Source organism: Actinospica acidithermotolerans (assembly GCF_018139625.1).
Taxonomy (GTDB): Bacteria; Actinomycetota; Actinomycetes; order Streptomycetales; family Catenulisporaceae; genus Actinospica; species Actinospica acidithermotolerans.
On record NZ_JAGSOH010000039.1, the window covers coordinates 1 to 54750 of the forward strand.

Annotated in this window: 47 protein-coding genes; 34 read left to right on the top strand and 13 right to left on the bottom strand. The window is 71.6% G+C overall.

Features of this window, described 5'->3' with window-relative positions; all coding sequences use genetic code 11:
* Window positions 1-210: 210 nt before the first annotated feature.
* Window positions 211-1383, bottom strand: coding sequence for a uroporphyrinogen-III synthase (locus tag KDK95_RS15080; RefSeq protein ID WP_212518786.1), 1173 nt, complete (start codon window positions 1381-1383; stop codon window positions 211-213).
* A gap of 216 nt (window positions 1384-1599) precedes the next feature.
* Between KDK95_RS15080 and KDK95_RS15085 the strand changes: the two genes are divergently transcribed.
* The 11 genes from KDK95_RS15085 (at window position 1600) to KDK95_RS15135 (ending at window position 14058) form a co-directional block, all read left to right on the top strand.
* Window positions 1600-2940 (top strand): nitrate/nitrite transporter, encoded by a 1341-nt coding sequence (locus KDK95_RS15085; protein WP_212518787.1) that lies wholly within the window; start codon window positions 1600-1602, stop codon window positions 2938-2940.
* A 189-nt stretch (window positions 2941-3129) separates the two neighbouring features.
* A complete protein-coding gene (locus KDK95_RS15090) occupies window positions 3130-4437 on the top strand; it encodes an extracellular catalytic domain type 1 short-chain-length polyhydroxyalkanoate depolymerase (RefSeq protein WP_249161305.1) in 1308 nt (435 codons plus the stop codon).
* A gap of 97 nt (window positions 4438-4534) precedes the next feature.
* Entirely contained in the window at window positions 4535-5818 is a 1284-nt protein-coding gene (locus tag KDK95_RS15095) for an ABC transporter substrate-binding protein (RefSeq protein ID WP_212518789.1), read from the top strand.
* A gap of 11 nt (window positions 5819-5829) precedes the next feature.
* Window positions 5830-6696 (top strand): branched-chain amino acid ABC transporter permease, encoded by an 867-nt coding sequence (locus tag KDK95_RS15100; RefSeq protein WP_212518790.1) that lies wholly within the window; start codon window positions 5830-5832, stop codon window positions 6694-6696.
* A gap of 81 nt (window positions 6697-6777) precedes the next feature.
* On the top strand, window positions 6778-7800 hold the full coding sequence (locus KDK95_RS15105; RefSeq protein ID WP_212518791.1) for a branched-chain amino acid ABC transporter permease: 1023 nt from the start codon (window positions 6778-6780) through the stop codon (window positions 7798-7800).
* Window positions 7797-8543 (top strand): ABC transporter ATP-binding protein, encoded by a 747-nt coding sequence (locus KDK95_RS15110; protein WP_212518831.1) that lies wholly within the window; start codon window positions 7797-7799, stop codon window positions 8541-8543. The genes KDK95_RS15105 and KDK95_RS15110 overlap by 4 nt, the downstream gene beginning before the upstream one ends.
* 27 nt (window positions 8544-8570) lie before the next feature.
* Window positions 8571-9305: an ABC transporter ATP-binding protein gene (locus KDK95_RS15115; protein ID WP_212518792.1), complete on the top strand. Its 735-nt coding sequence runs from the start codon at window positions 8571-8573 to the stop codon at window positions 9303-9305.
* A 109-nt stretch (window positions 9306-9414) separates the two neighbouring features.
* On the top strand, window positions 9415-10197 hold the full coding sequence (locus KDK95_RS15120; RefSeq protein ID WP_212518793.1) for a DUF6585 family protein: 783 nt from the start codon (window positions 9415-9417) through the stop codon (window positions 10195-10197).
* Between the two features lie 120 nt (window positions 10198-10317).
* Window positions 10318-11178 carry a hypothetical protein gene (locus KDK95_RS15125; RefSeq protein ID WP_212518794.1) on the top strand — a complete coding sequence of 287 codons (861 nt, stop codon included), beginning with the start codon at window positions 10318-10320 and terminating at the stop codon, window positions 11176-11178.
* 385 nt (window positions 11179-11563) lie between these two features.
* On the top strand, window positions 11564-12451 hold the full coding sequence (locus tag KDK95_RS15130) for a nuclear transport factor 2-like protein (protein ID WP_212518795.1): 888 nt from the start codon (window positions 11564-11566) through the stop codon (window positions 12449-12451).
* A 152-nt stretch (window positions 12452-12603) separates the two neighbouring features.
* Window positions 12604-14058 carry an NAD-dependent succinate-semialdehyde dehydrogenase gene (locus tag KDK95_RS15135; RefSeq protein ID WP_249161307.1) on the top strand — a complete coding sequence of 485 codons (1455 nt, stop codon included), beginning with the start codon at window positions 12604-12606 and terminating at the stop codon, window positions 14056-14058.
* 12 nt (window positions 14059-14070) lie between these two features.
* Here the strand turns inward: KDK95_RS15135 and KDK95_RS15140 are convergent, their stop codons facing one another.
* Window positions 14071-14811: an ABC transporter permease gene (locus KDK95_RS15140; RefSeq protein ID WP_212518797.1), complete on the bottom strand. Its 741-nt coding sequence runs from the start codon at window positions 14809-14811 to the stop codon at window positions 14071-14073.
* Window positions 14808-15767 carry an ABC transporter ATP-binding protein gene (locus tag KDK95_RS15145; protein WP_212518798.1) on the bottom strand — a complete coding sequence of 320 codons (960 nt, stop codon included), beginning with the start codon at window positions 15765-15767 and terminating at the stop codon, window positions 14808-14810. Before KDK95_RS15145 ends, KDK95_RS15140 begins: the two co-directional genes overlap by 4 nt.
* A 237-nt stretch (window positions 15768-16004) precedes the next feature.
* Between KDK95_RS15145 and KDK95_RS15150 the strand changes: the two genes are divergently transcribed.
* The 3 genes from KDK95_RS15150 (at window position 16005) to KDK95_RS15160 (ending at window position 19139) form a co-directional block, all read left to right on the top strand.
* On the top strand, window positions 16005-17111 hold the full coding sequence (locus KDK95_RS15150) for an LLM class flavin-dependent oxidoreductase (RefSeq protein WP_372463329.1): 1107 nt from the start codon (window positions 16005-16007) through the stop codon (window positions 17109-17111).
* 54 nt (window positions 17112-17165) lie between these two features.
* The gene (locus KDK95_RS15155; RefSeq protein WP_212518800.1) at window positions 17166-17780 is read left to right on the top strand and encodes an FMN reductase; all 615 of its coding nucleotides are present in this window, start codon (window positions 17166-17168) and stop codon (window positions 17778-17780) included.
* Between the two features lie 144 nt (window positions 17781-17924).
* Window positions 17925-19139 (top strand): S53 family peptidase, encoded by a 1215-nt coding sequence (locus KDK95_RS15160; protein ID WP_212518801.1) that lies wholly within the window; start codon window positions 17925-17927, stop codon window positions 19137-19139.
* Window positions 19140-19344: 205 nt separating this feature from the next.
* On the opposite strand, the gene KDK95_RS15165 is transcribed toward KDK95_RS15160, so the two are convergent.
* The gene (locus tag KDK95_RS15165) at window positions 19345-19872 is read right to left on the bottom strand and encodes a universal stress protein (RefSeq protein WP_212518802.1); all 528 of its coding nucleotides are present in this window, start codon (window positions 19870-19872) and stop codon (window positions 19345-19347) included.
* A gap of 87 nt (window positions 19873-19959) precedes the next feature.
* Between KDK95_RS15165 and KDK95_RS15170 the strand changes: the two genes are divergently transcribed.
* Window positions 19960-20922, top strand: a complete 963-nt coding sequence (locus tag KDK95_RS15170; protein WP_212518803.1) for a GlxA family transcriptional regulator — start codon at window positions 19960-19962, stop codon at window positions 20920-20922.
* Here the strand turns inward: KDK95_RS15170 and KDK95_RS15175 are convergent.
* Entirely contained in the window at window positions 20911-22164 is a 1254-nt protein-coding gene (locus tag KDK95_RS15175; RefSeq protein ID WP_306466542.1) for an aldehyde dehydrogenase family protein, read from the bottom strand. The two genes, KDK95_RS15170 and KDK95_RS15175, sit on opposite strands and share 12 nt — an antisense overlap.
* 236 nt (window positions 22165-22400) lie before the next feature.
* Between KDK95_RS15175 and KDK95_RS15180 the strand changes: the two genes are divergently transcribed.
* Window positions 22401-23330 (top strand): carbohydrate kinase family protein, encoded by a 930-nt coding sequence (locus KDK95_RS15180; RefSeq protein WP_212518805.1) that lies wholly within the window; start codon window positions 22401-22403, stop codon window positions 23328-23330.
* Window positions 23331-23397: 67 nt separating this feature from the next.
* On the opposite strand, the gene KDK95_RS15185 is transcribed toward KDK95_RS15180, so the two are convergent.
* Window positions 23398-24213, bottom strand: a complete 816-nt coding sequence (locus tag KDK95_RS15185; protein WP_212518806.1) for an SGNH/GDSL hydrolase family protein — start codon at window positions 24211-24213, stop codon at window positions 23398-23400.
* Window positions 24214-24404: 191 nt separating this feature from the next.
* On the opposite strand from KDK95_RS15185, the gene KDK95_RS15190 reads away from it, so the two are divergent.
* Both KDK95_RS15190 and KDK95_RS15195 read left to right on the top strand, forming a co-directional pair.
* On the top strand, window positions 24405-25112 hold the full coding sequence (locus KDK95_RS15190) for a response regulator transcription factor (protein WP_307844365.1): 708 nt from the start codon (window positions 24405-24407) through the stop codon (window positions 25110-25112).
* A 4-nt stretch (window positions 25113-25116) separates the two neighbouring features.
* Window positions 25117-26460: a sensor histidine kinase gene (locus tag KDK95_RS15195; protein WP_212518808.1), complete on the top strand. Its 1344-nt coding sequence runs from the start codon at window positions 25117-25119 to the stop codon at window positions 26458-26460.
* Window positions 26461-26723: 263 nt separating this feature from the next.
* Here KDK95_RS15195 and KDK95_RS15200 read toward each other — a convergent pair whose 3' ends face one another.
* Window positions 26724-27881, bottom strand: a complete 1158-nt coding sequence (locus KDK95_RS15200; protein ID WP_212518809.1) for a cation:proton antiporter — start codon at window positions 27879-27881, stop codon at window positions 26724-26726.
* A 120-nt stretch (window positions 27882-28001) separates the two neighbouring features.
* On the opposite strand from KDK95_RS15200, the gene KDK95_RS15205 reads away from it, so the two are divergent.
* Window positions 28002-30404, top strand: coding sequence for a phosphoketolase family protein (locus KDK95_RS15205; RefSeq protein WP_212518810.1), 2403 nt, complete (start codon window positions 28002-28004; stop codon window positions 30402-30404).
* A gap of 144 nt (window positions 30405-30548) precedes the next feature.
* On the opposite strand, the gene KDK95_RS15210 is transcribed toward KDK95_RS15205, so the two are convergent.
* Entirely contained in the window at window positions 30549-31895 is a 1347-nt protein-coding gene (locus KDK95_RS15210) for a cytochrome P450 (RefSeq protein ID WP_212518811.1), read from the bottom strand.
* A 625-nt stretch (window positions 31896-32520) separates the two neighbouring features.
* On the opposite strand from KDK95_RS15210, the gene KDK95_RS15215 reads away from it, so the two are divergent.
* The 7 genes from KDK95_RS15215 to KDK95_RS15245 all read left to right on the top strand — a co-directional run bounded on the left by KDK95_RS15215 (window position 32521) and on the right by KDK95_RS15245 (window position 38194).
* Window positions 32521-34017 carry an ATP-binding protein gene (locus tag KDK95_RS15215; protein ID WP_372463328.1) on the top strand — a complete coding sequence of 499 codons (1497 nt, stop codon included), beginning with the start codon at window positions 32521-32523 and terminating at the stop codon, window positions 34015-34017.
* A 6-nt stretch (window positions 34018-34023) separates the two neighbouring features.
* Window positions 34024-34434: a roadblock/LC7 domain-containing protein gene (locus KDK95_RS15220; RefSeq protein ID WP_212518832.1), complete on the top strand. Its 411-nt coding sequence runs from the start codon at window positions 34024-34026 to the stop codon at window positions 34432-34434.
* A complete protein-coding gene (locus KDK95_RS15225) occupies window positions 34431-34805 on the top strand; it encodes a DUF742 domain-containing protein (protein ID WP_212518813.1) in 375 nt (124 codons plus the stop codon). The genes KDK95_RS15220 and KDK95_RS15225 overlap by 4 nt, the downstream gene beginning before the upstream one ends.
* Window positions 34786-35430, top strand: coding sequence for a GTP-binding protein (locus tag KDK95_RS15230; RefSeq protein WP_212518814.1), 645 nt, complete (start codon window positions 34786-34788; stop codon window positions 35428-35430). The genes KDK95_RS15225 and KDK95_RS15230 overlap by 20 nt, the downstream gene beginning before the upstream one ends.
* 89 nt (window positions 35431-35519) lie before the next feature.
* Window positions 35520-36950 carry a cytochrome P450 gene (locus tag KDK95_RS15235; protein WP_372463330.1) on the top strand — a complete coding sequence of 477 codons (1431 nt, stop codon included), beginning with the start codon at window positions 35520-35522 and terminating at the stop codon, window positions 36948-36950.
* Window positions 36951-37118: 168 nt separating this feature from the next.
* A complete protein-coding gene (locus KDK95_RS15240) occupies window positions 37119-37283 on the top strand; it encodes a hypothetical protein (protein ID WP_212518816.1) in 165 nt (54 codons plus the stop codon).
* A gap of 215 nt (window positions 37284-37498) precedes the next feature.
* Complete coding sequence (locus tag KDK95_RS15245) at window positions 37499-38194, top strand: lipase family protein (protein WP_212518817.1); 696 nt, start codon at window positions 37499-37501, stop codon at window positions 38192-38194.
* A 22-nt stretch (window positions 38195-38216) separates the two neighbouring features.
* On the opposite strand, the gene KDK95_RS15250 is transcribed toward KDK95_RS15245, so the two are convergent.
* Window positions 38217-39269, bottom strand: a complete 1053-nt coding sequence (locus KDK95_RS15250; RefSeq protein ID WP_212518818.1) for a terpene synthase family protein — start codon at window positions 39267-39269, stop codon at window positions 38217-38219.
* 323 nt (window positions 39270-39592) lie between these two features.
* Complete coding sequence (locus tag KDK95_RS15255) at window positions 39593-41155, bottom strand: RNA polymerase sigma factor (RefSeq protein WP_212518819.1); 1563 nt, start codon at window positions 41153-41155, stop codon at window positions 39593-39595.
* Window positions 41156-41360: 205 nt separating this feature from the next.
* On the opposite strand from KDK95_RS15255, the gene KDK95_RS15260 reads away from it, so the two are divergent.
* Together KDK95_RS15260 and KDK95_RS15265 are read left to right on the top strand one after the other, a co-directional pair.
* Window positions 41361-41768, top strand: coding sequence for an SsgA family sporulation/cell division regulator (locus KDK95_RS15260; RefSeq protein WP_212518820.1), 408 nt, complete (start codon window positions 41361-41363; stop codon window positions 41766-41768).
* Window positions 41769-41862: 94 nt separating this feature from the next.
* Entirely contained in the window at window positions 41863-42696 is an 834-nt protein-coding gene (locus KDK95_RS15265) for a nitrilase-related carbon-nitrogen hydrolase (protein ID WP_212518821.1), read from the top strand.
* A gap of 198 nt (window positions 42697-42894) precedes the next feature.
* Here KDK95_RS15265 and KDK95_RS15270 read toward each other — a convergent pair whose 3' ends face one another.
* The gene (locus KDK95_RS15270) at window positions 42895-44100 is read right to left on the bottom strand and encodes a cysteine desulfurase-like protein (RefSeq protein ID WP_212518822.1); all 1206 of its coding nucleotides are present in this window, start codon (window positions 44098-44100) and stop codon (window positions 42895-42897) included.
* Window positions 44101-44407: 307 nt separating this feature from the next.
* Here KDK95_RS15270 and KDK95_RS15275 point away from each other — a divergent pair, with 307 nt between their 5' ends.
* The 4 genes from KDK95_RS15275 to treZ all read left to right on the top strand — a co-directional run bounded on the left by KDK95_RS15275 (window position 44408) and on the right by treZ (window position 51192).
* The gene (locus KDK95_RS15275) at window positions 44408-45067 is read left to right on the top strand and encodes a LysE family transporter (RefSeq protein WP_212518823.1); all 660 of its coding nucleotides are present in this window, start codon (window positions 44408-44410) and stop codon (window positions 45065-45067) included.
* A 163-nt stretch (window positions 45068-45230) separates the two neighbouring features.
* A complete protein-coding gene (locus KDK95_RS15280) occupies window positions 45231-46775 on the top strand; it encodes a carbohydrate-binding protein (protein WP_212518824.1) in 1545 nt (514 codons plus the stop codon).
* A gap of 125 nt (window positions 46776-46900) precedes the next feature.
* Window positions 46901-49453, top strand: coding sequence for a malto-oligosyltrehalose synthase (treY, locus tag KDK95_RS15285; RefSeq protein WP_212518825.1), 2553 nt, complete (start codon window positions 46901-46903; stop codon window positions 49451-49453).
* Window positions 49450-51192, top strand: a complete 1743-nt coding sequence (treZ, locus tag KDK95_RS15290; protein WP_212518826.1) for a malto-oligosyltrehalose trehalohydrolase — start codon at window positions 49450-49452, stop codon at window positions 51190-51192. The genes treY and treZ overlap by 4 nt, the downstream gene beginning before the upstream one ends.
* 45 nt (window positions 51193-51237) lie before the next feature.
* Here the strand turns inward: treZ and KDK95_RS15295 are convergent, their stop codons facing one another.
* Complete coding sequence (locus tag KDK95_RS15295; RefSeq protein WP_212518827.1) at window positions 51238-51735, bottom strand: DinB family protein; 498 nt, start codon at window positions 51733-51735, stop codon at window positions 51238-51240.
* Window positions 51736-51808: 73 nt separating this feature from the next.
* Between KDK95_RS15295 and KDK95_RS15300 the strand changes: the two genes are divergently transcribed.
* Window positions 51809-52765, top strand: coding sequence for a D-2-hydroxyacid dehydrogenase family protein (locus KDK95_RS15300; RefSeq protein ID WP_212518828.1), 957 nt, complete (start codon window positions 51809-51811; stop codon window positions 52763-52765).
* Between the two features lie 22 nt (window positions 52766-52787).
* Here KDK95_RS15300 and KDK95_RS15305 read toward each other — a convergent pair whose 3' ends face one another.
* Window positions 52788-53567, bottom strand: a complete 780-nt coding sequence (locus KDK95_RS15305; RefSeq protein ID WP_212518829.1) for an SDR family oxidoreductase — start codon at window positions 53565-53567, stop codon at window positions 52788-52790.
* A 293-nt stretch (window positions 53568-53860) separates the two neighbouring features.
* On the opposite strand from KDK95_RS15305, the gene imuA' reads away from it, so the two are divergent.
* Window positions 53861-54724 (top strand): DnaE2-dependent mutagenesis accessory factor ImuA', encoded by an 864-nt coding sequence (gene imuA' / locus KDK95_RS15310; protein ID WP_212518830.1) that lies wholly within the window; start codon window positions 53861-53863, stop codon window positions 54722-54724.
* Window positions 54725-54750: the final 26 nt, after the last annotated feature.

Consider the following 54750-nt stretch of genomic DNA (forward strand, 5'->3'; position numbering starts at 1 on the left):
GGGAGGGCAAGCGCAAACCGGGGAGCAGCAAAGCTGCGACACGAAACCGCAGCCGAACAACCATTGCAACGGGCACTCAGAGCCAGCTCGGCAGAGGCGGTGAAGCAATAGACGAATGTGGATGCTCAATGGCTAGCGGCCAATGATCCGCAGCTTACTGATGATCTGCGACGATCGATTTTCCGCGACGATCGATCCTGGGCCCTGCAGCTACCGGCCAGGCACGGCGGCGACTGGCTGGCGTTCGGCCGCTAGGCGGTAGCCGCGCTTCGGGACGGTCACCACTAGGCCGGCGTGCTCGCCGAGTGCGGCGCGCAGCCGGGCGACGGTTACCTCGACGATGTGATCAGCGCCGCGCCGTCCCCACACCCGGCGCAGTAGGTCGGTGCGCGAGATGACGCGGCCTGGGCTGCGCGCCAGTTCGTGCAGTACGGCCGCGGGCTGAGTGGGCAGTGTGACGACGGTCCCGCCGATGCCGACCGCGTTGCCTTGCATGACGACGTCGCCCAACGCCGTGTGGATCGTCTGCCGCAGCCTGCTTGGCAGTTCGTCCGTCAGTACCCGGACCAGCGAGCCGAGCCGGCCGCGCTCGGGCCAGAGGGCCGGCAGCTCCTGCGAGAGGAACGGCTGCGCGCACAGCTCGCCTATGCACGCCGCCAGTACCGGCTCGGTGAAGGCCTCGCGTACCCGCGCGCCTTCGCCGATTGCGTCCGCCGCATCGAGTAGGGCCGTAGCGCCGGGTGCCGAGGTGAAGGCGACGGCGTGCACCTCGTGTCGGGCGATCGCGTGTACGAGCCGGTCCACGGCGGCTGGGTCCGGGGAGGGCCCCCAGCGGTAGACCGGCACGTCGATCACCTCGGCCCCGCACTCGCGTAGGGCCTCGACGAAGGCTGCGTCGTAGTTGGCGTGCCGCTGGACCGCGATCCGGGTGCCTTGCAGTGAGCGCGCCGTGAGCCAGTTGAGGATCTCGCGGCTCTCCTCGGTCGGCGAGGCGAAGCTCTCGCTCAGCCCGCTCGCTCGCACGGCGCCCGTCGCCTTCGGCCCCCGCGTGAGCACGGAGGCGAACCGGCACCTCGCGGTCAGTGCCTCTTCGAGGCCCCAGCCTTCCGCCGCGTTCATCCAGCCGCGCCAGCCGATCCCCGTCGTGGCTACGACGTAGTCGAGACGGCCGCTTACGCACGCCTTCGTCGCCTCGTACAGCGGGGCCTCGTCGTCGAACTGCTCGATGCGCAGCGTGGGAGCCGACACCACACGGGCGCCACGCCGTTCGAGCAGCATCGTCAGCTCTTCGCGGCGGCGGTCGGCGGTGATGCCGACGACGCACCCGGCGAGCGGCACGGAGCCGTAGGGGTCCGCGAACGCGACGTCGGCCGGGGTGTGCATGCACAGATCATGGTCAACGAGCGTTTCCGCGACGTTTCCCCGATGCGACCGGACCATCAAGAACCGCCCAGAAAAACGCCTCACATCCGGCCCGTGCCGCCAGAGAGTGCCGTGTTCCGTACGCGCAACCCGGCGGAGACGGTCGGGAAACCGCCCTCGGCGAACGTCGGATACAGCGAGGTCACCGCCCCCACGAAACGATCCGGAGAGTCCCCGATGTCACGTTGGATCACCGACTGGAACCCCGAGGACGAGACGTTCTGGCAGGAAAGAGGCCGACGTGTCGCCCTGCGCAACATGATCACGTCGATCGCCTGCGAGCACATCGGCTTCTCGGTGTGGAGCCTGTGGTCGGTCCTGGTGCTCTTCCTCGGCCCGGCCTACCACGTCGACGCCGCCGGCAAGTTCACCCTCACCGCGATCCCCACCTTCATCGGCGCCGTGCTACGGCTGCCGTACAGCTACGCCGTCGTACGCTTCGGCGGCCGCAACTGGACAATCGTCAGCGCGCTGCTGCTGCTCATCCCGACGATCTCGGCCACGTTCCTGATCCACCCGGGCGTCTCCTACTCGACGCTCGTCGTCCTGTCCGCGCTCGCCGGCTTCGGCGGCGGCAACTTTGCCTCCGCGATGACGAACATCAACGCCTACTACCCGCAGCGGCTCAAGGGCTGGGCGCTCGGCCTGAACGCGGGCGGCGGCAACATCGGCGTCGCGGTCGTACAGCTCGTCGGCCTGCTGGTGCTGGCCACGGCCGGCAAGGGCCACCCGGCCGTGATGACCGGCGTCTACATTCCGCTGGTCGTCATCGTCGCCGCGACCGCCGCGCTGAGCATGGACAATCTCGCCGTGCAGCGCGACAAGGGCGCGCTGGCGCTCGCGGCCCGGCAGCCGCAGACCTGGTCCATCTCGCTGCTCTACATCGGCACCTTCGGCTCGTTCATCGGCTTCGGCTTCGCGTTCGGGCAGGTGCTGCAGGTGCAGTTCGCGCACTCGTACCCGACGCCGCTCAAGGCCGCCTACATCACGTTCCTCGGCCCGCTGATCGGCTCGCTTGTGCGCCCGGTCGGCGGTCGGCTCGCCGACCGCTTCGGCGGCGGCCCGGTCAGCTTCGCCACGTTCGTGCTGATGGCGGGCGGCGCGGCCGTCGTGCTGATCGCCTCCTCGGCGAAGTCGCTCGGCCTGTTCATCGCCGGCTTCGTGCTGCTGTTCGCCTTCAGCGGCATCGGCAACGGCTCCGTCTACAAGCTCATCCCCGTCGCCTTCCGCGAGCGCCCCGACGGGGAGCGCATCTCCGGCGCGGTGATCGGCATCGCCGGAGCGATCGGCGCCCTCGGTGGCGTGCTCGTCAACATCGCGTTCCGCGAGTCCTTCCTGACCACGAAGAACGGCGACGCGGCGTACATCGCGTTCATCGCGTACTACGTGCTCTGCTCCGCGCTCACCTGGGCCGTCTACCTGCGCAAGGCCCGTTCGGCCGCGGCGTCGGCCGACGAGTCGACCGTGACGCCCGGGGTCGTGACGCCCGCGGTCGAGGCGGCCGCGGAGGCGGTCTGACGACGTAGGCCGGCTGCTCGACCGGCGCCGCGTGCCGTGTGGTTTCTCGACACAGCACGCGGCGCCGCTATGTCTATGCACTCCATCGACCGCTGTGCGAACGGGGACCTACCGTCTGCCGGAATCCTCGTACCCACCTCAAAGAAGAGGGCAGCGGTTATGGTCTCCAGATCCCCTTCGATCCGCGCTATGTCGGCGGTCGGCGCCGTCCTGGCAGTGCTCCTCGCGCTGGTCTACGTGCTGACCGGCGCGAGCACCGCGCTCGCGAACAGTTCGACGCTCACCCAGGTCTCGTCCTTCGGCTCGAACCCCGGCAACATCCAGATGTACGACTACGTGCCCACCTCGGCGGGATCGAACGCGCCGCTCGTCGTCGCGCTGCACGGCTGCACCCAGCAGGCCACCGACTACTACAACGACTCGGGCTGGCCGAGGTACGCCGACGAATGGGGCTTCGACGTCGTCTTCCCGAACCAGACCTCGAGCAACAACAGCCAGGACTGTTTCGACTGGTACACCCCCTCGGACGACTCGCGCGGCGCGGGCGAAGCGGAATCGATCATTCAGATGGTCGATTACATGGAGGCGCACTATTCGATCAATCCGAAGCGCATCTATGTCACCGGCCTGTCCGCGGGCGGCGGAATGACCGCCGACCTGCTGGCCGACTACCCGGACGTGTTCGCTTCCGGATCGATCGATTCCGGACTGCCCGCGCAGTGCGCCACGAGCCAGACCCAGGCGTACACCTGCATGGACAGCACGGTCAGCAACACGGTCGCGCAGTGGGCCGCGCTCGCCGAGAACTCGGACTCCGGGTACACGGGCCCGTGGCCGACCGTGCAGATCTGGCAGGGCACCTCCGACTACACCGTCAGCACGGCGAACTCGACCGAGTTGATGGACCAGTGGACGGGCGTGTGGGGCGTGAGCCAGACGGCCTCCTCGACCGAGTCGCTGACCGGCGGGACCACCGAGAAGGATTACGACAACAGCGCCGGCCAGCCGGTCGTCGAGACCTTCGCGATCTCCGGCATGGGCCACGGCCTCGCCGTGAACCCGGGCTCGGGCGCCGACCAGTGCGGCGCGACCGGCGCGTACTTCCTGAGCTACATCTGCTCGACGTACTACGCCGCGACGTTCTGGGGCCTGAACACGTCGTCGACCGCGACGGCTTCGTCCACTGCGACGGCTTCGTCCACTCCGACGGCCTCGTCGTCGCCTTCGGCCTCCGCCTCCGCCACGCCGACCGCGACCGCCACGCCGACGGCGACCGCCTCGGCGTCCGCTTCCGCTAGTAGCTCCGGCACCTATACGACGAGCTGCTACACCGCCGACAACTACACACAGACCGTCGACGGCCGCGCGTACCAGTCCGGCGGCAACACCTTCGCCGACGGCTCCAACGACGCGATGGGCCTGTGGAACCTGTACGTGACCTCAAGCCTCGAAGAGACGTCGCCGGGTTACTACATAGTGGTCGCCACCTGCCCGTAGCGCCACTTTGTGTGGCGGGACACCATGCCCGCGGCCGCCGGACCTGTCTAGCGTTTCGCGCCATCACCCTCAGTGCCCCAAGAAGAGAGACAGTGCAATGGCGCGCTTCAACGCTCAAAGATGGACCGGCCTGGCGGCGGCCCTGCTGATGTGCGGCTCGGCCGCGGCGTGTGCGAACGCCGCGGCCGGTACCGGCGGCAGCGGCGGGGCCGGCGGCGGCAGCGGATCCGGCGGCACGGTCACGATCGGCGAGTCGACCACGCTCAGCGGCGCGATCGCCTCGCTCGGCCAGACCGGACTGCAGGGCGTGCAGCTGGCCGCAGCCGACATCAACGCCAAGGGCGGCCTGCTCGGCAAGCAGATCAAGGTGGTCAGCGCGGACGACGCGGCGACCCCGGCCACCGGCGTCTCCAACGTGCGCACCATGCTCGACGCCGACCACGCCGTCGCGATCTTCGGCCCGGTGGCCAGCTCCGTCGCGTCGGCAGAGGAGCAGATCACCAACGCGCAGCAGATCCCGATCTTCCTGCACACCTCGAACGACATCGGCCTGACCACGACCACGTACAGCAAGTACGTCTTCCAGGACGTGCCGAACACCGTGATGGAGCCGCGCGCCGCCGCCGACTACCTGGCCACGCAGCTGCACGGCAAGAGCGTGACCATCGCGACCTTCGCGCCGAACTACTCCTTCGGCCAGGACACCGTCGCCGGCTTCATCCAGGCGCTCAAGGCCGAGAACGTGCACTACACGCTCGTGAAGCAGGAGTTCCCGCCGCTGGGGGCGACCGACATCAGCTCGTACCTCGCGGCCATCGAGTCGGCCCAGCCGGACTACGTGTTCAACGCCCAGTTCGGCGGCGACCTCGTCGCCTTCACCAAGCAGGCGGAGAGCTACGGTCTGTTCGCGAAGACGAAGGTCATCGCGATGTACGACTACTCCGTCCTCCAGTCGCTCGGCTCCGCGGCCCCGACCGGCGCGATCGGCTTCGACCGCGCGCCGTACTGGACGGATGACAACTCGACGATGAGCGCGTTCGTGGACGAGTTCCGCGCCAAGTACGGCGACGCGCCGAGCGAGTGGGCGATCCTCGGCTACGCGGCCGTGCAGCAGTGGGCGTGGGGCGTCGAGCACGCGAAGTCCTTCTCCGGCGACGCCGTCTCCGCCGCGCTCTCCGGTGCCTCCCCGGCCACGATCCTCGGCAGCCCGCAGATCCGCGCCTGCGACCACCAGACGGAGCTGCCCGAATACGTCGGCACCGTCTCCGCCCAGGCCGCCTCGTCCAGCGACCCGACCCACCTGTGGGACACTCCCGCGTTCGAGGCGCAGTTCGACCAGATCGACTACAGCTGCGCCCAGATGACGGCGCTGCAGAAGTAGCTGGTCCGGCCATGAACACCTTCGTCACCGAAACCGTCAGCATCCTGACGAACGCCGCCATGCTGTTCGTCGTCGCGGCCGGGCTCACGCTGGTCTTCGGCGCGCTCCGGCTGATCAACATGGCGCACGGCAGCCTCTTCATGGTCGGCGCGCTGACCGTCGCGTCCCTCGCCTCCGGTCTGACCGGGGGCTGGGGATTCGCGGTCGCGCTGATCGCCGCCGTCGGGCTGTGCGCGGCCCTGGGCGCGGGCATCGAGATCAGCATCCTGCGCCGCCTGCACGACCGCGAGCCGCTGGCCCAGCTGCTCGCCACGTTCGCCCTCGTCCTCGTCGCCGCCGACCTCGCGCAGCGCGTGTGGGGCACCTCGGACCGGACCGTGGCCACGCCGGTCGCCGGGAGGTTCAGCGTGGGCGGCGCCGTCGTCCCGGAATACGACCTCATCGTCATCGGCATCGCCGCCGCCGTCGCCCTCGGGCTGTGGCTGCTGCTCGCCCGCACCGCCACCGGCTGGCGGGTCCGCGCGGCCGTGGAGGACCCGGAGACCCTGTCCGTCGGCGGCACGAACCTCGCCCTCCTGCGCACCAGCGTCTTCGCGCTCGGCGCGGGGCTGGCCGGGCTCGCCGGAGCCGCGATCGCACCGCTCGAATCCGTCGGCCCGGGCCTCGACACGCAGATCATCGTCGCGGCGTTCATCGTCACCGTGGTCGGCGGCCTCGGCTCGGTCGTCGGCGCGGCGCTCGGCGCGGTGGTCATCGCCACCGTCGAGGGCCTGGGCACGCTCTGGGTCCCCAGCTACGCCTCCAGCGCCGGCTACCTCGTGATGATCCTCGTGCTGGCCGTGCGCCCCTGGGGCCTGTTCGGCACCCCGGACAGATAGCGGACGGAGAGCGGAAAGCACGCGCACGGCCCGCGCACGGAAGACCGCGCCCGGAAAGACAGGAACCTGACGGAAGACCCCATGACAGTCCTCGAAGAGAAGATCCCCCCGGCCACGGCGCGGCCCGCGCCGCGCCCGGCCGCCCGCCTCCTCCCGCTGCTCGCGGGTGCCGCGGCCCTCGCGCTGCTGGCCGCCGCGCCCTACCTCGTCACCGTCTCCGCCATCCTCAGCCTCGAGCAGGTCGCCGCGTTCGCCGTCTTCGCCGTCGCCGCGAACCTGCTCATCGGCCAGGCCGGCCTGGTCAGCTTCGGGCAGGGGGTGTTCTTCGGCCTCGGCGCTTACACCGTCACCCTCGGCTGGGAGCACGCCGGCCTGAGCTTCTGGGAGGGTTTCGCGCTCGCCCCGGTGCTCGGCGCCGCGGCGGCGGCGCTGATCGGCCTCGTCGCCCTGCGTGCCCGCACCCTCTACTTCGCCCTGATCACGCTGGCGTTCTCGCAGCTGTTCTACCAGCTCGTCGAGCAGAACACCGGCTTCACCGGCGGCGCGAACGGCGTGTTCGCACCCGTAGTCCCGGCCTGGATGGAAAGCCCCGTAGAAGGTTACCTGACGCTCCTCGGCATCGCCGTCGCCGCGCTGCTGGCGCTGTGGTGGCTCTACCGGTCCGACTTCGGCCTGCTGCTGCGCGCCTCCCGGGAGAACCGCGCCCGCGTCCAGGCCCTCGGCACGAACGTCTACCGCCTGCACCTGCTCGCGTTCACCGTCTCCGGCGCCTTCTGCTCGCTGGCCGGGGCGATGTTCGTGGTCTACAACCAGGGTTCGAATGCAGAGCTCTTCGACTGGACGACGTCGGGCCAGGCCGTGCTGATGAGCGTGATCGGCGGCATGTACACGTTCGCGGGCCCGGTCGTCGGCGCGTTCGTCTACCAGTTCGGGCACGACTGGCTGGTGCGCTACGTCTCCGACTGGCAGCTCGTGCTCGGCGGAGTGCTGCTGCTCGTCGTGATCCTGCGCCCTGACGGCCTGGCCGGAGCCCTCCGCCGCCCCGGCCGTCTCCGGCTCTCCGGCCGTCTCGAACTCCCGAGCCGACTGCGAGGCCGCAAGTGACCGAGCTACTGACCATCAGGGGCCTGACCCGCGACTTCGGCGGCTTCCGCGCCGTGGACGGCGTGGACCTGGACGTGGCCCAGGGTGCGATCCACTCCGTGATCGGCCCCAACGGCGCCGGCAAGAGCACCCTGTTCTCGCTGATCACCGGCGAGCGCAGACCTACCGCAGGGACGGTCCGCTTCGACGGCCGCGACCTGACCGGCCTCGCCCCGCACGCCGTCACCCGCGCCGGCCTCGCCAAGGCCTTCCAGACCACCAGCATCTTCCCCCGCCTCACGGTCGGCGAGTCCGTCTGCGCCGCTCTGGCGGCCCGCAACGCCCAGCTCAGGCTCCTGCGCTCGCGCACCAAGGCCGGCATCCGCGCCGAGGCGGAGACGATCTGCGGCGCGCTGGGCCTGGCCGAGCACATCCACCGGGCGGGCTCCGCCCTCTCCCACGGCGACCAGCGCGCCCTGGAGGTCGCCCTGGCCCTCGCCACCGCCCCCCGCCTGCTGCTGCTCGACGAGCCGACGGCCGGCATGTCCCCGTTCGAGACGAAGCGCGTCGTCGACCAGATCACCGGCCTCGCCCGCGAACGCGGCCTGACCGTGCTGTTCTCCGAACACGACCTCGACACCGTCTTCTCGATCTCCGACGAGGTCACGGTGATGCACCAGGGCCGCGTACTGGCCCACGGCCCGGCAGCCGAGGTGCGGGCGAACGACGAAGTGATGGCCGTCTACCTCGGAAGCGAGCCGTGACCCGTGACCACCGAAGCAAGGAGATCCGTGCCGCACACGACGACGATGGCGACGATGCTCGAACTCACCGACGTCGACACGTACTACGGCGCCAGCCACATCCTCCAGGGCCTCTCGCTGAAGGTCGGCGCGGGCGAGGCGGTCGCTCTCCTGGGCCGCAACGGCGCCGGCAAGACCACCACGATGCGCAGCGTCCTCGGGCTCACCCCGCCCAAGCGCGGCAGCATCCTGATGGACGGCACCGAGATCGCCCGCGCCAAGACCCACCGGATCGCGCGCCAGGGCGTGGCGTTCGTGGCCAGCGGACGCCGCGTCTTCGGCGGCCTCACCGTGGCCCAGAACCTGGAACTGGCCGCCCGCACCCTGGGCAAGCGCGCAGCCGCCGACGGCCGCACCCTGGAAGACGTCCTCACCGTCTTCCCCAAGCTCCGCGAGCTGGCCGACCGACGCGCGGGCTTCCTCTCCGGCGGCGAACAGCAGATGCTCAAACTGGCCAGAGCCCTGCTGGGCAACCCCCGCCTGCTGCTGCTGGACGAGCCCACCGAGGGGCTGTCCCCGGCTGTGGTCTCCGACCTCGGCCGCTGGCTGGACCGGCTGCGCGAGCAAGGCCTGAGCATCCTGCTCACCGAGCAGAACGCCCTCTTCGCCCTGGCTCACGTCGACCGCGGGTACGTCATGCTCAAGGGCCGCATCACCCACGAGGCGAGCGCGGAGGAACTCCGCTCCAGCGAGGAGGTGCGCGCAGCCCTCGGCGTCGGCTGAGGGCGCTCGACGGACGCGCGCGCCACCGCAGCCTCTATCTCAGAATAGTGAGTAAGGGTACTGTGGCCTTGAAAGGGACTCTGGCATCTCGTGTCCGGAGGAGCCGTCGATGGCCGACCCCGTACCAGCACAGGTCGCTACCGCCGCCCAGACGCTTGGTCTGGGCGAACTTCGGGAGGTCCACAACGGGCCCTCGAACGCCGTCTACGTCTTCCTGTGGTGGGGCTACGCCTTCATCGTGGGCGGACCCGGGTTCGTCATGCTCAGCCCGAGCGCGAATCTCTTCGGCCACGGCAGTGCCGTGGGCAAAGTCATCACGATTCTGATCGGAGTGGTGCTGGTAGGCGGCGCGGCCGCGATGGTGTGGCGGGGCTTGCGGATCATCGTCAATCGCAAGCTCTACCTCTACCCGGGCGGGATCGTCTACACGCACCCGTCGGGACGGGCGAAGTGGTACGGGGCCTGGCAGGACGTGCAGGTGTATTGGGGTCAGGGCGCCGCGCGCGGATCGGAGCAGTACCGGATCGTCTTCCCGCAGGGCGGGAGAGTGCGGTGGGGCGTCAAGACGAGGTACCAGGATGTGATGGCCGAGAGGAACGGAGTCGGCGCGCAGGCGCGGCGGCTGAGTACCGCCCATGTCCTGCCGCTCATGCTGGACCGGTTCCGGGCCGGCGAGATGCTGGAGTTCGGTCCGCTCCACATCGACCGCAAGGGCCTGATCTATGAGCGGCTGGACGTCGCCTGGCCGGAAGTCACGTCCGTGACGGTACTCGGCAGAATCGCGCTGATCTTCCACCTCACGGAGAAGCGCAGATTCAGTGTGAAGCTGGGGAAGATCCCCGATCTCAACGTGCTGCTGCGCTTGATCGAGATCGCCAGAAGCTCCCGGTGAACCGACGGCATCCGCCGGGCCCGGAAAAGCTGCGGCAAAGCCCTCTCGACCGCCGTTGCACGCCGTGACCCGCGCCGGTAGTGTCCGGCCCGCTTAGGTTCTGCTGGGGAGGGAGCGGCGGTGAAGTCGGGCACGAGGTGGTCTACGGCGCTCGCGCTGGTCGCGGCGGCGTGGGTGACGGTCGGCGGCGTGGCGCACGCGGACACCGTCTACGGGGTGACGGTGCCGGACGCGGCGTTCACCGCCGGTACGGGTACCCAGACGCTCGACATCACGATCGCGCCGAACTCCCGCGTCGTGGGCAGCGCCGATCAGGTGGGCGTGTCCTCCGTCGCGGGTCTCGTCACCGGCATCTCCGCATCCGGCGCCGGCGGAACGTGCTCCGGCTCGCCCGGCGCGTGGATCTGCCAGCCGAGCGGCACGACGTGGCGAGCCGGGGACATCCGGGTGTACGTGAGCACGGCGACGGCGACGTGTGGCAACTCCATGGAGGTTTGCGGTCGCGAGCCGCTCACCGCCGACGTCGACGGCGCGGGACTGCCGATCGAGATCACCGGCAGCATCTTCATCGGCGCCGCTCCGACGCCGTCGCCGTCTCCGACCACGCCGGCGGCTCAACCGTCGAAGGCCGCGCCCTCGTCCGCGCCGACCACGCCGGCTTCGACGCGGGCGGCCGCGGAGCAGGCCGCGACCGTGGCCGCATCTCAGGTTCGCGCCCCAGCCTCCACGAGCCCGTCGCCGCCCAGCCCCCCGGCGACGTCCGCGTCGCCGCCGCGCTCCGCGTCGCCCACCACTGAGGCCTCGTCCGCGTCGAGGACCAAGGCCGCGGTCGCGGCCGCCTCCAGCCCGCCGTCGGGCGTCGTCGACCTGGCCGACACGAGTTCGTCCTCGACGATGGCCGTCGTCGGACTGGCGATCGCGTTCCTACTCGTCGGCGCGACCTCCTCCGCATGGATTCGCCGAAACCGGCGCGAGCGCTAGGGCGTGTTTTGAAACTAGCGTCGGATCAGGCCGCGGCGTCTGACGCGTGCGATCGCAAGGCGCCGGGTCGTCCGCATACTGGGCGTACGTGGGCGATCCGGCAACGCGGCGAGCGTGCGTGGCAGGCGTCGCGGACCCGGCGATAGTTGCAAAACACGCCCTAGATGCGCTCGGCACGCGGTCGTCCGCGGCGGCCGTGTACGCGCTGCTGCACGCCGTGGGGCAGCGCGCTTCCCACCATTGAGTTTCGTCCCTTGGCGCTGCTCGCGATCTCGACCGTCCGACCCGGTCTCGCGGATTCGCCGGGACCGCCCCGGCGACGCGGTGACCCGTGACCTGATCAAATGCTTCAATGGTCTGGTTCACTGTCTCGTGAGGACGGACGATGCAACTGACCCCCACTCAGGCGTTCCACCATCGCTGGTCTGCTGCCATGGCCGCGGGGGACGTCCACGCGCTGCGCGCGCTCTATCAGCCCGGTTCCTCGGTTCAGCTGTCCCTGGGCACCGGACAGGTGCTGATGGGCGCGGAGTCGATCGCGGCGGGGTACGCCGAGACGTTCGGGGTGATCGGCGGGGTCGTCACCGCCGGCGTCGAGCGCTTCGTCGACCTCGGGTTCGCCTACGTCGCGGAGTCGTGGCAGTCCAGCGGGTACGCGTCGACGCTGTCGTACGACGTGTTCGTGCTGGAGGGCGGCCTCGCGCGGTACCACGTCAGCGGCTCGGTCGCGCCGCGCACGCCCGCCGCGCTGCCCGCCGAGTCCGCCGCGCCCGGGCAGTTCTTCTACCGGCAGGTCTGGGACGCCACCAACGCGCGCGACCTGGCGGCCCTCGCGCAGCTCTACGCGCCGGATGCCGTGCGCGCGTCGGCCGGCGTCGTCCAGCGCGGCAGCCTGGCGATACTGCAGAGCGAGCAGCAGACCTGGGCGCAGGGCGGCGGGCAGCGGATCAGCAGCCTCTCGACCTTCGTGGAGGGGCCCAACATCCTCGCGGCGGAAGGCGTCATCGAAGCCGTCCTCATGGACGCGACGTTCAGCCTCGAGATCTACGACGTGTGGCTGATGCGCGGCGGCCAGGGCGTGTTGAACATCAGCGGGCTGATCAATCCGCGCCCGGAGGAGCTGAACCGGCTGATGCAGCGGGTGGCCTCGAGCCCGCGGCGTGCCGAGCATCCGGAGGCGTACGGGCAGAACCAGCTGGATAGCCGTCCCTACAGCCAGTTGGAGGGCGGCGTTTCGCGCAGTCAGCTGGAGGGCGGCTCCTATCAGCGGTGACCGGCCGCGTCGGCCGACGCCGCTCGCAGCCGACATGTCCGAAGCCGAGCGCATCGAGGAAGAGGTCGTACTCACCGAGGACGGACCGCGCGCCGTCACCCTCTTCCCGACGGAAGCGCTCTTCGTGGCCAATCGGTACTAAAATGAACAATATGACTAGCGACGGCGCTCTCAAGCTCGCTCCCACCCAACTGCTGATCGGCGGCGAACGCCGGGACTCCTCCGACGGCGCGCTGATGGACGTCTACGATCCGGCGACGGCGAGTGTCTTCACCCAAGTGGCGGACGGCAGCGTCGAGGACGGCCTGAGCGCCGTCGAGGCGGCGGCCGCCGCCGGACCGGGCTGGGCCGCGACCCCGCCGCGGCAGCGCGGCGAGGTGCTGCGCCGCACCTTCGAGCTGATGACCGAGCACGCGGAGGAACTGGCGCACCTGATGGTGCTGGAGAACGGCAAGGCCCTGCGGGACGCGCGCAGCGAGGTCGCGTACGCCGCCGAGTTCTTCCGCTGGTACGCCGAGGAGGCCGTGCGCGGCTTCGGCGAGCTCGGCACCGCCCCGTCCGGCGCCAACCGGATTCTCGTGATGCGTCAGCCGGTCGGCGTATGCGTGCTGGTCACGCCGTGGAACTTCCCGGCCGCGATGGCGACGCGCAAGATCGGCCCGGCGCTGGCCGCCGGCTGCTCGGTGGTACTCAAGCCCGCCAGTGACACGCCGCTGACCGCCCTCGCGATCGGCGCGCTGCTGGAGGAGGCGGGGGCGCCCGCGGGCGTGGTCAACGTCGTACCGTCGCGCAAGTCCGGGCCGGTCGTCTCCGCGATGCTGCACGACCCGCGGGTGCGCAAGCTGTCGTTCACCGGCAGCACCGAGGTCGGCCGCGCGCTGCTGCACGAGGCCGCCGACACCATCGTCAACACGTCGATGGAGCTCGGCGGCAACGCCCCGTTCCTCGTGCTCGACGACGCGGACGTCTCCGCGGCGGTCGAGGGCGCGATGCTCGCCAAGATGCGCAACGGCGGCGAGGCGTGCACGGCCGCCAACCGCTTCTACGTGCACCGGAGCGTCGCCGACGAGTTCTCCCGCGGGCTGGCCGACGCGATGGGCCACCTCGTCGTCGGGCCGGGCAGCGACCCGGCCACCGAGCTCGGCCCGCTGGTCAACCCGGCCGCCGTGGAGAAGGTCGAGGAGCTGGTCGCCGGCGCCCTCGACGAGGGTGCCCGCGCGCTGCTCGGTGCCACCCGCCCGGACCGGACCGGCTGGTACTACGACCCGACCGTGCTGACGAATGTGGGCAGCACCAACCCGATCCTCGGCGAGGAGGTCTTCGGGCCGGTCGCCCCCATCGTCGTGTTCGATGACGACGAGGAGGCGATCGCGGCCGCGAACGACACCGAGTTCGGGCTGGTCTCCTACCTCTACACCGGCGACCTCGCGCGCGGCCTGCGCGTCGCCGAGGCGCTGGAGGCCGGGATGATCGGCCTCAACCGGGGCCTGGTCAGCGACCCGGCCGCGCCCTTCGGCGGCGTGAAGCAGAGCGGCATCGGCCGCGAGGGCGGACATGAGGGAATGCTCGAATACCTGGAGTCGAAGTACATCGCCGTGCAGTGGTGACGACGGCCGGACTCAAGCCTTCACGCCGGTGAGCAGCCGCTCGCGGTCGAACAGCTTCGCGACGAACCTGCCGGCCGCGACGTCGATCGCGAGCAGCGCCAGGCCGAGGATGAGCGCGAGTCTGAGCGAAGGCGTGATGACGCCGAAGCCCATCAGCGCGGTCACAGCCAGCGGCGGCAGGCTCACGAGTGTGCTGAGCTGCTGCGCGACGCGGACGTCGCTCGCCCGCGTCGAGATCGCGATCCCGGCCCAGATCGACCAGGCGGCGAGCAGCGGCGTGAACAGCACCTGTGCCAGGATCCGGCCGGCCTGGAAGATGTCGTCGGAGACGTTCGGGTGCGCGAACAGCCCGGCGCAGGCGAGGAAGATCCCGTACATGGCGTAGGAGATCACGAGCGTCGGCAGGAAGGCGGCCAGCGCCTTGCCGAGCAGCAGTTCCTCGCGCGTCAGCGGCGTGGTCAGCACCGGTTCGAGCGTGCCCTGCTCGCGCTCGCCGACGATCGTGTAGGACGCGACCACCGCGGGCACCAGCGCCGGGATCAGGGTGAGGTAGAGGACCGAGACGCCGATCGCGGCGTCGAGCTTCTGCGAGGCCACGTCGGCGGGCAGCGAGAAGATCGTCACGATCGGCGCGATCATGAACAGGATCGGCATGATCGCCATGGTGGTCGCGATGAACCGGTTGCGCCGGTAGTCGCGGATCTCCTTGCCGACGACAGCCCGGATGCGGGTCGTGCTCAGGGTGCTGATCATCGCTGCTCGGCCTCCACGTCCGTGTCGATCATCTGGAGGTAGACGTCCTCGAGGGAGTGCCGGGTCGGGGTCAGCGCCAGCAGGTCCGCCCCGGCCGCGAGTACGGCACGCGCGGCGGCGGGGGCGGCGGCGTCCGGGTCGGTCACCGACAGCACGTACGCGCCGTCCTCGTTCCGGCGCCAGCCCTCGCAGCCGGGCAGTCCGGCCAGCACCCGGTCGGGATCGGCGAGCGGCTCCCGGGTGCGCACCTCGATGCTCTTGGCGAACAGCCGGTCGCGCAGCTCGTCCGGCCGCCCGATCGTCCGCAGCGTGGTGTTCATGATGCCCACGCGGTCGCACAGCCGCTCGGCCTCGGCGAGCCGGTGCGTGGTCAGGAAGATGGTCACGCCGCGCCGGCGCAGCCCGTCGATCAGCTCGTGCACCTCGCGGGCCGCGACCGGGTCCAGGCCCGAGGTGGGCTCGTCGAGGAAGAGCACCTGCGGGTCGCTCAGCAGCGCGCGGGCCAGCCCGACCCGCTGCTTCAGGCCCTTCGAGAGGGAGCGGCACAGGTCGTCCGCGCGGTGCTCGAGGCCGACGGCCTTGAGCGCGCGGGCGATCCGCTCGCGCCGGTCGGCCAGGTCGTACAGGCCGGCGAAGTAAGTCAGGTTCTCGGCGACGCTCAGCCGCAGGTAGAGGCCGGGGGACTCCGGCATGACCGCGATCCTGCCGCGGATCGCGACGCCGTTGGCCGCGTTCAGCGGCAGCCCGGCGACGCTCGCCGTGCCCGAGCTCGGCGCGATGAGGGTGCCGAGGGTGCGCACGGTCGTGGTCTTGCCCGCGCCGTTCGGCCCGAGGAACCCGAAGACCTCGCCGTAGTCGACGGCGAAGGAGACCTCGGAGAACGCCGTGCGTTCCCCGAAGCGCTTGGTGAGGCGGTCGACGACCAGCGCCGGCCCCGCGGATGACTGCGTGTTCACGCTTAAAGTGATATCACTTTGCTATAGGCCGGTCAACGGGCCGCGGACCTGCCCGGAGCCCGGCGATCGTGTTGACGTCCGGGCTGCGCGGGTGCGTGCGCGGCACGGGTGCGACGGTGCGGCAGGGCCCGGTCGCGCGGGGAGCGGGTGAAGATCGTCCGGGGGGAATAGCGGTCGGCGGACCCGCGTTCGCGGAGGTATAGTTGAATCGTCAACAACCTCGAAGGGGTGAGTGCCGTGCAGTTCGGGATCTTCACCGTCGGCGACGTCACGCCGGATCCCACCACCGGTCGGACGCCGACCGAGGGTGAGCGGATCAAGGCGATGACGGCGATCGCGTTGAAGGCCGAGGAGGTGGGCCTTGATGTGTTCGCGACGGGCGAGCATCACAATCCGCCGTTCGTGCCGTCGTCTCCGACGACGATGCTGGGGTGGATCGCGGCGCGCACGGAGCGCCTGGTCCTCTCGACGGCGACGACGTTGATCACGACGAACGATCCGGTGAAGATCGCGGAGGATTACGCGATGCTTCAGCACCTGTCCGGCGGCCGGGTGGACCTGGTGATGGGGCGGGGGAACACCGGTCCGGTCTATCCGTGGTTCGGCAAGGACATCCGGGACGGGATCCGGCTGGCGGTGGAGAACTACGCGCTGCTGCACCGGCTGTGGCGTGAGGATGTGGTCGACTGGGAGGGGAAGTACCGCACGCCGCTGCACGGGTTCACCTCGACGCCGCGTCCGCTCGACGGCGTGCCGCCGTTCGTGTGGCACGGCTCGATCCGCTCGCCGGAGATCGCGGAGCAGGCCGCGTATTACGGTGACGGGTTCTTCGCGAACAACATCTTCTGGCCGAAGGAGCACTACCAGAAGCTGATCGGCCTGTACCGGCGCCGGTTCGCGCACTACGGGCACGGGAGCGAGGAGCAGGCGATCGTCGGGCTCGGCGGCCAGGTGTTCATGCGCGAGAGGTCGCAGGATGCCGTCCGCGAGTTCAGGCCGTACTTCGACAACGCCCCGGTCTACGGGCACGGGCCCTCGCTGGAGGAGTTCACCCGGGACACGCCGCTGACCGTCGGCTCGCCGGACCAGGTGATCGAGAAGACGCTCAAGTTCCGCGACTACTTCGGCGACTACCAGCGCCAGCTGTTCCTGATGGACCATGCGGGACTGCCGCTCAAGACGGTGCTCGAGCAGCTCGACCTGCTCGGCGAGAAGGTCGTGCCGGTGCTGCGCGAGGAGTTCGCCAGGAACCGCCCGGCGAACGTCCCGGACGCCCCGACGCACGCGTCGCTGCTCGCCGCCGCGTCGAACCCGCCGGCGTCGCCGACCGCGTCGGACAGCTGAATCGGAACGCGTCGGACAGCTGAATCGGAAAGACCAGGGAAGAGGTATACGAGGATGGATGCGCTCCAGTTGATCGTCGTCTCGGCGGGCCTGCGCCAGCCTTCGAGCACGCGGCTGCTGGCCGACCGGCTGGCCGCGGCCGCCGAGCGCGACCTGCAGCTGCATGGCCGCGACGTGCGGGTCGAGGTGATCGAGCTGCGCGACCTGGCCGTGCACATCGCCAACAACCTGGTGACCGGCTTCCCGAACGCGGAGCTCGGCGACGCCCTGCGCGACGTCGAGCACGCGGACGGCCTGATCGTCGTCTCGCCGATCTTCTCGGCGTCCTACAGCGGCCTGTTCAAGTCCTTCTTCGACCTGATCGACCCGATGGCGCTGAGCGGCACCCCGGTGCTGATCGCGGCGACCGGCGGCAGCGCGCGGCACTCGCTCGCCCTGGAGCACGCGCTGCGCCCGCTGTTCTCCTACCTGCACGCCACCGTCGTGCCGACCGCCGTGTACGCGGCGACGGAGGACTGGGGCGGCGAGGCGGCCGAGTTCGTCGGGCGCATCGACCGCGCGGCGGGGGAGCTGGCGGCGCTGCTGACGCTCCGTGAGCCGAAGCCGCGCGATTCGGACATCGAGGACGAAGACGAGGTCATCCCGTTCGAGCAGCTCCTCGCGGGTTGATCTCAGCGTCTCGAATGGCGGACACTGGTACGTCTGAGTGATCTTACCGACGCGTAGCGAATACCCTCAACGCTGAACGTGGATGGGGTAGCCCTTGCTTCGGCTTTACTCGGGCATGGGCCGGCGTTCGCCATTCTTCGTTTTATGCCACGCCTCATACCCAAGCTCGCTCTTGCGGTCACCGCCGCTGCGGGTCTGTGCGCTACCCCCGCACTCACCGCCGTGGCCAGTGCCGCTACACCCACCGCCGCCACTACCGCCGCCACCACCACAGCCATCCAGGCCTCGTCCGCCGCCGGCTGGGCGCACAGTGACGCGATCCGCAACGACGCCAGGTCGCACAAGGCCGGCGCCGTCGCGAACGCCACGCCCTCGGGCTACGGACCCTCCGCCATCACCTCGGCGTACAAGCTGCCGTCCAGCTCGGCCGGCAGCGGCGAGACCGTCGCCATCGTGGACGCCTACAAGGACCCGAACGCCGCGGCCGACCTCGCCGTCTACCGCAGCGAATACGGGCTCTCCGCCTGCACCGTCGCCAGCGGCTGCCTGAAGATCGTCAGCCAGACCGGCTCCACCACGAGCCTGCCGAAGACCAACGCCGGCTGGGCCACCGAGGAGTCGCTCGACCTGGACATGGTCAGCGCGACCTGCCCGAACTGCAAGATCATCCTGGTCGAGGCCACCAGCGCCTCCAACGCCAACCTGGGCAAGGCGGTCAACGAGGCCGTCAAGCTCGGCGCCGACGCGATCTCCAACAGCTACGGCGGTAGCGAGTCCTCCTCGGACACCACCTACGACACCACGTACTACGACCACCCCGGCGTCGCCATCACCGCGTCCTCCGGTGACGGCGGCTACGGAGTCGAGTACCCGGCCGCGAGCCCGTACGTCACCGCGGTCGGCGGCACCTCGCTGAGCACGTCCTCGAACACGCGCGGCTGGACCGAGACCGCCTGGTCCGGTGCGGGCGCGGGCTGCTCGTCCTACGAGGCCAAGCCCAGCGAGCAGTCGAGCGCCGGAACCGGCTGCTCCAAGCGCGCCGTCGCGGACGTCTCCGCGGTGGCCGACCCGAACACCGGCGTCGCGGTCTACGACTCGACCGCGTACCAGGGCTACGTCGGCTGGCAGGTGTACGGCGGCACGAGCGTCGCGTCCCCGATCATCGCGAGTGTCTACGCGCTGGCGGGCAACACCTCGTCGGTGAACGACGCCTCCCGCGCCTATGCCGACTCCTCGTCGCTGTACGACGTGACCTCCGGGAGCGACGGCAGCTGCTCGCCGAGCCAGCTGTGCACCGCGCGCACCGGCTGGGACGGTCCGACCGGCCTCGGTACGCCGGACGGGGTCGGCGCCTTCTAGGCAAAGGAAAAGCCACTTCCGAGGGGAGTGCACGTAGTCCGGTCGGTCTACCCACCCGACCGGGCTACGGCATTCCCGCCTCTTTCCGGGCTATCGCCGCTGCCTGACGCCGCGTCAGTTCTCGCGAGTCCGGCGCAGCCGCGTCGCATTTGCCGCCGCGTCCAAGCTGCGCGCCGCACAAGCTGCCGCGCCCCGCAGAACCCGCTCAGCGCAGGAAGTCTTCCGGCGTGACCCGGCGCAGCTCGCGCCGCATCGCACGCGGTACGGATACCGGGGCCACCAGCAGCACCGGCGCCTGAGCGGTCCTGACGACCTCCCGGCGGATCCGGCCGCGCAGCTGCGCGACGAGCGAGCGCCGCGGGCCGGCGCCGAGCACCAGCAGATCGTTCGCGCGGTCGGCCAGCGCGTTCAGCGCGAAGGCGGCCGGTGCGCGCACGACGAGGACCTCGACGTGCAGATCCGCGGGGATGGCGCCGAGCGACTCGGCGATCGCGGCGGACAGCTTCTCGCGCGCCTCCCGCTCCCAGGTGGGCAGCATTCCGGGCACCGGCGCTCTGCGGTAGACCGCCTCGCCGCCCGGCGGCTCCCACGCGTACACGATGACGAGGGGGCTGCCGTTGCGCCGCGCCTCGAAGACGGCGCGGCGCAACGCGGCACCGCTGCTCACCGAACCGGTCACGCCGACCACCACGCGGGCGGTCCTGACCTCGGGGAATAGCTCTGTCTCGTTCATAAGTCCCAGTATTCGAGCCATGAGTGTCCGTCAACAGTGGCACCATTGCCCTTGTGCCACAATATCCTGCCAGATAGCGTTAAGAGCATGCTGAAGACGGTCTCGGCTCTGGTGATGAACGGCTCCGCCGCGTTCGAGCTCGGCGTGGTGTGCGAGGTGTTCGGCGTCGACCGCACCGAGGACGGCGTGCCGCCGTTCGACTTCCGGGTGTGCGGCGAGCACCCGGGAAGGCCACTCGATTCCACCGGCTTCCGGCTCGTTCCGTCCCACGGCCTCGACGCGCTCGAGGACGCCGACCTGGTTGTCGTGCCCGCCGTCGCCGGGGCGCCGGCCGGCTTCCCGCCCGCGATCCTCGACGCGCTGCGCGCCGCGGCGGCCCGCGGGACGACGCTGCTCACGGTGTGCTCGGGCGCTTTCCTGCTGGCGGAGGCCGGAATCCTCGACGGCCGCCGCTGCACGCTGCACTGGAAGCACGTGGACGAATTCGCCCGGCGCTACCCGGAGACGAAGGTCGATCCGGATGTCCTGTTCGTCGACGAGGGCAGCGTGATCACCAGCGCGGGCACCGCCTCCGGGATCGACGCCTGCCTGCACCTCGTACGCCGCGAGCTCGGATCGGCCGTGGCCAACGCGATCGCGCGCCGGATGATCGTGCCGCCGCAGCGCGACGGCGGCCAGCGGCAGTTCATCGACCTGCCGGTTCCCGAGACGGAGTGCGACAGCCTCCAGCCGGTGCTCGACTGGATGATCGAGAACCTCACCACCGAGTTCAGCACCGCCCGGCTCGCCCGCCGCGCGCGGATGTCGGAGCGCACCTTCGCGCGCCGCTTCGTCGCCGAGACCGGTACCACGCCGCTGCGCTGGATCACCCAGCAGCGCGTGCTGCACGCGCGGCGCCTGCTGGAGGAGACCGGGCTCGGCATGGAGGAGATCGCGCACGCCTGCGGCCTCGGCTCCGGCGCCCTGCTGCGCCATCACTTCCGCCGCGTCGTCGGCGTCACCCCGGTCGACTACCGCCGCTCGTTCAGCCTGGCCGGCTCAGAGCTCTGACAGATACTCCGTCGGCACGGTCACGTACTGGCGCAGCGAGAGGTCGCGGAAGGTGACCGGTCCGCGCGGGCCGGGGACGCGGTCGATGTTGATGCCGGTCTCGGGCAGCCGGAGCAGCTTGAAGCCGTCGAGCAGCCGGGTCGGGCAGTTCCAGAAGCCGCCGGAACCGCCGTAGGCGTCGAGGAACCGGCGCGCGATCGCGGCGTCCTCGGTGGCGACCGCGGCGGCGAGGCCGGAGGTCTCCGTGTCGGCGATCCTGGCCGCCTCCTCGGGTCCGTCGACGGCGTCGACGGTGACGGTCGCGGCGCGCTCGGCGTCGAGCGCCCACTCGAAGCCGCGCGGGTGCTCGTGCGGGGGGAGCGAGGCGTCGATCCCGAGGCGCCCGAGCAGCCCGAGGATGCCCGGCAGCAGCTCGTCGTGCAGCGAGCGGTCGAGAAGCAGAAGATTGAGACGGTTGCAGACGCCGAGCCGGTCCAGGCTCTCCTCGACCATCCGGTGCGCGAGCTCCGGGGTCGCGCCCGGCGCGATGTAGAGCACGCCGCCGCCGTCCGCGTGGGCCAGCGTGCGCACGCCGTGCTGCGCGGCCTCGCGCGCCAGGTCGCGGGTGCTCTCGCCGCTGCCGCGCAGGATGACCAGGGGGATCAGGTCGGGCACCGCGACCAGCGCGTACGCCGCCGAACGGTCCTCGGCCGGGATGAGCTGGACCGCGTCCGGGTCCAGGCCGGCCTCGGCCAGCGCGGGGGCCACGGCCTCGTCCATCAGCGCCTGGCTGGAGCGCAGCGCCGCCGAGCCGGTACGCAGCACGCCGCCGTTGCGCGACTTGAGCAGCTGCGAGGCGACGTCCACGGTCACGTTCGGCCGCGCCTCGAAGTTCGCGCCGATCACGCCGACCGGCCGGCGCCGCTCCAGCAGCGTCAGCCCGTCCGGCCGCCGCTCGACGATCCGGTCGCGCGGCTCGTCCGGCACCTCGGCCAGCGCCGTGAGCTGCTCGGACATCGCGTCCAGCCGTGCTCCGGTCAGCCGGAGCCGGTCCTGCAGCGCTTCGGACATCCCGCTCGCCCGCGCGGCGGCGAGGTCGGCCTCATTCGCCGCGATCAGCGCCGGGACTGCGGAACGCACCCGCCCGGCCATGCCGCGCAGGGCCGCGTCGATCGCCGAACCGGGTGCGTTCACCAGGGACGCGGCGCCCTTCGCGGCGCGCTCGGCGCAGGCGCGGACCGTGGCGGCCACGGGCGAGGACATGGCGGGCGAGGACGAGGCGGAGTGGGCGGTGCCGGTCGTCACGGTCGAGGCCTTCCCGGAGCGGAGGATTGTTGAACGATAGTCAGCGTACTCCAGCGGCGCCGACCCCGTCCTGGTGCACCAGGGACTCAATCCGTGCCCTGCCGCACGAGCTGCGGGTACCTCTGCCCGATCGGGCGCCCGCCGCGGCAACCCCTCTACAATCGGTGCGTGCCGACAACCGAATCCGATCTCCGATGAGCGTGCTGGTGGTCGGCGAGGTGCTCGTCGATCTGATCTGGAGAACCGACGAGACCGACCGGATCACGCCGTACCCCGGCGGCAGTCCGGCGAACGTCGCGCTGGGCCTGCAGCGGCTCGGAGTGCCCGCCACGCTCTGCACCTGCTGGGGCGACGATCCGGCGGGACGGCTGGTCGGGGCGCATCTGGAGCGCGCCGGGCTGAACGTGCAGCGGCTGCGCAGCCTCTCGAACCGCACGACGATCGCGCTGGCCTACGTCGATCCGGTCACCCGCGGCGCGACCTACGAGTTCCTGCCCGCCTGGGATCCCGGGCCGATCGACATCGCCGCGGACGTCGCGCTGCTGCACACCGGCTCGCTCGCCGGGATCATCGGGCCGGGCGCCGACCGCGTGCAAGAGGCCTGCCGGCACGTGCGCGGCAAGGCGGGCGGGACCGTCGCCATCGACCTCAACGTGCGCCCGGCCGCGCTGCCGCGGCGCGACGCGTACCGCGCGGCCGCCGACCAGCTCGTCCGCTACGCGCACGTGGTCAAGGCGAGCGACGAAGACCTCGAATGGCTGTATCCGGGCGCTGATCCGGTCGACTCGGCCCGCGCGCTGCTGACCCTCGGCCCGCGGCTCGCCGTCGTCACCCACGGCCCGCGCGGCGCCACGGCCGTCACCCCGGAGCACCGCGTCGAGGCGCCGTCGCCCGTCGTCGAGGTCGTGGACACCATCGGCGCCGGCGACGCGTTCCAGGCCGCGCTGCTCGACGCGCTGCTCGGCTACGGCGGCGAATCCGACGGCAGGGTCCGCATCCCGCAGGAGCCGGACGAACTGCGCAGACTGCTCGAACACTGCACGATCGCGGGCGCCCTGGCCTGCACCCGCGGCGGCGCCGAGCCGCCGACCCGCACGGAGCTCGACCAGCTCGCGAAGAAGTGAAACGGGCCCTCGGAACGACCGCCCCGCCGTTCCGAGGGCCCCTGCGCGGCGGCCCGGGCGACTGCGGCTACTCGGCCACGCCCGCCTCGAACGCCGGGTAGTAGGCGTCGGCCTGCCCGGTCGCGGTCGGGTGGTACGACTCCGAGGTGTCGGTGAGCACGAACGAGTGCAGCCACGCGCTGCTGTCGCAGATCTCGTGGCCGCTGAAGTAGGAGCGGATGTCGACGTAGCTGAAGTCGCTGTACTTCGCGGCCTCGGTGGAGATCACGCTGTCCAGCGTGTCCGCGCCGCCGTTGATCGCCGACCGGCTGTCGTAGCTCAGGCCCGCGCAGGTGCCCGACTCGGCGAGGTCGTAGAACTCCGGGTAGCCGATGACGACGACGTGCGCGTTCGGTGCGTCCGCCTTGATGTCGCTGTAAAGCGTGTCGAGCTTGGCCGGCAGGTCGTTCTCGGCCTCGGTCTCGGCGCTGGAGACGGCGGACTCGCAGGCGCTGGTGCCCTCGAGGATGCAGTCCTCCATAACCGTGCTGAAACCGACGTCGTTGCCGCCGACGGTGATCGACACGAGCGTCGTCGAGGAGCTCAGGCCGGACAGCTGGCTGGACTCCACGGTCGAGGTGGTGGCGCCCGAACAGGCGTTGTCGGTGAACGAGGTCGGGGCGTTGGCCGAGTCCCACAGATACGGGTAGGCGTTGGTGCTCCGGTCGCAGCTGCCGCTGGAGCTGGTGTAGCTGCCGGCGCCGACCCCGGACGAGTAGGAGTCGCCGAGCGCGACGTAGGAGGCGCTGGAGGCGTGCGCGGCGCCGCCGCCCCCGATGGCGATCGCGGCGGCGGTGCCGGTGGTGGCGACGACGGACAGGCTCCGTCGGAAGAACGTGGGCATCACGGTGGGTTCCTCCCTGGTGGATACTTCTTACTCAGAAGTAACCAGGGTTCTGACCAGTCACAAGACGAATGCGCAAGCTTTACCGGAACGAACAGCGAAGACCCCGTGCGCCGGTCGCGGCCCGGTTCCGGCCGGAGGTGCGACACCGGCTGGTACTGAATCCGCAGCGGCTGGGTTACCTTAAGGCGGTGACGCAGACAGCCGCCCCCGTACAGCCTCCGGTGCGCGTGCTCGTCGTGGAGGATGACGAGGGGATCGCCCATCCGCTGCGCCGCGGCCTGACCCGCTGCGGATACCTGGTCGAGACGGTCGCGACCGGCCGTGCCGCGCTCAGTGCGCGGCCCGCCGACGTCGTGCTGCTCGACCTCGGGCTGCCGGACATGGACGGCCTCGAGGTGTGCCGCCGGCTGCGCGAGCACTCCGACGCCGCCGTGATCGTGGTCACCGCGCGGGACGGCGAGGTCGACCGGGTCGTGGCCCTCGACGACGGCGCCGACGACTACCTCGTCAAGCCCTTCGGCCTCGAGGAGCTCAAGGCGCGGATCCGCGCCGTGCTGCGCCGGGTCCGGCCGACGGGGCCGCGCTACGTCGTCGGGGTGCTCTCCGTCGATCCCCGCGCCCGGCAGATCTGGGTGCGCGGCGGCGAGATATCGCTGACGCCGAAGGAGTTCGACATCCTCGAGTGCCTGATCGCCGAGCCCGGCCGGGCGATCTCCCGGCACTCGCTGATCACCCGCGTCTGGGACGAGAACTGGTACGGCCCGACGCGCGTGCTCGACGTGCACATCGCCGCGCTGCGCCGCAAGCTCGCGATCGACGGCCTGATCGAGACCCTGTACGGCCACGGCTTCCGGCTGGTCCCGTCCGCCGCGGTCGCCGCAGCCTCCGGAGACTGAGTACGTGTCACGGCGGATCGCGCTGGTCACGGTCGGTTTGGTCGCCGCACTGCTGCTGCTCGCGGTGGTGCCGCTGGGCTTCTCGCTGACCTCCAACGAGCGCGCCGACTTCCAGTACCAGGTGCTCTCCTCGGCCGACCAGCTCTCGGCGCGCGCGGAGGAGTACCTCGCGGACCACGACCCGCGCACCGCCATGGACAGCGCGCTGTCCGAGGCCGCCGGGCGCGGCGACTGCGCGGCCGTGTACGGCAAGGCGCTCGAGCTCGTCGCCAAGACTCCGTGCGCCACCGCGACCGACGCGTCGTGGGCCGCAATCGCCGCGAGGGTGCGCTCCGGCTCCGGCGAGATCAGCACCCGCGACGGCGACTGGCTGCTGGCCGCGGTGCCGGTCGGCGACGACGGCAACGCCTCGGGCGTGGCCGTGCTCGCGCGCACCGCCGACCCGATGACCGACCGGATCGTCGAGGTCTGGGCCTGGCTCGCGCTGACCGGCATCATCGTGCTCGCGGCCGGCGTGCTGTTCGCGCTGTGGCTCGGCCGGTGGGTCGCGCGTCCGCTCACCGTTCTCGGCGCGAGCGCGGCCCGATTCGGCGGCGGCGCGTTGGAAACCCGGGCGCCCACGACGACCGCGGGGCCGAACGAGGTACGCGAGCTCTCGACGGCGTTCAACCGTATGGCTGAGCGCATCCAGTCGCTCGTCGGCAGCCACCGCGAGTGGGTCGCGGACGTGTCGCATCAGCTGCGCACGCCGCTGACCGCGCTGCGCCTGCGCGTGGACGTGCTCACCGAGGAATCGGAGGGCGAGACCGCCGAGGAACTGGCCGGCCTGCAACTCGAACTCGCGCGCCTCGGCAGCCTGGTGGACGGGCTGCTGACGGTCGCCCGGGCGGAGGCCTCGGTGCCGCGGCCGGAGACCGTGCGCGCGGACGAGATCGCCGTCGACCGCGTCGCGGCCTGGGAGCCGGTCGCCAGGGAGCGCGGCGTCCGGCTGGACGCCTCCTGCAAGCGCGCGGCCGAGGTGCTGCTCGGCCCCGGCGACCTCGAGCAGATGCTCGACAACCTGATCGCCAACGCCCTCGACTCAGTGCCCGAAGGCGGCGCGATCGAGGTCGGCGCGACCGTCACCGACGAGCGGGTCGAGGTGCGCGTGGCCGACGACGGACCCGGCATGCCGGCGCAGGCGAGGGAGAACGCCTTCCGCCGCTTCGGCCAGTCCAGCACCGGCGGCAACGGCCTCGGGCTCGCGATCGTGCACCGGCTCGCGGCGGCGAACGGCGCCGAGGTGGCGCTGGAGGAGACGCCCGGCGGGGGGCTGACGGCGGTGCTGCGCCTCCCCACGCCCCGTTGAGCTGACGGCCCGTCGCGCGGCCGCCGACCGAAAGAGCCGCCGTCACGGCCGTCGCCACGGCTATCGCGCGGCCGCGCCGATGTCCGCCGACCGCCGTCACGTCCGCGCCGACCGACGACCGCCGTCACGGCCGTCGCCATGGCCATCGCGCGGCCGCGCCGATTTCCGCCGACCGCTGTCACGTCCGCGGCGACCGCCGACCGCCGACCGCCGCCATGGCCATCGCAGCTCCGCGCCGACGGACGACCGTCGTCACGCGGGGGTCAGCCCGGTGCCGGGGCAGTCGTCGCGGCCGTCTCCGTGGCCTGCGCGGCCGCGTGCCCCGCGAGCGCCGCGGCGGCGATGGTGATGAGCGCGCCGAGCATCAGCGCCGCGGCCTCGCCGGGTTGCAGCACGTGCACCTGCGTTCCCAGCGTCGCCGCCGCCACCGGCACCCCGAGCTGGCTCGCCGCGAGCACGCCGAGCGCGATCGGCTGGCCGCTGAACCGCATCAGCGCGTGCGCGGCCGCCGCCGCCAGTCCCAGCGCCACGCCCAGCAGGATGAACCCGGGCCGGTGCCCGAGCTGGCGCAGATTCAGCTCGGCGCCGAGCCAGACGAAGAACAGCGGACTGAAGAAGCCGTCCGTGATCGCGAACAACTGCCGCGCCAGCCGACGCGGCTCGCCCACCGCCGCGACCGCGAGGCCGAGCGAGAAGCCGGCGAGCATGACGGACACGTGCGTCTGCACGGCCAGCGCCGCGAGCCCGAACAGCGCGGCGAGGCTGAAGCGAAGTTCGAGGGCGAACTTCCGCTGCTCGGAGAGCCGATGCATGCGGTGCCGCAGCCCCGAGCGCTCGACCTCCCGGAACAGGACGAACAGCACCGCCGCGCAGCCGATCACCGCGAGCGCGCCGAGCGTGGCCCGGCCCGCGTGCGCCGGATCGACGGCCAGGGGGACGGCCACGATGCACAGCGTGTCCGCGATCGCCACCTGCGGCACCAGTTCGAGCAGCGCCGGGCCCTCCAGCCCGAGCGAGTCGATCATCGGCAGCACCAGCGCCGCGGACGACGAGGCGATCAGCACCGCGTACATCGCCGTATGGCCGGTGTGGAACGCCCGGGCCAGCGCGAACGCCGGCAGCACCGCGATGGCGCCGACCGCGACCGCCCGCACCGCGCCCCTGCGCAGCCCCTTGACCAGCCGCGGATCGCGGATCGGCACGTGCGAGCCCGCCACGAACATCACCAGCGCGAAGCCGATCTCCGCCAGGAACGCGAAGGTCTTGTCGTCCGGGTGCAGGAAGTCGGCCAGCGTCGGCCCGAGCAGCACGCCCGCGGCCAGTTCGCCGACGACCACCGGCACCCGCCAGCTCGGCGGGTACGCCAGCAGCGGACCCAGCAGCCCGATCAGCACGACGACGGCGAGCGTTCCGAAGCTCATGCGCTGATTCTCCCTCACATGTCGCACGCGTCCGGCCCGGCCACCCGAAAGGCCGAGCGGCCCGCCCGACTAGGCCTATGGTCCCTGTCGCGCGCGGCCCTCCGGCCGGAGGATGGATCCATGACGACGACGCAGACGACGACAGCACCGACTCCGCTCGACCGCCGCGAACTCGACCTCATCGACGCGTACTGGCGCGCGGCGAACTACGTGTCGGTGGGCCAGATCTACCTCCTCGACAACCCGCTGCTGCGCGAGCCGCTGCAGGCCGCGCACGTCAAGCCGCGGCTGCTCGGCCACTGGGGGACCACGCCGGGACTGAATCTGATCTACGCGCACCTGAACCGGCAGATCAAGGCCCGCGACCTGGACGCGATCTACGTCGCCGGCCCCGGGCACGGCGGTCCGGCGCTGGTCGCCAACACGTACCTGGAAGGAACCTACAGCGAGTTCTATCCTGGCATCGGCCGGGACGAGGCGGGACTGCGCCGGCTCTTTCGCCAGTTCTCCTTCCCCGGCGGCATCCCCAGCCACGTCGCCCCCGAGACGCCCGGCTCGATCCACGAGGGCGGCGAGCTCGGCTACGCCCTCTCGCACGCCTACGGCGCCGCCTTCGACAACCCCGGCCTCGTCGTCGCGTGCGTGATCGGAGACGGCGAGGCCGAGACCGGCCCGCTGGCCGCCTCCTGGCACTCCGACAAGTTCCTCGACCCGGCGCGCGACGGCGCCGTCCTGCCGATCCTGCAGCTGAACGGCTTCAAGATCGCCAATCCGACGGTGCTGGCCCGGATCCCGCGCGAGGAGCTCGACGCCCTGCTCACCGGGTACGGCTACCGGCCGATCACCGTCGAGGTGCAGGACCCTGAGGACCACGATGCCGCGCACCAGGCGATGGCCGCCGCGCTCGACGACGCGTTCCAGGACATCGCCGCCATCCAGCGGCTCGCCCGGGAGAACACCGGAGTCGTCGAGCGGCCGCGCTGGCCGATGATCGTCTTCCGCTCGCCGAAGGGCTGGACCGGCCCGAAGGAGGTGGACGGCAAGCGCACCGAGGGCAGTTGGCGCTCCCACCAGGTGCCGCTCTCCGGCCTGCACGACAACCCCGCGCACCTCGCCCAGCTGGAGCAGTGGCTCGCCTCGTACCGGCCGAACGAGCTGTTCGACGAGCAGGGCGCGCTGATCCCGGAACTGGCGGCGCTGGCCCCTTCGGGCGAGCGGCGGATGGGTGCCAACCCGCACGCCAACGGCGGCCTGCTGCTGCGCGACCTGGAGCTGCCGGACTTCCGCGACTACGCCGTGGACATCAAGGAGCACGGCGTGACCAGCGCCGAGGCGACCCGCGTGCTCGGCGGCTTCCTGCGCGACGTGATGCGCGCGAACGAGCAGCACGCGAACTTCCGCCTCGTCGGCCCGGACGAGACCGCCTCCAACCGGCTCGGCGCCGTGCTCGAGGTCACCGGCCGCACCTGGCTCGCCGACGCCGAGCCCGACGACGACGCGGACCTCGCCCCCGACGGCCGGGTGATGGAGATCCTCTCCGAGCACACCTGCCAGGGCTGGCTGGAGGGCTACCTGCTCACCGGCCGGCACGGCTTCTTCTCCTGCTACGAGGCGTTCATCCACATCGTCGACTCGATGTTCAACCAGCACGCCAAGTGGCTCAGGACGACCGAGCGCATCCCCTGGCGCCGCCCGATCGCCTCGCTCAACTACCTGCTCACCTCGCACGTGTGGCGGCAGGACCACAACGGCTTCTCGCACCAGGACCCCGGCTTCATCGACCACGTCGTCAACAAGAAGGCCGACGTCATCCGGGTCTACCTGCCGCCGGACGCCAACACCCTGCTGTCGGTCGCGGACCACTGCCTGCGCAGCAAGCACTACGTCAACGTCATCGTCGCGGGCAAGCAGCCGGCGCTCAGCTGGCTGTCCATGGAGGAGGCCGTCGCGCACTGCACGCGCGGCATCGGCATCTGGGAGTGGGCCTCGAACGACGAGGGCGCCGAGCCCGACCTCGTCATGGCCTGCGCGGGCGACGTCCCGACGCTGGAGACCCTCGCCGCGACCGCGATCCTGCGGCAGGAGTTCCCCGAGCTGAAGATCCGCGTCGTCAACGTCGTCGACCTGATGCGCCTGCAGCCCGAATCCGAGCACCCGCACGGCCTGAACGACCGCGAGTTCGACGCGCTGTTCACCGCCGACCGCCCGGTCATCTTCGCCTACCACGGCTACCCGTGGCTGATCCACCGGCTGACCTACCGCCGCACCAACCACGACAACATCCACGTGCGCGGCTACAAGGAGGAGGGCACCACGACCACGCCCTTCGACATGGTCATGATGAACGACCTGGACCGCTTCCACCTCGTCATCGACGCGATCGACCGCGTCCCGGAGCTGCACGAGCGCGGCGCGCACCTGCGCCAGCGGATGCTCGACGCCCGCCTGGCCGCCCGCTCCTACACGCGCGAGCACGGCGACGACATGCCGGAGATCCGCGACTGGGTCTGGCCGCTCGGCTAATTGCACGGTCCCGTAACGCAGACACGAGCCCCGCGACGCGCCTCGGCGTCGCAGGGCTCGTGCTTTTTCTGCTGGAGCTTTTCCGGCCGCTGCTTATCCGGCTACTGCTTTTCCCGCCACGTCAGGCGTTTTTCCCTGACGACGTCAGCGTTCTCGGGCGACGACGCGGAGCTTGAGGCCCGCGGGAGTGTTCACCACGTTCCGGTTGACGCGCAGCCGGTTGCCGGGCACCGCCACGAGACGCCACTTCGCGGTGATGGCCGCGAGGATGAGCGCGGTCTCGACCATCGCGAACTGGTCGCCGATGCATTTGCGCGCCCCCGTGCCGAACGGTATGTAGCCCTCGCGCGGCATGCCCGCCGCGCGATCGGGCCGCCAGCGGTCCGGATCGAAGCTGCGCGGGAACTCATGCGCGTGCGGGTCCCGATTGACGATGTAGGGGCTGTAGAGCACGTCGGTTCCGGCCGGTATGACGTGGCCCCCGAGCTCGGTCTCCGCGGTCGTGACCCTCGTGAACAGCCACGAGGGGCTGTGGAACCGCAGCACCTCGGCCAGCAGCCGGTTCGTCGCCTCGAGCCGCGCCACGTCGTCGTGGTTGGCCGGGCGTCCGCCCAGCACTCCGTCCACCTCGGCGTGCAGTTCCGCCTCGAGCTCGGGGCGTCTGCTGATCTCGTAGAGGGCCCAGGAGACCGTCTGCGCGGTCGTCTCGGTGCCCGCGATCATCATGAGCGCCAACTGGTCCACGATCTCGGAGTCCGAGAACCGGTCCCCGCTGCCGTCCTGCGCCTTCGCCAGCAGCGCGGAGAGCAGGTCGCCGTGTTCGAGTGCTCCCTCGCCCTCGGCGCGCCGCTCGGTGATCAGCCGCAGCATCGTCGCCCGAAGCCGTGCCACGGCCCTGCGATAGCGGCGGTAGCCAGGCACGAGGCGGGCGAGCGGCGCCGGCAGGGCCGTGTCGATCAGCACACCGCGGGTGAGCTCCACGGCGTCGGCCACGATCTCCTCCAGCGTCTGCTCGGAGACCGAGCTGGAGAACATCGTCGAGGTCAGCACCCGGCCGGCGATCGTCATCAGGCCGGTGGCGACGTCCAGCTCCTGGCCGTCCTGCCAGGCCGCCACCGTCGCCGCGATCTGCTCGGTCATGATCTCGCCGTAGCCGGGCATCCGGCCGCGGGTGAACGAGGGCTGCATCAGCTTCCTGAGACGGCGGTGCCGTGCGTGCGGCACGAAGCCCACCGCGGTCGGCATCAGCTTCTCGGCCGCCTCGAACAGCGGCCCGCCCTTGTCGAAGACGTCGTCTTCGACCAGCACCCGGTGGGTCAGCTGCGGGTCGCAGACCACGATCATCTCCTTCGGCCCGAGCCGGAGCCGCAGCAGGCCGCCCTCGCCGGCCAGGGTGTCGAGGTAGCGCAGGGGATCGCGGGCGAGCCGGGGCAGGTGGCCCAGCAGCGGGACGGCCCCCGGGGCCACGGGGATCGAGGCGCACTCGGACATGTCAGACCTTTTCCTGGATCACGTGAGTACCTGTGGGTTCGTGGTGACAGGACCGCCATCGCGGCTCTACCCGCGGGTACGCACCCTTATTCACAGTGATCACACGTATCACGTCCGATCCCACCGGCGCCGGACACTGCGCCGGAGCTACACCCGCCCCACGGATCCCGTCGCCGACCTGCTGAAACGCTTCAACGAACGGTATGGATTGCGCAAAAAACCCGAGGCCGCAGTGGGAGATGTCACACGATGGATCCGCCGGTCCGCCGCGGGTTGCCGCCAGCGTGCGCCCGGCGCGCGCGGGGCGCGGACGCTTTTCCGCGTCGAGCGAGGTCTGATATAACGTCAGACCTGTCCGGAGAGACATCTGAACCGCTGTATCCGAACACTGAGCAAGGTGGCCGCGTGCCTGGAAAGATCACCTCGACCGAGGCCGCGATCGCCTCCCGTGATCTCCGGGCCGCCGGCAGCCGCCCCCGCCGCCACGAGCGGCGACCGGACCCGCGAAGTCCGATGCCTTGCGACGTCGGCGTCCTCAGCGCTCTCCGCGGGCCGCGCCCGTGACTCCCCTCCCCGTCCCCGTCGGTCACCGACACACGCCCACGACCAGACCAAGGTTCTGCGAATGATACGCAAGCGACCGTCACCTCGTGGCTCGCAAGGCGGCTCCTCCGTCGCCTACAGTGCCCTTATACCCGCGTGCCTGACCGCGCTCTGTACGGTGGCCGCGATCCTCCTCGTCACCCCGCACGCGCGCCGCGCCGTCGCCGTGTGCGGGCTCGTCGCCGTCATCGCGGTCGGGCTCGCCTGCGCCGAGATCGGCCGCCGCGGGCGCGCGATCGCCCAGCTGCGCCGCCGCCAGGCCGCCACCGAGCAGGAGCTCGTGCGCCGGCTCGAGATGCAGGAGGCCGAGACCGACCGCCTCGCCGTCGAGGTGCTGCCCGCCGCGATCAGCCGGCTGCACCACGGCGACTCCGTCGAGGAAGCCCTGTCCGGCGCCGGCCAGTCGGCCGCCCTCGGGGCCGCCTTCGTCAAGGCGCACGAGGACGTCGTGCGCACCGTCCTCGACGCGGTCAAGGCCGAGGAGGACCTGCGCGACTCCGCGCAGCGCGCGTTCGTCAACGTCGCCCGCCGCGTCCAGGCCATCGTGCACCAGCAGTTCCAGGACCTGCGCGAGATGGAGGAGCGGCACGGCGGCAGCCCCGACGTGTTCGACGACCTGCTCCGCCTCGACCACGGCACCGCGCTGATCGGCCGCCTCGCCGACTCCCTCGCCGTCCTCGGCGGATCGCGCCCCGGCCGCCAGTGGCAGGCACCCGTGCCGCTGTTCAACGTGCTGCGCGGCGCGATGTCCCGGATCACCGACTACCAGCGCGTCGAACTGCACTCGGTGGTCGAGGTCGCCATCGCGGGCCCGACCGTCGAGCCGCTCATCCACGCGCTCGCCGAACTGCTCGACAACGCCACCCGCTACTCGCCGCCGCAGACCCGCGTGCACATGACCGCCGTCGAGGTGCAGTCCGGCATCGCGGTCGAGATCGAGGACGGCGGCGTCGGCCTCGGCGACGAGGCCCGCGTCCGCGCCGAGCGGGTGCTCACCCAGGTCGTCACCGGCCTCGACCTCGCCGACCTCGGCGAGAACCCGCGCCTCGGCCTGTCCGTGGTCGGCCGGCTCGCGCAGACCCACCGCTTCCAGGTCTCGCTGCGCCCCTCCGCCTACGGCGGCGTGCGCGCCGTGCTGATCATCCCGCGCGATCTGGCGACCGTCGTGCCGCTGTCCGCGGCCACCCCCGGCGCCGCGGTCACCGTGAACCCGAACCGCCCGGTGCCCGCCATCGCCCTGCAGCCGGAGGAGCCGCGGAACATCGAGATGAACGAGAACGGGCTGCCGCAGCGGCGGCGCGGCGTCACCCCGCCGGTCGGCGGCAGCAGGGCCCAGCAGAGCCTGACCGCGCCGCGCACGGCCCAGGCGGAGCAGCCCGAGCCCGCGGCGAACGGAACCGCGCCCGCCGCGCCGCCGCCCGGCCTATGGCTGGCCGCGTTCCAGAACGCGGTCTCCGGCGAGGGCCAGCGCGCCGAGCAAGCCAAGACTGACGATGCGTCGAGCAAGGAAGGCGAGTAGTCGATGATGGACCACCTGCAGCCCAGCATGGACTGGATGCTCAAGGACCTTGCGGAGAGCGTGCCGGGCACCCGGCACGTCATCGTCCTGACCTCGGACGGCCTGCGCATGGCCCAGCACAACACCGATGTGGACACCGCTGACCGACTCGCCGCGGCGTGCGCCGGCCTGCAGAGCCTGTCCGCCGCCGTCGCCGCCGAGTTCCCGCGCGGGGACAAGCAGATGCGCCTCGTGGTGATCGAGGTCGGCGGCGGATTCTTCTACCTGATGGCGGCCGGCGCGCGGGCGTACCTCGCGGTGCTCGCCGACGAGGGCGTGGACGCGGGCCTGATGGGACAGCAGATGCGCAACCTCGTCGCGCGCATCGGCGAGCATCTCACCAGCCCGCCCCGGATGGAGGAGAGGACGGCCGGGTGACCCCGTCCCCGATCAACGACGCGTCCAACTCCTGGGAGCAGGGCGGCCCGGAGCGGCTGTACGTGATCACCGGAGGGCGCGGCGCCTCGGGCCGCCGCGCCGACCTCGACCTGGTCACCCTGGTGGTGGCGCGGGCCGCGGCCAGGCCGGAGATGCAGCCGGAGCACGCGTCCATTCTGCGCATGTGCCACTACCCGCTGTCCATGGCGGAGATCTCGGCGTACCTCAAGCTGCCGTTCAGCGTGGTCGCCATCCTGGTCTCCGACCTGCTGGCGGAATCCACCGTCGAGGTGCGCGCCACCGTGCGCACCGCCGGCATTCCCGATCCCGAACTGCTCAAGGCGGTGATGTATGGACTCCAGAAGCTCTGAGCTGGCCGTCGGGCCGACGCGCGAGGACGCGCTGCCCGCCTCGGCCGCCACCGCGGTCAAGATCGTCGTGGTCGGCGGGTTCGGCGTCGGCAAGACGACCCTGGTCGGCTCCGTCAGCGAGATCAGACCGCTGACGACCGAGGAGACGATGACCGAGGTCAGCGTCGGCGTGGACGACGTCCGCGGGGTCGAGCAGAAGAACGCGACCACCGTGGCCATGGACTTCGGCCGCATCAGCATCAACGAGGAGCTGGTGCTCTACCTGTTCGGCACGCCCGGGCAGCAGCGCTTCTGGTTCCTGTGGACCGGCCTGTTCGAGGGCGCCCTCGGCGCCGTCGTGCTGGTCGACACCCGGCGCCTCGAGGCCAGCTTCGACGTCATCGGACGGCTCGAGGACGGCGGTGTGCCGTTCATCGTCGCGGTCAACGCCTTCCCGGACGCCCCGGCGCACCCGCTCGACCAGGTGCGCGCCGCGCTGGACCTCTCGCCCACCGTGCCGATCGTCGAATGCGACGCGCGCAGCCGGGCCTCGAGCAGGGACACCCTGCTGGCCCTGATGCGCTACCTGTACTCGCTCTCCATCCAATCCGCGGCCCCGATGGCCGCCTCAGCCGCCACGGAGTGACCGTGTCCATCATCGACGAATCAGGCGCCGGAACAGGCGCCGCCGCCGTACCACCGCCGGGCTGCCCCGCCCACGCGGGCGGCACCGGGATGACTGCCCTCTACGGACCGCTGGCGCAGAGCGACCCGCACGGCGTGTACGAGAAGCTGCGCGCCGAGCACGGCACCGTGGCCCCGGTCGAGCTCGAGGGCGGCGTTCCCGCGTGGCTGGTCCTCGGCTACCGCGAGAACACCGAGGCCGCGCGCAACCCGGCCCGCTTCACCCGCGACTCGCGGATCTGGCGCGACTTCAACGAGGGCCGCGTCCCGCAGGACTCCCCGCTGGTGCCGGTCCTCGGCTGGCGCCCCGACGTCGTCTCCGTGGACGGCGAGGAGCACCAGCGGCTGCGCGCCGCCGTCAACGACACCCTCGCCAAGTTCGACCGGCACGGCATCCGCCGGCACGTCCAGCGCTACGCCGGCCAGCTGATCGACGGCTTCGTGGAGGCCGGCCGCGCCGACCTGGTCGCCCAGTTCTCCGAGCACCTGCCGATGCTGGTGTTCGCGCGGCTCATCGGCCTGACCGAGGAGCAGGGCCCGAAGCTGATCGAGGCGAGCGCCGGCATCGTCAAGGGCGGCGAGAAGGCGATGGAGTACAACAACTTCATCATCGAGACCCTGCAGACCCTCACCCGCGAGCGCCGCCGGACCCCCGCGCACGACCTGGCGACCTGGATGGTGCAGCACCCCTCCGGCCTCTCCGACGAGGAGGCGGCCAACCACCTGCGCATGGTGCTGGTGGCGGGCAACGAGACCACCACGAACCTGATCTCCTCGACCCTGCGCATGGTGCTCACCGACCCCCGGTTCCGCGCCTCGCTGACCGGCGGCCTGATGACGCTGCCGGACGCCGTCGAGCAGATGCTGTGGGACGAGCCCCCGCTGATGGTCTGCCCCGCCCGCTTCGCCACGCACGACATGCAGTTCGGCGGCCAGGACATCAAGCAGGGCGACCTGCTCGTCCTCGGCTTCGCCGCCGGCAACACGGACCCCGAGATCCGCCCGGACCTCAGTGCCCCCATGCACGGCAACCGCTCCCACCTGGCCTTCAGCCGCGGCCCGCACGAGTGCCCGGGCCAGGACATCGGCCGCGCCATCACGGACACCGGCGTCGACGTCCTGCTCTCCCGCCTGCCCGACCTGCAGTTGGCGGTCCCGGAGGAGCAGCTCAGCTGGACCGCGGCGACGTGGTCTCGCCACCTCGACGCCCTTCCCGTCCAGTTCACCCCCCAGCGCCGCTCCGAGCCCGACCAGGAGGCCGCGGCCACCCGCCTGGTGTCGCAGCAGCCTGTCTCGAACGTCGCCCCGGCGCAGGGCCGGGTCCCGGCCGAGTCCGCGACCCCCGCCGCCCCGGCGCCCGCCCTGAGCGCCGCCGCCGACGCGATGGCCGCCATCGCCCAGGCCGACGCGGCCGCCGAGGCCGAAGCCCGCTCCCGCCGCGGCTTCTGGTCCTCCCTCGCCGGCATCTTCCGCAGGAAGTGAGCAGGTAGCCGCGGGAGCAAGGAAGCAGGGGCCTGAGCAGTGATCTCAGGCCCCTGCTGCGTGCCGTAAGCGGACGCCCGCCAACCGGCGAATCGCCGCCCCGCGCCGGTGCTGTGAAAGCTCCCCGGCCCCATCGCTCGGCGACCGATTCGTCGCTATCATTAAGACGTGGACAAGAACGTGGTCATCGCGATCTACATCCTCGCGATGGTTGCCGTCATCGTGGCCGTGGACGTTCTGATCTTCAGGGATCACTTCTGGCCGCGACTCGCTGTCAACGTCGGGATCGTTTTGGTCTTCGGCGCCTTCTACTTCAGGTTCCTGAAGCACTGACGGCCGACTGCGACTAGGTAGCGAGCCGGCCGCGGACGGCGTGCGCGTGACGCCCGACCGGCGCGCGGTCATCGAAGCGGCGCGCGAACCGGCCTCGCGCTACCGGCAATTGCAGACGGACCTTGCAAGCGTCCTCGATCCGATCACCGACCGCTCCCTGCGCGCCCGGTCGCACCCTTCCGGGATCTGGCGACGAGCACTGCCATGATGAGGGCATGAAGCCCGCTTTCGTCCTCGTGCACAGCCTGCTGCTCGGGCCGTCGACGTGGCTGCCGGTGGCCGATCGGCTGACCGGCGCCGGGTACCAGGCATGCGTTCCGTCGCTGCTCAAGGTGGGGGAGGGGGCGCCGCCGTACTGGCCGCGGGCCGTGGACGCCGTGCGCGCCGAGGTGGGGCTGCTGCCGGCCGCCGTGCCGATCGTGCTCGTCGCGCACAGCAACGCCGGCCTGCTGCTGCCGGCGATCCGCGCCGGGCTGACGCATCGTGTGGTCGGCTCGGTGTTCGTGGACGCGGCGCTGCCGGCCCGCCGCGGATCCACCCGGGCCGCGTCGGCGGAGATGCTGGAGTTCCTGCGCCCGAAATCCGCCGACGGCCTGCTGCCGCGTTGGACGGACTGGTGGGACGAGGCGGACGTGGCACCGCTGTTCCCGAACGAGGAGATCCGGCGAACGGTGGTCGCCGAGCAGCCGCGCCTGCCGCTGGCGTACTACGAGCAGGAGGTTCCGGTACCGAGCGGCTGGAACGACCACCCGTGCTCGTATCTGCTGTTCAGCCCGTCGTACGAGGAACTGGCCGCGGAGGCGCACGACCGCGGCTGGCAGGTGGCGCACATGCCCGGCGCCCACCTTCATCAGATCGTCGATCCCGAGGGCACCGCGCGGCACCTCGTGGAACTCGCCGCCGGATCGTGAGCACGACCCGACGGCGATCTGATCATGCTACGGTCGCGGTGCTCGGGACGTGCCCAGGGACGTAGGGGACGGACTCGGCGGCGGGGGGCCGGTCGGCGCGCACCGGCTCGGCGGGCGCGGCCGGGGCGGCCGGGCGCGACCACCACCAGGCGATTCCGGCGGGCGGCACGAAGCCGGTGGGCAGCTCGCGCCGCGCCTCCTCGGTGACGGTGATGGTGGACCGGTCGCCGCGGCGGTAGCGGCCGGTGTGCATGCTCCAGTCCAGGTTGCCGCGGATCCACGCCGACAGGCCGCCGATGTAGCGCTGCGTGCCGTGGCTGACGTGCGGCCGGACCTGCTCGGACAGCCGCAGGTAGAGCGAGAGCACGGCGTCGCGGAAGTCGAGGGCCTCGGGCAGGGCCTCGCGCGGGGCGCGCCCGCGCTCGTTCGCGATCACGTCGACCAGGTTGATCTTGTCTCCGCTGCGCGAGTGCTCCTTGTAGTACGACGCGATGTCGTTGTCCAGGCCGACCAGGCAGCAGGTCATCTCGGTCAGGGCACGGATGTCGGGGCTCTCTATCTCGTTCGCGGGCACGTCGTAGCCCTCGGAGATCGGCAGCGTCATCGCGCAGACCTCCATGCTGCCGTTGCGGATCCGGGCCACCGCGTACTCGTCGATGCTCGGCACGCTGCCGCGCCTGCGGTGCGAGGCCTCCCACACCTGGTAGCCGAGGTATGCCTTCATGGAGTGCACCCAGCGGGCGGTGGCCGCCGGGCCGACCGCCATCGCGTCGAGGCGCTGTCTCAGGTCGGCCAGTCCGCGCGCGCACGGGCTGTCCGAGGTCGTGTGGCCGGTCTCCACGATCCGGTGCATCTTGTGCACCAGCAGGGCCATCTCGGCCGGGTCGTGGCTGTAGCGGCCCTCGTCGCAGTAGGCGTCGTCGAAGGCGAACAGCCAGATCAGGCTGTACGCGGAGAACAGCGCCCCGGCTTCGTAGGAGCAGTCGGGCAGGGTGCGGCCGGCGAGCTCGCCGGCCGTGATGCTGTAGAGCCGTCCGGCCTCGCGCTGCTCGCCGTCGAGTGCGAAGCGTTCCATCCAGTCGACGGTGTCGCGTTCCCAACTCCGCCATGCGGGGTGAATCGCGGGCGTCATCGGGCACCACAGAACGACTTGGTCCGGGATGTCCATCTGGCCCCTTCCGGGTTGAGTCGGCCTTCCGAGTAAGTGGGCGTATACTCCGGGTGAGTGGAGTGCGTCCACTGATGATCACTGGTCAGATTACTGAGTTCGTGACCTTCGTAAAGCCCCTGCTCCGGGGCGCACGGGAGCGTACGGAGTAAAGATCTCGTATGCAGACGGGCGCCTGTCACCCGGTGCGACCGACTGAGCGTTCTGAGTAGTCTGTTACCGCAGGGTTTTCAGTTGTCGCCGGTGATCGTAGCGAAACAGAGCCCGACGATGCCGAACGTGCACGTCGGATCGGCCGACGGGGTGCCGGAGACGGTCTCGCTCGGGCTCGGTGTCGGGATCGCGGCCGGAGACGAGGACTCGGACGGGCTCGCCGTCGGCGTGTCCGAGGCGACCGGGCCTGCGGAGGCCGACGCCGATGTCGACGGCACCGGGGGAGTGGTCGCACTCGTCGCGGGCGCGGAGGCCGGCGCAGCCGCCGCGGCGGAGGACGAGCTCGCGGCGGTGGTCGCAGAGGCCTGCGGTTGTGAGCCCTGCGCAAGGGCGCCCGACGGGGCCTGAGTCGCCGCCGCTGAGGTGGCGGCCGTCGTCCCGGCGGAGGTCGCGGGCGCTGCGGCCCGCGTCGAAGCGGGCGGCTGCGTGGCGGCGGCCGTGGCGGCGGCGCTCGCCGAGGCCGGCGCGCCCAGGGTCGCGGAGGCGGACGCCGCCGCGGACGTGGTCGCGGGCCCGGACGTCGGCTGGATCGCGGTCGCGTGCGGCTGCAGCGCGGATTGCGCGGCGGCGGTCGGATTGTCCGATGTGGCGAGTGCCAGCGTCGCCACCGTGGCCGCGATGCCGACCGCCGCCACCGCACCGGCGACGACGGTCTTCGCCGGCGACATTCCACGCCTGACGATGCGCGCCTTGACGTCGATGCGCGCCTTGGCGCCGCCGCGCGTCTTGAGACCGATGCGGGCCTTGGCGCCGACGCGCGCGTGCCGGCCGGCCCGGCTGCCCGCGCGCGCGGCGGTACCCGCCGCGACGTCGGCGCCCGCGACGGCCGGCCCGAACCACGCGCCGCCGGCAAGGACGCCCGCCAGCAGCGCCGGGCCGAGCAGCGCGGGAAGCTGCGTGTTGGCCGCGGTCAGCGCGAGCATCCGGGACCGGCAGTCGTCGCACCCGTCGCAGTGCTCGGTCACGTTCCTGGTCCGCCTGGCCGACGCAGTGCCGCGCACGACCGTGGCCATGTGCTTCCAGTACGGCGCGCACTCCCCGCTCAGCGGCGCGCCCGGCTGGGCGAGCAGGAACGCCTGCCGGAGCCGCTCGCGCGCCCGGGTCAGCACGACGGCCGTGGTGCCCGCGTTCGCGCCGATCTTCGCGCCGACCTCCTCCATCGGAAGGTCCTCGACCTCGGCGTACCAGAGCGCCTTGGCCCAGCGGTCCGGCAGCTCCTTCAGCAGCCGGGAGATCAGGTCCACGTGCGAGGCGCGGTGCTCCGGGTCCGCGGTCGCCGCGCCCCCGCGCGCCGGGTCCCGCGGCATCTCGGCGACGTCCCGGGCGATCTCGCGCTGCCCCCGGGCGAGTCCCGCCGCGAGATTGCGCACCGTCGTGGTGAGATAGGCGGCGACGTTGTCGATCCGGTGGCCCGCCTGGATCCGGCGCCACACCCGGAAGTGCGCCTCGGCGGCCAGGTCCTCGGCCGTCGCCGCGCTGCCGGTCAGCGACCTGGCATAGGCGACCAGCTGCGCGTTGTGCTCCTTGTAGAGGACGGAGTAGCGGGCCGCGTACTCGTCTCGGGTGCGCGTGCTCGGCATGTCACATCCCCCTCAGCAGTGGGTGACCAGGGTATCGGACCACCTTAAGCGGACAAATTAACCTCCCGCATATGAGCTACATCACATAAATCCGGGGAAAACAGATGTAATGCGGCGCCCCCCGGCTGGGTCGAGGGCACGGCGGTACCGACCGGTGCCGGCGTGAACGCGGCCCCGCCGCCGGGCTTGGGGAGAGGAACCCGAGATGTCGACGATGACCGAATGCCTCACCGCCCACCTGATCATCGACCAGGAGGCCGGGGTGGACTTCACCATCACCGCGAGCTACGACGTGACCGATCCGTACGCGGTCCGGCTGGACTTCCCGGTCCTCGGCCCGGACGGACACCTGCTGAACTGGGTGTTCGGCCGCGCGCTGCTGGACGAGGGGCTCTCCGGCCCGGCCGGCGAGGGCGACGTGCACGTCTGGCCCTGCGGACCGGACCTGGTGATGCTGGAGCTGTGCTCGGAGACCGGCTCGGCGCTGATGGCGCTGCCCGCCCGGCAGGTGCGCGCCTTCCTGTTCCTGAGCTACGCCGAGGTCCCGCCGGGCTACGAGGGCGACTACATCGAGATCGACCGGCTGCTGCACGATCTCACGGACCGCGCGTGAGCAGAATCCCCTCGCCGGAGGCGGGCCCCGCGATCCGGAAGTGACCCGCAGCCGCTACGCTGGCGTCCCGCGACCCAGCTCAGGAGGCCACCGGGTGACCCGCATCGTCTGCCGCCAGCTCGCCCCGACCCTCGGCGATCTTCCGGGCAACCACCGGCAGATCCTGCGGGTGATCGAGGAGGAGACGTCCGCCGGCACGGACGTCCTCGTGCTGCCCGAGCTGGTCACGAGCGGCTACGTCTTCGAGACCGTCGACGAGGTGGACGCCTGCGCGATCACACCGCACGATCCGCTGGTGTCCGAATGGGCCGCCGCGATCAGGGGCGGTTCCGTCGTGATCCTCGGGTTCGCCGAACGCGGCGAGGACGGCCTGTTCTACAACGGCGCCATGCTGCTCGACGCGGGCGGCGTCCTCGCGACGTACCGCAAGGCGCACCTGTGGGACGACGAGAAGCGGTTCTTCACCCCGGGCTCGCAGCCGCCGCCGGTCGTCGAGACCCGCTTCGGCCGGATCGGCTTCATGGTCTGCTACGACTTCGAGTTCCCCGAGTTCCCCCGCCGCTGCGCGCTCGAAGGCGCCGAGCTGATCGCCGTGCCGACGAACTGGCCGCTGGTGCGCCGCCCGGAGGGCGAGCGGCCGCCCGAGTGGCATCTCGCGCAGGCCGCGGCGCGGGTCAACCGGGTCGTCATCGCGTGCTGCGACCGGACCGGGACCGAGCGCGGCCAGCAGTGGACCGAGGGCACGGCGATCTTCGATCAGTACGGCTGGCTCGCGTCGGCCGCGTCGTCGTCGGCGGGCGCCCTTGCCGACGCCGAGGGCGCTGAGCACCGCGCCGAATACGAGGCGGACCTCGCCGCGACCCGGGACAAGAGCTTCAACCCGAACAACGACCTGTTCGGCGACCGGCGCCCGGAGCTCTACCTGTGACCGACCCGGGCCTCCTGCCGGCGAGCCCCGCGTCCTAGGGCGTGTTTTGAAACTAGCGTCGGATCAGGCCGCGGCGTCTGACGCGTGCGCTCGCAAGGCGCCGGGTCGTCCGCATACTGGGCGTACGTGGGCGATCCGGCAACGCGGCGAGCGTGCGTGGCAGGCGTCGCGGACCCGGCGATAGTTTCAAAACACGCACTAGGAGCGGACGAACTTCGTCAGCGCGTTCAGCAGCCGCTCGACGTCCTCGGCGTCGTTGTACGGCGCCAGGCCGATGCGCAGGCCGCCGGAGTCGCCGAGCCCGAGATGACGCGAGGTCTCGATCGCGTAGAACGACCCTGACGGCGCGTGCACCTTGCTCTCCGCCAGGTACCGGTACGCATCGACCGTGCTGCGCCCGGAGATCGTGAGCAGCAGCGTCGGGGTACGGCGCTTCGCGCGCGAATAGACGTGCACGGCGTCGAGTTCCGCCAGGCCATCCTCGATCTGGCCACGCAGGCCGTTCTCGTGCTCCTCGATGGCGGCGTACGTCGACAGGAGCCGCTTCCTGCGCGATCCGGCGCTCGCCGGGCTCATCTCGGCGAGGAAGTCGACGGCCGCGCGCGCACCCGCGAGCAGTTCATAGGGCAGTGTGCCGAACTCGAACCGCTCGGGGACGGCGTTCGTCGAGGGCAGCAGCTTGTCCGGCCACACGGATTCGAGCAGCTGGGGCGCCGCGGCGAGCACGCCCACGTGCGGGCCGAGGAACTTGTACGACGAGCACACGTAGAAGTCCGCGCCGATCGCGGCGAGATCGACCATCGCGTGCGCGCTGTGGTGCACGCCGTCCACGTAGAGCAGCGCGCCCGCCTGGTGGACCAGTTCCGCGATCGGGGCGAGGTCCGGCTGCGTGCCGATCAGGTTCGACGCCGCGGTGATCGCGACCAGCCGCGTACGCTCCGACAGCGCCGCGTGCACGTCATCCGCCGTCAGCTCGCCGGTCTCGGGGTCGAAATCCACCCAGCGCACGACCGCGCCCACGCCTTCGGCCGCCTGAATCCACGGACGGACGTTCGCATCATGGTCCAGACGGGTGACGACCACCTCGTCGCCGGGCGTCCACGTCTTCGCGAGCGCGCGCGAGAAGTCGTACGTGAGCTGCGTGGCGCTGCGGCCGAAGACGATCCCGGCCGGATCGGTGCCGAGCAGGTCGGCCAGCGCGCGACGGCTCTCCCCGACGATCGCGTTCGCGTTGCGCTCGCCCGGCGTGCCGTCGCCGCGGTTGGACAGCGGGCTCGCGAGCGCGTTCGCGATGGAGTTGATCACCGGGAACGGCGTCTGCGTGCCGCCCGGCCCGTCGAAGTGCGCGACCCCCGAGGCCAGCGCGGGGAATTCGGCACGAAGGACGGCCACGTCGTAGGTCATGCGGGGGTACTACCCCCATCGTCGATCAGCGGAACGGGAGAGTGCTCGCCAGAACCACGCTCACCACAGTTCCGCCGACCAGAGTTCCGCCGTTGATGCTCAGCAGCGCGTTGCGCCGCTCCAGGTGCAGCGCGCGACGTCGGTTCAGAAGATCAAGTCCGAATATTGGGTTGCCGCGGCGGCGCCGTCCGCAGCACGATCGGCGCATGACCACGCATGCCGCCTTCCTGCCGTCGGACGCCGCCGCTCGCCTCGAGCGTGTCCGCCAGCAGCCGAGCCGACCGGGGAGTCCGAGCCTGCCGCGCACATGACGCCCGCGCTCCTCGCGGGGCTGCTCGCCGGGTACGGCATCGCCATTCCGGTCGGCGCGATCGGGACGTACCTGGTGGCCCTCACCGCGCGGACCTCGCTGCGCATCGGCGCGTGCGCCGCTCTCGGCGTGGCGACGGCCGACGGCGTCTACGCCCTGATCGCGCAGATCGGCGGATCCGCCCTCGCGCGCACCCTGGCGCCGGTGGTCGGCCCGCTGCGCTGGATCTCGGCCGCGGTGGTGGCGGCGCTCGCCGTGCGCATCGCCGTTTCAGCCTTCGCACAACGCAAGCGGTCCTCGACCGCCGCGGATGGGAACCCGGATGGGATTCTCGATGAGGGCACGAACGTAAAAACCCCGTACAGTCCGGTGCGCGCGTACCTCGGCCTGTGGGCCGTCACGATGATGAACCCGCTCACCCTGATCTACTTCGCGGCGCTCGTGCTCGGTATGCAGGGCAGGTCGGCTCCGGACCGTCTCGACCAGGCCGTTTTCGTGCTCGCCGCGTTCCTGGCCTCGGCGAGCTGGCAACTCCTGCTGGCCCTCGGCGGCGCCCTGCTCGGCCGCCTGCTGACCGGCGAGCGCGGCCGTTTCGCCACCGGGCTCGGTTCGAGCGCCGTGATCGCGTTTCTGGCCGTGCGGCTGCTGATTACGTAAACCTCCGCGAGCCTTGACGGGGCGCGGGCGGAAACGCATACTCCTGCGATAAGGCCTCCGTAAACGTTTACGGAGAGCACGACCAGCGAGGTCGCGCGAGGATGCGCCGCACCGCACGCGGCCTCGCGCGCTCGCTCCGCCCACCCCGGAGGAGAGCCTTCGCATGCCCTCGAAACCCTCACTCGCCACCCCGCCCCCGCCCGGCCGACGCGCCGTCAGCCGGGCCAGGCGCCGCGCCGTCATCGCCGTCATATCCGCCCTCGCCCCGGTCGCCGCACTGCTGACCGTGGTGAGCCTGCCCACCTCCGCCATGGCGACGACCGTGCCCTCGGCGCCGTCCGGCTACTCGACCGTGTACAGCGACAGCTTCAACGGAACGAGCGGCTCCGGCGTCGACTCGAGCTGGACCTATGACACGGGGACGGCCTACTCCGGTACCGGCTGCACCGCGAACTACGGCACCAGCGAAGTCGAGACCGACACGAGCTCGACGGCCAACGTGTCCGAGGACGGCTCCGGCCACCTCAACATCACCGCCGTGAAGTCCGGCAGCGGCTCGTGGACCTCGGGCCGGATCGAGACCACGGCCGACAACTACGAGGCCCCGGCCGGCGGCGAGATGGAGGTCACCGCCTCGATCAAGCAGCCGAACCCGAGCTCCGGCGTCGGCTACTGGCCGGCCTTCTGGATGCTCGGCGCGGGCTTCCGCTCCTCCGGCGCCGGAACCTCGGGCACCATGGACTGCTCGAACTGGCCGTACACCGGCGAGATCGACATCATGGAGGACGTCAACGCCCTGAGCGAGGTCGCGGGCACCCTGCACTGCGGCGTCGACCCCGGCGGCCCATGCAACGAGACCACCGGCCTGGGCAGCGGCCTGGTGTCCTGCTCCGGCTGCCAGACCGGCTACAACACGTACTCGGTGATCGTGAACCGGACCGACACCAGCAACGAGTCGATCACCTGGTACCTCAACGGCACCGCCTACAAGACGGTGACCGAGTCCCAGGTCGGGACCGCCGACTGGCAGGCAGCCGTCGACCACGGCTTCTTCATCATCCTGGACAACGCGATGGGCGGCGCCTTCCCCAACGCCGTGTGCGGCTGCACCTCGCCGTCCAGCAGCACCGCCTCCGGCGCGTCCATGAGCGTGGGCTACGTCGCGGTCTACGAGAAGTCCGGCTCCACCTCGACGGCCACCGCCTCGGCCTCCGCGAGCGCGTCGGCGACGGCGACCTCGACGGGCACGTCGACGGGCACCGCCTCGTGCCAGACCACCGCGACCTCCGACATCTCAGCCGACTGCTACGGCGCGTCCAACGGCACCATCACCGTGTCGAGCACCGGCGACACCGATCCCTCCGGAGTCGACTCCAACCAGGTCGCGCAGCTGTCCAACGGCGATTACCTGGAATACGAGAACGTCAGCTTCGGATCGACGGGATCCACCCAGTTCGACGCGCGAGTGGCGTCCGGAGCGGCGAGCGGGGTGAGCGGCGAGGTCGACGTGATCCTCGACAGCCCCTCGAACTCGCCGGTGGCCACCTTCGACGTCGCCAACACCGGAGGCTGGTCGACCTGGGAGACGATCCCGGCGAACATGTCCTCGGTCACCGGGACGCACAACGTGTACCTCAAGTTCGTCTCGGCCGCCTCCGGCAGCCCGGCGTTCGTGAGCCTGCACTACTTCGACTTCCCGACCAGCTGACATACCGTCTAGTGGAGCGACGGTCGCGCCCCTCTCCGCCCCGCCGCGGACCGGGGCGCGACCATGCCGCGGCGGTTCGCGGAGTGTTTCGGCGTGCAGGGCGGCCCAGCCCGGGTAAAGGTGGGATGCGACACGGCGCCCGCACCCGGCCGGGCGGCGCACGGGGACACGAGCAGGGAGAGCCGAAACTGGACACCGACAAGCCCGAGGGACGGCGGTACCGGGTACCCGGATCCACCTACCGCGTCCAGCTGTACGAGGGCATGACTTTCGACGACCTGTTAGCCCAGGTGGACTACCTCGACCGGCTCGGCATCACCCATGTGTACCTATCGCCGATCCTGCAGGCCACGGCCGGGTCGATGCACGGCTACGACGTGATCGACCACGACCGGATCGCCGACGGCCTCGGCGGCGAGGAGGGGCTGCGCCGGCTCGCCGCCGCGCTGCACGAGCGCGGCCTCGGCGCGATCGCCGACGTCGTGCCCAACCACATGGCCGTGCCGGTGCCGGAGCACGGCAACCGCGCGCTGTGGTCCGTGCTGCGCGAGGGCCCGGAGTCGCCGTTCGCCGCGTGGTTCGACGTGGACTGGTCCGCGCAGGACGGCGCGCTGCTGCTGCCCGTGCTCGGCCGCCGGATCGGGGAGTGCCTGCGCACCGGCGAGCTGCACGCGGACCGCTCGGACACGGCCGTCGCCGAGTTCGGCGGCCCGGTGCTGCGCTACTTCGGCCACGTCTTCCCGCTGCGGCCCGGCACCGAGGACCTGGAGCCGCCCGAGCTGCTGCGCGCGCAGTACTACCGGCCCGCGTACTGGCGGGTGGCGGCCGAGGAACCCGGCTACCGGCGCTTCTTCGACATCAGCAGCCTGATCGCCGTCCGGGTCGAGGACCCCGGCGTGCTGCACGCCACGCACCGGCTGCTGCTCGACCTCGTGAAGGACGGCACGCTCGACGGCCTGCGGATCGACCACCCGGACGGCCTCGCCGACCCGCGCGGCTACCTGAGCTTCCTCAACGGGGCCACCGGCGGCGCGTGGACCGTGGTCGAGAAGATCCTCGCGGCCGACGAGCAGCTGCCGGCCGACTGGATGTGCGCCGGCACCACCGGCTACGACGCGCAGCGGGCGATCGGCGCGCTGCTCACCGACCCCGTGGGCGCCGAGCGCCTCGTCGCGCTGTACGCGGGCCTGACCGGCTCGGCCCAGGAGTTCGGGCCGGTCGCGCGCCAGGCACGGCTCGACGTGCTCGACACCGTCCTGCACGCGGAGGTGGACCGCCTCGTCGAGGTGCTCGTGGCGATCTGCCACACCGAGCTCGAGCTGCGCGACCACACCCAGGCCGGACTGCGCGAGGCCGTCAACGCCCTGATCGCGAACCTCCGGGTCTACCGCGCGTACACGGTGCCCGGCGAGGCTCCGCCCGCCGAGTCCGTGCTGCGCGTCGAAGCCGCGGCGAAGGCGGCGGCCGCCACCCTCCCGGCCGAGCGCCTGGAGACCCTCAACCTCGTCCGCGACCTCGCGCTCGGCCGCGTCGGCCCGCGCGACGAACCGCGCGACGAGTTCCAGGTGCGCTTCCAGCAGACGTGCGCCGCGGTCATGGCCAAGGGCGTCGAGGACACGGCCTTCTACCGCTGGACCGCGCTGCCCGGCGCCTCCGACGTCGGCGGCGAGCCGACGGAGCCCGCGATGGGGCCGGCCCGCTTCCACGGCTTCTGCGCGCTGCGCCACTCCGAGTGGCCCGCGGCCATGACGACGCTCAGCACGCACGACTCCAAGCGGTCCGAGGACGTGCGCGCCCGCCTTTCCGTGCTCACCGAACTCCCGGACGAATGGGCCGCGGCCCTCGCCGGCTTCCAGGTCGCGGTCCGCGCGAGCGCCACACCGCCCGACGCGCCCGACCCCGCGGACGAATACCTGCTCTGGCAGACCCTCGTCGGCGCCTGGCCGATCGACGCCGACCGGCTGCAGAAGTACCTGCGCAAGGCCCTGCGCGAGGCGAAGGGCCGCACCTCCTGGAGCGCCCCCGACGAGGCGTACGAGGACCGTGTCCTCGACTTCGCCAAGGCCGCCCTCGACAGCGAGAAGGTCCGCGGCGAGCTCGACGCCTTCACCGACCGCATCGCCCCCTACGTCCGCAGCAATCTGCTGACGCAGAAGCTGGTCCAGCTGACGATGGCCGGCGTCCCGGACGTCTACCAGGCCACCGAATCGGAGTTCTGGGCGCTGACCGACCCGGACAACCGCCGGCCCGTCGACTTCGCCGCCCTCCGCGCGCTGCTCGACGAGGCCGATTCCGGCTCGCCGGCCGGATCGCTCTCCGCGCCCGCGACCAAGATCCGGCTGACCTCCCGCGCGCTGCGGCTGCGGCGGGAGCGGCCGGACTGGTTCGCGCCCGAAGCCGCGCAGACCCCGCTGTTCCCGATCGGCCTGGCCGCCGAGCACGCCATCGCGTTCCTGCGCGGCGAGCACGTCGCCGTCATCGGCACCCGGCTGTCCGTCGGCCTGGAGCGCGCGGGCGGCTGGGGCGACACGACGCTCTCGCTGCCGCCCGGCCACTGGCGCTGCCGGCTCACCGGCCGCGAATACGACGTCGACGGCCAGGCCGTCATCGGCGTTCCGCTGGGCGCGCTGACCGAGGAACTGCCCGTCGCGCTGCTCGTCCGCGAGGCCGCCGCATGACCGTGATCGAGGTCTGGGCTCCGAACGCGAAGCGGGTCGAACTCGACACCGGCGACGCCCTCGTCCCCCTGCACCCCACCGGCCGCTCCGGCTGGCACGCCGCGCAGATCCCGGCCGGAACGCGCTCGTACGCCTTCCGCCTGGACGGCGGCCCCCCGCGCCCGGACCCGCGCTCCCGCCGCCAGCCCGACGGCGTCCACGCCCCGAGCGCGCTCGACGACCCGGCGGCCTTCGCCTGGACCGACTCCGGCTGGCACGGACGGCCGTTGCCTGGAGCCGTTATCTACGAACTCCACATCGGCACGTTCACCGCCGAGGGAACCTTCGACGCGGCCGTCGAGCGGCTCGACCACCTGGTCGCGCTCGGCGTCGACTTCGTCGAGGTCATGCCGGTCGCGGCCTTCAACGGCGAGCGGGGCTGGGGCTACGACGGCGTGGCGCTGTGGGCCGTGCACGAGCCGTACGGCGGCCCGGAGGGGCTGCGCCGCTTCGTCGACGCCTGCCACGCCCGAGGCCTTGGCGTGCTTCTCGACGTCGTCTACAACCATCTCGGCCCGAGTGGAAACTACCTCGCCGAATTCGGCCCGTACTTCACCGACGCCCACCGGACGCCGTGGGGCTCGGCGGTGAACCTCGACGGCGCCGGCTCCGACGAGGTCCGCGCGTTCATCATCGACAACGCCTTGTTCTGGCTGCGCGAGAACCATCTCGACGGCCTGCGCCTCGACGCCGTCCACGCCCTCGCCGACAACCGCGCCCTGCACGTGCTCGAAGAGCTCTCGGCCGCGGTCGACTCGCTCGCCGCGAGCACCGGCCGCCAACTCCACCTCATCGCCGAGACCGACCGCAACGACGCCCGCACCGTCACCCCGCGAGCCGCCGGCGGCCTCGGCGTCCACGCCCAGTGGAGCGACGACTTCCACCACGCGCTGCACAGCGCGCTGACCGGGGAGCGCCAGGGCTACTACGTCGACTTCGGCGGGCTGGACGCCCTCGCCAAAACCCTGACGTCAGCCTTCTTCCACGACGGCACCTACTCGACGTTCCGGGGCCGGCACCACGGCCGCCCGGTCGACACCGGCCAGCTCGACGCCAGCCGCTTCGTCGTCTCCCTGCAGAACCACGACCAGGTCGGCAACCGCGCCCAGGGCGACCGCATCGGCGCGTCCCTCTCCGCGGGCCTGCGCAAGGTCGGCGCCGCGCTGCTGCTCACGTCGCCGTTCACCCCCCAGCTCTTCATGGGCGAGGAATGGAACGCCGGCACCCCGTGGCAGTACTTCACCTCCCACCCCGAACCCGAGCTCGCCGACGCCGTCCGCAAGGGCCGCCGCGCCGAGTTCGCCGCCTACGGCTGGCCGCCCGACCAGGTCCCCGACCCGCAGGACCCCGGGACCTTCGCCCACAGCACCCTCGACTGGACCGAGCCCGGCCGCGAGCCGCACGCCGGCCTGCTCGCCTGGTACCGCGCCCTGATCGCGCTGCGCAGAGCCGAACCCGACCTCACCGCACCCGGCTTCGCCACCGTCTCCGTGCACGTCGACGACCTCGCCCGCTGGATCCTCGTGCGCCGGGGAGCACTGCACGTGGCCGCCAACCTCGCGCCCGAGCCCCGTGAGGTCCCCGTCCCCGCGCCCTTCACCGTCGGCGAGATCCTGCTCGCCTCCGATCCCGGCGCCCGAGTCCACGGCCGGGGCACCAGCCTGACCCTCCCGGCCGAGTCCGCCGCCGTACTCCGCTAGGCCGACGGGCGCATACAAGGGCTGACTCGGTCCAGGGTGCGAACGTCAGTCGCCCGGCGCCAGTCCGGTCGCGCCGTCGAGCTGCTCGCGCAGGATGTCGGCATGGCCGGCGTGCCGGTTGGTCTCGTTGAGGATGTGGACCATGACGTTGAAGAGCTTCACGTCCGGCTGAGGCCACCACGGGACGTGGCCCGGAGCGTCGATGGGCAGCTCATCGATCCTCGCGTCGCAGAACTCCCATACGCGGTGGTGAAAGGCGAGGATGTCCTCGCGTGACTCGTGCTCGGCGGCCTCGTGCTCGCCGTGCCACGCGGCCTCGTCGTCCCAGCGCGGGACATCGGGGAACGGCCGGCCGAAGACCTCGCCGAAGTAGCGGGCGGCCGAGTACGACAGGTGCTTGACCAGGCCGAGCAGATTGTTTCCCGAGCCGGTCAGCGGCGTGCGGAGGTCCTCGTCGGAGAGGCCGTCGAGCTTCCAGAGCATGACCCCGCGAATCCAGCGCAGCTCCTCGTGCAGGTACTCTTTCGCGAATTCATCGATCACGAGCCCCAACCCTGCCAGTGCGCCTCGCTCTATGCCGCGTGATCCGCTCGGCGCGTCACACTAGAATCGCCGGATGAAGCTGCGCTGCGCCGTACTCGACGACTTCCAGGACGTCGCCACCACCGCCGCCGACTGGAGCCCGGTGCTGGACCACGTCGAGGTCACCGGCTTCACCAGGCACTTCGCCGACGAGGATGAGCTCGTGGCGGCCGTCTCCGGCTTCGACGTCATCATCACGCTCCGCGAGCGGGTGTCCTTCCCCGCCTCGCTGATCGCGCGCCTGCCGCGGCTGAGGCTGCTGATCGCCTCCGGGATGCGCAACTCAGTGATCGACTACGCGGCGGCCGCTGAGCACGGCGTGACCGTGTGCGGCACGGAGAGCGCGTCCACGCCGCCGGTAGAGCTCACCTGGGCGCTGCTGCTCGGCCTGGCCCGCAACCTGGTCGGCGAGAGCAGCGCGCTGCGCGCGGGCGGACCGTGGCAGTCCACGGTCGGGGCCGATCTGCACGGCAGCCGCCTCGGGCTGATCGGCCTCGGGAAGATCGGCAGCCGGATCGCCGCCGTCGGCGCGGCCTTCGGGATGGAGGTGGTGGCCTGGAGCCGGAACCTCACCGACGAGCGCGCCGCAGCCGCGGGCGCCAAGCGGGTCGAGAAGGCGCGACTGCTGGCCGAGAGCGACTTCGTCTCCGTCCACGTGGTGCTGAACGAGGGAACCAGGGGCCTGATCGGCGCCGCCGAGCTCGCCCTGATGAAGCCGAGCGCCTACCTGATCAACACCTCCCGGTCGGCCGTCGTCGACCAGGACGCCCTGCTCGCCGCCCTGCACGACGGCCGGATCGCCGGCGCCGGCATCGACGTCTTCGACACCGAGCCGCTGCCCGCCGACCACCCGATGCGCACGGCCCCCCGCCTGCTGGCCACGCCCCACCTCGGCTACGTGTCGCAGGCTAACTACCGCACCTACTACGGCCAGGCCGTCGAGGACATCCAGGCCTACCTGGCGGGCGCGCCGATCCGCCGCCTCGGCTGATCCCGCGTCGGCCGAGGCGCCGTCAGAAGGTCGTGGTGAGGCCGCCGTCGACGGCGAGGGTCTGCCCGGTGACGAACGACGCGGCGTCGCTGGCCAGGAAGACGACGGCTCCGGCGATCTCCGCCGGCCGCCCCCAGCGGCCGAGCGAGGTGCGCTGCCCGAGCCACGCGACCCAGTCCGGGTCCGCGGCGAGGTGCGCGTTGACGGCGGTGGCGAAGGGGCCGGGCGCCACCGCGTTGACCGTGATCCGGTGCGGTCCCAGGTCCGCCGCCAGGGCCCGGGTCATCCCGTCGACGCCCGCCTTGGCGGTCCCGTAGGCGATGTCGCCGCGCCGCCCCACCTGGCCGACGACCGAGGACACGTTGACGATCCGGCCCGGCACGCCGCGGTCGACGAGCCGCTGCGCGAAGCGGCGGGCCAGGGCGTACGCCGAGACGACGTGCACGCGCAGCATCGACTCGAGCTCGGACGGCCCGAGCTCCGCGGTCCCGCGCCGATCGCGGTTCCCGACGTTGTTGACGAGGATGTCGACCGGGCCGAGCCGGTCGAACGCCGCGTCGGCCGACGGCTGATCGGTCACGTCGAAGCAGGCCGTCGCCACCGCCAGCCCCTGCGCGCGCAGATCCTCCGCGGCCGTGTCCAGCGCCGCCTGATCGCGCCCGTTGAGCGTTACCGCGGCCCCGGCCGCGGCCAGCCCGCGCGCCATCTCCAGCCCGAGGCCGCGCACCGACCCGGTGACCAGCGCCGTGCGCCCGGTCAGGTCGAACGGACTCGGCTGCTTCGCCTCGAACGGTCCCGGCATCGTCCACCGCCTCCACGGAAACGAGTGTTTCAGTAGCTTCGAGCGTACGAGAGCCGCGTGTCCCGGAGGTTAAAGACGCCGCAACGAGACGGGCAAGGCGGGCGGGACCGGCACAAGATGGGCGGTGACCTGCGCTTCGCTGACCGGTGTGGGGTCCCTGGGGACAGTTTTCCCGATCACGGCCGGGCCGTCGTCGGGCGCCGGACCGAAGCGATCCCGGGACGCTGGGCTGAGACCCCGTCAGCTATCTCTAGCCTTTGACATGCCTGGCCGCGGCGGGCGATACTGGCATCGTGGCATTCGCTCAAGTGTTCGAAAGGGTCGCCGCGGATGCGGGCGGCGGCGCGGGCGGACGGCGCGCGGCGCTGGCCGCCGTCGGCGGGCTGACCTTGGGCGACGCGCCGCCGCGGACCTTCGAGCCGATCGCGGTCCCCGAGCCGCTGGCCCCGCTGCTGCCCGGCGGGATCCGCCGCGGCGAGGCGCTCGGGCTGCCGGGCGACGAGGCCGCCGGCCGGCAGCGGGGCCGGGGCCCGGCCGGGGCCGCGGCGGTCGACTACCTCACCCTCGCACTGCTGGCCGGGGCGCTGCGGCAGGGGCTGTGGTGCGCGGCGGTCGGGGTACGCGGGCTCGGCGGCGCGGCGCTGGCCGGGCTGCTCGGCGCCGAGGCGCTGCGCGCGGGCGCGCTGCAGCGGCTGCTGGTCGTGGCCGGGCCGGGGGAGCGCTGGGCCGAGATCGCGACGGTGCTGGCGGACGGCGTGGACCTGGTGCTGCTCGCCGCGCCCGACCCGGTCCCCGCGCAGCTGGCCCGCCGGGTGGACGCCCGGCTGCGGCAAGGGGCGGCCGACGAGTCCCGGCACCGCGCGGCCCTGCTGGTGCTCGGCGCGTGGCCCGGCGCCCGCACGGTGCTGCGGGTCCGCCGCCTCGGCTGGACCGGCTTCGACGCGGGCACCGGCCACCTCGTCGCAGGCCAGGCCGTGATCGACGCCGAGGACCGGGCCAGGCGGCGGCACACCGTCCAGGTGCTGCTGCCCGGCGGCCTCGGCCCCGAGGCCCCGCTCTCCGTCCGCGCCCCCGCCGACCTGGACCGGAACCAGGACCGGGACCGGGGCCGGGATTGGAGGGAGCGCCCGGCGGGCCGCCTCACCGCGGTGGCCTGACCCGCCGCCCCAGGGCCGAACGAACC

Coding starts and splice junctions, on each gene's coding strand:
- KDK95_RS15165 (WP_212518802.1), bottom strand. CDS start 19,872: ATGAACGAGACAGAGCTATTCCCCGAGGTCAGGACCGCCCGCGTGGTG.
- KDK95_RS15100 (WP_212518790.1), top strand. CDS start 5,830: ATGAACACCTTCGTCACCGAAACCGTCAGCATCCTGACGAACGCCGCC.
- KDK95_RS15220 (WP_212518832.1), top strand. CDS start 34,024: ATGGACCACCTGCAGCCCAGCATGGACTGGATGCTCAAGGACCTTGCG.
- treZ (WP_212518826.1), top strand. CDS start 49,450: ATGACCGTGATCGAGGTCTGGGCTCCGAACGCGAAGCGGGTCGAACTC.
- KDK95_RS15140 (WP_212518797.1), bottom strand. CDS start 14,811: ATGATCAGCACCCTGAGCACGACCCGCATCCGGGCTGTCGTCGGCAAG.
- KDK95_RS15245 (WP_212518817.1), top strand. CDS start 37,499: ATGAAGCCCGCTTTCGTCCTCGTGCACAGCCTGCTGCTCGGGCCGTCG.
- KDK95_RS15305 (WP_212518829.1), bottom strand. CDS start 53,567: ATGCCGGGACCGTTCGAGGCGAAGCAGCCGAGTCCGTTCGACCTGACC.
- KDK95_RS15170 (WP_212518803.1), top strand. CDS start 19,960: ATGCTGAAGACGGTCTCGGCTCTGGTGATGAACGGCTCCGCCGCGTTC.
- KDK95_RS15200 (WP_212518809.1), bottom strand. CDS start 27,881: ATGAGCTTCGGAACGCTCGCCGTCGTCGTGCTGATCGGGCTGCTGGGT.
- KDK95_RS15080 (WP_212518786.1), bottom strand. CDS start 1,383: ATGCACACCCCGGCCGACGTCGCGTTCGCGGACCCCTACGGCTCCGTG.
- KDK95_RS15260 (WP_212518820.1), top strand. CDS start 41,361: ATGTCGACGATGACCGAATGCCTCACCGCCCACCTGATCATCGACCAG.
- KDK95_RS15235 (WP_372463330.1), top strand. CDS start 35,520: ATGACTGCCCTCTACGGACCGCTGGCGCAGAGCGACCCGCACGGCGTG.
- KDK95_RS15160 (WP_212518801.1), top strand. CDS start 17,925: ATGCCACGCCTCATACCCAAGCTCGCTCTTGCGGTCACCGCCGCTGCG.
- KDK95_RS15180 (WP_212518805.1), top strand. CDS start 22,401: ATGAGCGTGCTGGTGGTCGGCGAGGTGCTCGTCGATCTGATCTGGAGA.
- KDK95_RS15185 (WP_212518806.1), bottom strand. CDS start 24,213: ATGCCCACGTTCTTCCGACGGAGCCTGTCCGTCGTCGCCACCACCGGC.
- KDK95_RS15280 (WP_212518824.1), top strand. CDS start 45,231: ATGCCCTCGAAACCCTCACTCGCCACCCCGCCCCCGCCCGGCCGACGC.
- KDK95_RS15085 (WP_212518787.1), top strand. CDS start 1,600: ATGTCACGTTGGATCACCGACTGGAACCCCGAGGACGAGACGTTCTGG.
- KDK95_RS15210 (WP_212518811.1), bottom strand. CDS start 31,895: ATGTCCGAGTGCGCCTCGATCCCCGTGGCCCCGGGGGCCGTCCCGCTG.
- KDK95_RS15105 (WP_212518791.1), top strand. CDS start 6,778: ATGACAGTCCTCGAAGAGAAGATCCCCCCGGCCACGGCGCGGCCCGCG.
- KDK95_RS15300 (WP_212518828.1), top strand. CDS start 51,809: ATGAAGCTGCGCTGCGCCGTACTCGACGACTTCCAGGACGTCGCCACC.
- KDK95_RS15130 (WP_212518795.1), top strand. CDS start 11,564: ATGCAACTGACCCCCACTCAGGCGTTCCACCATCGCTGGTCTGCTGCC.
- KDK95_RS15270 (WP_212518822.1), bottom strand. CDS start 44,100: ATGACCTACGACGTGGCCGTCCTTCGTGCCGAATTCCCCGCGCTGGCC.
- KDK95_RS15275 (WP_212518823.1), top strand. CDS start 44,408: ATGACGCCCGCGCTCCTCGCGGGGCTGCTCGCCGGGTACGGCATCGCC.
- KDK95_RS15205 (WP_212518810.1), top strand. CDS start 28,002: ATGACGACGACGCAGACGACGACAGCACCGACTCCGCTCGACCGCCGC.
- KDK95_RS15120 (WP_212518793.1), top strand. CDS start 9,415: ATGGCCGACCCCGTACCAGCACAGGTCGCTACCGCCGCCCAGACGCTT.
- KDK95_RS15095 (WP_212518789.1), top strand. CDS start 4,535: ATGGCGCGCTTCAACGCTCAAAGATGGACCGGCCTGGCGGCGGCCCTG.
- KDK95_RS15135 (WP_249161307.1), top strand. CDS start 12,604: ATGACTAGCGACGGCGCTCTCAAGCTCGCTCCCACCCAACTGCTGATC.
- KDK95_RS15090 (WP_249161305.1), top strand. CDS start 3,130: ATGTCGGCGGTCGGCGCCGTCCTGGCAGTGCTCCTCGCGCTGGTCTAC.
- KDK95_RS15215 (WP_372463328.1), top strand. CDS start 32,521: ATGATACGCAAGCGACCGTCACCTCGTGGCTCGCAAGGCGGCTCCTCC.
- KDK95_RS15250 (WP_212518818.1), bottom strand. CDS start 39,269: ATGGAACGCTTCGCACTCGACGGCGAGCAGCGCGAGGCCGGACGGCTC.
- treY (WP_212518825.1), top strand. CDS start 46,901: ATGCGACACGGCGCCCGCACCCGGCCGGGCGGCGCACGGGGACACGAG.
- KDK95_RS15255 (WP_212518819.1), bottom strand. CDS start 41,155: ATGCCGAGCACGCGCACCCGAGACGAGTACGCGGCCCGCTACTCCGTC.
- KDK95_RS15230 (WP_212518814.1), top strand. CDS start 34,786: ATGGACTCCAGAAGCTCTGAGCTGGCCGTCGGGCCGACGCGCGAGGAC.
- KDK95_RS15175 (WP_306466542.1), bottom strand. CDS start 22,164: ATGTCCTCGCCCGTGGCCGCCACGGTCCGCGCCTGCGCCGAGCGCGCC.
- KDK95_RS15155 (WP_212518800.1), top strand. CDS start 17,166: ATGGATGCGCTCCAGTTGATCGTCGTCTCGGCGGGCCTGCGCCAGCCT.